This is a genomic window from Paenibacillus antibioticophila, from assembly GCF_000455265.1.
GTDB lineage: Bacteria > Bacillota > Bacilli > Paenibacillales > Paenibacillaceae > Fontibacillus > Fontibacillus antibioticophila.
On record NZ_HG005139.1, the window covers coordinates 2,498,494 to 2,556,164 of the forward strand.

Sequence of the window (57,671 nt, forward strand, 5' to 3'; positions counted from 1 at the left end):
AACGTTAACGGGCCTTCCATCCCAAGATGTAAGAAAAAGTTGATGTGAATGTCTCGAATCGGAGTCATTGGAATGAACAACAAATCCCGTTACTTTTATTTCCATCACATAATACCTCCCCTACATTAAAACAAGATTTCTTTCTTGTTTACCTTCATGCCACACAATGACCGATCGAACATGTCAAGAATAAACAAGAATCGTTCGGCTTCACGAAAAACATGATCTGCTAATAAAGGGTGAATGATACTTTTGACTCGACACTCCTCAATTAAGTCGCGCGCAGTCTTCTTAAAATCTCGCAATGATTTGACTGAAATGCGGTTTTCATCAACAAATTGACTTAGTAATGGATGGGTTTGCGATTGTGGACGCATGGAACTTAAGTCAATGGCTTGAAACATCAACGTATCAAAATCTTGGCTAAACTCCCTTGCTTGCTCCACTAATTTTCGCTCGGATGGATCAAGCAGATGACCTATAAATTTTGCATGGTCAGCCATGATTTTTAGGAAAAAGACATTTTCATCGATAATCGCATCAGGTAATGGTTCAAGTCTCCCGCTATTGAGTTCCTCTAACCGATTTCTAAAGTAATTTGCTTCTCGGCTAACATGATCTACAAGTAAAGGAAAATTTGTTCCCCCAGGAAGTTGGCACCTTAGTATAAGCCCAAGTACCTTTCTCTTAAATGCCCAAATGTGTGAAGCAGCACTGTGAACTTCTGAATTAAACTGTCTAATTGTTTGGGGATCAGTATCTGCTTGATAAGAATGTGATCTTCTTTCAATATCCTCAAAGATTGCATAAAATTGATTAGCCTCATTAATTAACTGCGTGTCTTCACATCTAAATCCAAGTCGAAGAAATAAGGAATGTTCTTTCATAATGCGTGACCAAAAACGTATTTCGTCTAATGATCTGACTACAAAAGGATCCGACAAACCATATCCCACTCCTTTCGGTAAACTTAAAGACAACCATTATATTTACTTGATAGCAGAGTATATGGGCATGACATGTTTAAATATGCTATTGGAAAATCAATTAGGGTTAAAAAAAGCCTCTCCTGCTCTTTTGCAATCTGTGGCAGGAGAATTATCAGGCGTAATCATTGTTGTCCTATAATTATACGTTCCCTGTCCAGACCCGCCGATTCAAATTGCAGAACGATGGCCATAGCTTCCTCGTAGTGCTGCGCTGCCTTGGCGTAGGTTCGGGAGTGTATGAAATTCATCCAGTCCCAAAACTTTTCATTTGACATAGATTCTACTTTTTGAAACGCCCGCAGGCGTTCTTGCTCAGTCATGTGGTTTAACCTTCTTAAATCTGATATGATATAGTAAAATACTTCCATATGTGAGGTGGCTTTATGAAATTTGGAAGAATTAAATCGGAAAGATTCGCTGACGCTATCACTTGGTTGTCTGAAGCTTTATTTTATCTTCCAAGACTCATCATCAAGCTTTTCACCTAAAAATAAGACCATACGTTTGGCAAGAGCGCCGGAAATGGCCCTCCTGAGTTCGTTCATCCGGCACAAAGCAAAAACCCCTTGCATGGCAAGGGGTTTTTGCACTTATGGGCCCTACAGGACTCGAACCTGTGACCGATCGGTTATGAGCCGAGTGCTCTAACCAACTGAGCTAAGGGCCCCCGATTCCGGGTAAAGAATTGCGGGGGCAGGATTTGAACCTGCGGCCTTCGGGTTATGAGCCCGACGAGCTACCGAGCTGCTCCACCCCGCGTCGTAAATAGCGACATTTATTAATATACACGACCTTGACGCTCGGCGTCAAGGCCCTTAAGGAATAAATCTGACTCCGTACTTTCCTCTTCTGGAACGAAAAATTTCAATGACCCGCATTTCGTCAAAGCCGTAAGTCCAGCCGTCATGCTCAAGCCGCTTGGCAAGACAGCCAGCCTGAAACTTCGTTCTGTATAACTTATTGAAATATACCCACCGCAAGTTTGAGTCACCTCCCGTGCAAGAATCAGAATAGGCTTTGGAACTTACCTATAGATTACCCAAATAAACAAAAAAAAGCCGCCGAATTTCATTCGGCGACTTCGTTCATATTAGTTAAATTCCCGTATTCCCGGTATCCTCCGGAATAAACGGCGTTCCATCTTCCTGGAACAATGTTTTTGGATTAAGCTTGATCTCCTGAAGCATGGAATTGCCTTTCTCGGACCAGGCCTTCAGAGCTTCAGCCGGCGTCTTCTTGTTCTCAAGCACTTCCTGGAAGTAATTACGGCCCATACTGGTTATACTATACAAACCTTGCTTCTCCATCATCAGACTTTCCAGCTTCGAGTCGGTCGGCGGTACCGGCTTCAACAGGTAGAACGCCTGAACATTGTAATCGAGACCTTGTTTCGGCTGGATATAGGATTTGCGAGATACCATCTCATAGGTGTTGCTGCGGGATTTCAGCTTGGCGAATTCTTCGCCATTAATGAACTTGATGAATTCCCATGCGGAATCAGCATTTGGTGCGCTGCTGTTGATGGAAAAGGTGTTATTCAGCCAAATATTCCCGCCCATATCCGGCTTCTCCGGATGCACAGGCACGGTAACTACATCCCAATCGACCGCCGTGAAGTTTTTAATCTTCGAGGCATTGTTATTAGCATCTGCAACTTCATTGATGTAGTAGCTCTCTGCCACCGTCATAGCTACCTTACCGGACAGGAACAAATCACTGCTGATCGCTGTCCATGGCTCGGAGTAGTCGATATTGTTGTTGTTAGGGATAACTTCATCCTTCGCCAGCTTGCTGACCGTCTCCCAGACCTTTGTCCATTGCGGTGTATCCACGGTCATAGTCTCAGCTTTATCATCGAATGTTTTTAACTGCAGCGTATTTAAATAGTTATTTTGCATATCCCAGTAAGGGTCATTTCCTTTGTAACGGTTAAATGCAAATCCGTATACACGGTCATTCCCTTCGCCTTTTGCTACTAATCGCGCTTTATCAAAAATTTCGTCCCAGGTCATTTTATCTGTAGGAGGTGTGACTCCTGCATCCGTGAACAGCTTCTTATTATAGAAGAGCGCTGAAGAAGAGAAGGAAGGAGTGAGGGCATATAAATTCCCGTCTCCTAAATCCTTGATCCCTTCGATTACCGACGGAACATAATCCGTTGTATCAAATTTATCTTCCTGTATAAGCGGATCCAACTGCTTCAAAAGATTCTCGGCAATCAACTGCTTCAACGTAGATGTATCGGCAACGACCACATCAACCGGATTGCTGCCTGTCATAATTTTCTTCATGCTCTCCAGGTAATCAGGCTGCACATATGGCTCTGACCCGTCATTGTATCGGTATTGGTTCTGATCAATCGCAGGAACAATTTCAATCGTAATATTGGAGTTAGCATATTCAAAAATATCCGTGTACTGCTGGCGGAAATAGGAGTCATCCGTACTGCCGTAGAGGACCCCGATTCTCAGCACCTTCTCTTCTTGTTGTTGTGCGGATTTGCCGCCCGTACATCCAGCTAGCAAACCCATCACTACCATAGAGCTAAGCAATACAGAACCGATTTTTTTCAGCTTGCCGAATCCCTTATGACTCATTCGTATTCTCCCCCTCTAAAGTTTTTGGTGCTGTAATAATGATCTTATCCCCTTCAAATTCCATGCTTGCGCGTCCGTCAATCCCAACGGCTTCAAGATATTCCTTCGGAACCTGCAGACGGCCGACGCGATCGACCACGACAAAAGCCTCGTGCACCTCTTGCAGCGCACCTGCTCCCGAATCGATGGAGGCCAGATCCAGATTCGGATTCCGCTTGACGAACTCGGTGCTTGTAAGTCCGTCACGGATGGCTACCACACGGTCCACTTTGCCGGCCAGAGCCAGATCATGGGTAACAATGACGATAGTAATACCAATCTCGCGGTTAACCTGCCGGAAAATATTCATAATCTGGTCAGAGGTCGCTGTATCGACCGAGCCTGTCGGTTCATCCGCAAGCAGCATTTTCGGACGATTGGAGAGCGAGATCGCAATAGCTACCCGCTGCTGCTCCCCCCCGGACAGCTGATGCAGCTTATTGTGCATTCTGTCCTTCAGTCCGACCCATTCTAGCAGTTGCTTGGCATAGGCACGGTCCAGCTTCCCTGTCAGCAGCATCGGCATTTCCACATTCTCCAGGGCTGACAGATAAGGAAGCAGGTTGCGGGCATTATTCTGCCAGACAAATCCGACCGTATTGCGTTTATATTCCACCAACTGATCATCGCGGATCTTGAGCAGATCCCAGCCTCCGACATTAACCTGGCCGGCAGACGGGCGGTCAAGTCCGCCCAGAATGTTGAGCAGAGTTGACTTGCCACTGCCGCTGTTGCCGATAATCGCCATCATCTCACCCTGCTGGACATTCAGGTTCAACCCCTGCAAGGCCACTACCTCAAGATCTTCTGTTTTAAAAATTTTAACTAGTCCTTCACAATGGATCATACCTTACCGCTCCTCTCCCATCTTCACGGCCTGATGCACGCGCAGTCTGCGGATTTGCCAGAACAGGAGCCCCGCTCCCATCAGCAGCATCACGAACACGACGACATATAATTTCAACGTATCGGAAGAGTTGAAGATAATTCGGAACGGCGGCACCTGTGTAGTTACATTGTCCGCTGTCTGCAGGAACGGCAAGTATAGCTTGCCGGCAACCTTGCCGATGACAATCCCTAGTATAATCGATAGTCCTGCTGTGAGCAGTTGCTCTGTAAGCAGCATGAACGTCAACTGTCTGCGGGATAAGCCCATCGCCCGCAAAATACCGAATTGTACGACCCGGCCAGACAGATTGAAGAACCAATATAATACGTATCCGATCAGTGATACGATAACGGATACCATGAAGCCCAAACTTAGAATCCCGAATACTCCGCCCCTGGTCGGGTGCTTGCTCTGGGTCGCGAGCTCACTGCGAACATCCTTCACAGAATAGAGGTCTACGCCCTCCTCGGCCAGCTTCGTAACCAGCGGACCCACCTTGGCATCGGGCTCCATCTTCAGCCATACCTCATAAGGGGTGAGCGGGGACTGATCGTAAATATAGTCAAGATTGGCAATAACAAACGGCTGTTCATCCGGATATTGACTTGGCCAATAAGGCAGAATGCCGTAAACTGCGAATTCGAGCGTAGCCTCTCCCAGCGATACTGTAAACACATCGCCTGGCTTGAGCTGATATTTCTCAGCCAATCTGGAAGGCACCAGCGCTGCGCTCTCATTCATCCCTAGCAAGTTTAGATATTGATAAGGATGAGCCGGGAACAAATCATTGCGGAACCACCCTACCTTGGCAAAATCAACGTTATCGATCCCCATCAAATTCCCTTGCCCGGCAGATTTCCCGGATATAATGATGTTGGCCTTTGTCTGCAATACTCTTGCAGCATGCTCCACTCCTTCAAGCTTGCGGAACACTTCAAACGGAGGCTCCGAGTAGATCAGCTTCGCCGGCTGCTGTCCCTGTCCGCCGCCTTGACCTCCACCACCTTGGCCGCCACCGCCACCGCCGCCGCTTCCGCCTCCATTACCACCGTTACCGCCTCCATTACCTCCGCCGTTATTTCCACCCTTCGGAGGGTTCTTCGACAGCTCGGGAGTAGCCTCCCATACCGTCTGCATCACAACGTCGGCACCGTACTTGTACAGTGTCCGCTCGGTGGAGTTCAAGTCGATCGTTCTTGCAGCCGAGGCGTTATAAACACCTAGCCCTAGCGTCAGAACGAGCAAAATCATGAGCGGATAGTATGAAGATGAAGAACGTGATAATTGCGTCAAGCTTAAATAGTAAGGGACCGGAAGCCACTTCTTGCCGATCCAGCCGATCAGCTTCAAAATCCACGGGAACACCCGCAGGAAGAAGAGTCCGATAGAGAAAATTGCCAACGCGGGTACGAAGAATAGAAATGGCTGTACCTGCAGTTGATCTGTCGTCATACCCGTCTGGAAGGTCAGCATTTGCCGTTCATAGAACAAATAATAACCGTAACCCGCCAGGCCCATCAGCACAATATCGATGAACCAGCGCTGCCATCCCGGTCTGCGATCAGATCTCGCCTGCTTCTGCTTGGCATTCACGATCGAAGCTCTTGCATAGGATACCGCCGGAAGCACCGTCGCCAGAATCGCAATAATAACTGCGGCAGCCCCTAGCAAGAGTGCGTCGGCATTAAACCCGACCGGAATCGACTTGCGGTTGACAAAGGCCAGAAACCCGTCCGCCGAGCCGATGCTTTTGGACATAAACCATCCGAGAAGCGGTCCGGCAATTAAGGCAACGGCTCCGAGAAGCAGCCCCTCCAGCAAATATATGAATATAATCTGCTTTGTGGAAGCGCCCCGGCTGCGCAAAACGGCAATATCGCTTTGCTGTTTATCCAGGGACTGGCGGGCGTTCATCACGATAAAATAGAAGACCATGGCAATCATCGGCGCCGCCAGTGTGAACAGCATAGTTTGCATTTGCAGGCTTTGCCTGCGGAAATCATCCAACAAGCTGCCGAAGGAAAGATCGACCTTGGTGTCCTTCAGCTTCTGGTATAGCTCGACATTCAGTCTCTCCAATGTGCTGGACAGCGGAGAGAGCTGCCCCGTCTTGATCTCGCGAAGATCAAAGGCGTAATACCAGCTTGAATTATGAAGCGGAATGCCAAGCTCATTGAGCAGCTTCCCGTTAAAGGCCTGCTCGCTGACATAGAATGTATTCATCATGCCTTCGTAGCCCTGGTACCAATAAGGATCGCTCTCATTTTCCGGAACGAAGGTGCCTACGATTTTTACTTTCAAAGTAACATCGACACCGCTGTATACCGGGTATTCCATCACATCACCGACGTGAAGATCCTGACGGTACATCGCCTCTTCAAGCATCAACGCCTCAAGCACGTCTCCGCCTGCTGCTTCTGAGAACAACTGTCCTCCCGTTATCGAGATCCGGTCACCCAAGCCGCTCATCGAGACGATGCCCATCGTACGAGTACGGCTGGCATCCACCTTGGTCGGATCCTCCGGATATACCTCAGTACCACGGATTGACCGGGAGTTAACATATGCTTCATACGGGAACCCAACCTGCTCAGGCACCTCCGAAGCTATGTATTGACTGACGGCTTCCAGTCCGGACAGGTCCGTCTTGGTTCCGCCAGGAGCTTGATAGCTCATAATAAGCGATCCGGCAGGAAGCCCTTCGCTCTCTGCCTGAAGCGTGCTGGAGACCACTCTTTTCAGCGACCCGTCCGAATACATCGGTATACTCACCGTGAACGAAACAGCTACGATCAATCCCAATAGCGTACTGAGCGTCAGCCATTTCGTATTCCACATTTTTCGAAATAATAGCCGAAGCAAAGGAACTCCCATTATCGACCCACAACTTTCTGTCCCGGCTCAAGCCCTTTAATGATTTCGACATCCGTCGAGGTCTGCATGCCAACCTCCACATCCGCCTCCCGTTTCGAGCCGTCAGCCTCTGCCACCTGGACGTAGGTTCTTGATCCGATGGAGCGAAGCGCAGAGATCGGAATCAGCGTTGCATTCTCCTTCCGTTCGGTCACAATGGATACGCTGAGCTGCCGCCCGCGCTCCACATCAGCAGGCCACTTATCCAGCTCCACAATCAGATACTTATCTGCCGTATCCTTCTCGGGCCCCATTCCCCCCTGGTTTCCATTATTGTTCGAGTCGCTGGTCGTGACAGGCATTGCCTTGACCTTACCCTGGAACACCCCGGCAGCATTAATGTCCACCTGCGCATTCATCCCGACTGCCAGCTTGGTCAAATCCTCCTTGGCAAAAGAAGCCGCTACAACCAGTGAAGACGTATCGGAGATAATGCCCAGCGATTCATATGCCTTTATCGTTCCGCCCTTCTGAGCGGTCATGGAGACAATCGTGCCTGAAAATGGCGCACGCAGTGTACCGTCGGCAATTTTCTGCTCCAGATCGACCAGCGCCTGGCGCTGCTCTTCAAAGACGATGGATGCTTTCTCGAACTCAATTTCATCCATCTCATCCTTCGTCCGAAGCGTTTCCTTCATGGATAGCTCCTGCTGACGGAAATCAAGGCGTTTCTTGCGAAGATCCTTCTCCAGCTCCTTCACATCCAGCACGATCAGAACATCGCCCTCGCTGACTTTATCGCCGGCCTTCACCTTTACTTCCTGGATATGAAGCCCGTCCTCAGTAAAATACAGCGGCTCTTCGCGCTGGCTCATAATTTTACCGACAGCACTAACCTTCAGTTCGATCGTCTCGGATCGCACCTCGTACTCCGGCTTCTTAGAGATAGTAGGAGGCGTAATGACCGGAAGGACCTCCTCCTCATCCTCGTTCGGGAGCAGTGAACAGCCTGTAGCTGCCGTTGCAACGGCCAGACAGATTGACATCACTCCCAGCATTCTGCGGGCGCCTTTCCTACTTCCCGATAAATTTTCCATCCACCATTTCGTAAACATGGTCTGCAACCTCCAAAATTGTAGGATCATGAGTTGTCATGCAAATTGTCATATGCTCGGTATGAATGATATTTCTAAACACAGCCATGACCTGAGCGCCCATCTGGGAATCCAGATTCGCCGTCGGTTCGTCCGCCAGCAGCAGCTTCGGCTTATGGGCGATCGCCTTGGCAATCGCAACCCGCTGCTGCTCCCCGCCTGACAGCTCGAACGGCCGATGGAACATCCGCTTGCCCAGACCCACCAGTTCCAGACAGTGGGCTACCCTTTGCTTCCATTCACTCGAAGGAACGCCGGCCATCCGCAGCGAGAGTTCGACATTCTCCCAAGCCGAAAGTAAAGGAAGCAAGGCATACGCTTGAAAAATAAACCCGATATCATGTCTGCGCATGAGCGTGCGCCTGTCATCATTCAGCTCATGCATCGGCTGTCCCCGGAACAGAATCTCCCCCGAGGAAGGCTGATCAAGGCCGCCGAGCATATTCAATAGCGTCGTCTTGCCGGAGCCGGACCGTCCCTTTAGCATGACGAGCTGGCCAGGTAATACCTCCATGTTAATGCCTTTCAGGACATGGATTTCTCCACCGCCAACCGGAAAGGATCGATGAACCTCCCGAACAGACAGAATCGGCCCCGTCTCAAGAGGAACCGGTACTGCCTTGTCACCTGGTTCATGATCGACGGGTTCATCGGAATGCTCCTCCTCGAGCAAAACTTCCGCTTCCGTCACGTCTCCCTCCGAATGCTCGGACAGTGAAGCTTCATCTCCACGCCTTGTACTTTTGCGAAGCCACCCTATCATCTTTTATCGTTCTCCTTTATGTATCACTCATGTCATGCATTATAAACGAAAAAACATGCCAAAAAGTTACAATGTATTTTACGATATTGAGATTTAATTTCCATATTTTTATCACTGATAGAGTCTAGCATTTTTGGTAGAATTATGGAAGTTATTTATTTCCTAAATGTGAGGCGGACTTTATTCATGAAATTTCTTCGCGTTGTACTGCTGACTGTACTGCTCGGCATAGCATTCCTTCCAGCACAAGCCCCGGTGCTTGGCAGCGGCCTCTCTTTTCGGGATCTGGATGGCAGCTATGCCAAAGAAGCTATTATTTCATTAACTGAAAAGAACATTATGAAAGGAACCACGGCATCTACCTTTTCCCCTGCTCAATCTATTACTCGTGCGGAATTTCTAGTTACCCTCAACCGCCTGCTGGGACTTGAATCGGTCTCATCGGCCGTTGCAGCGTACAAGGATGTAAAACCAAGCGACTGGTACTACTCAGCCATTCAAGCCGCAACCGGGGCCGGGCTCACTGAAGGCCTGGGGGATGGAAGGTTTGCGCCCAAGAATGCGTTGACAAGACAGGAGGCGGCCATTTGGCTGCAGAAGATCACCGGCTCTTCTTCCGCCTCATCGGCGGATATCCAACGTCTGGAATTCCGGGATCATACGGCAATCTCTTCCTGGGCCAGCGGGGCTGTATATGCGATGGCCCAGCTTCAGCTCATGCAAGGAAACGAAGGAAAATTCGAGCCGCAGCGGGCGTTGTCCCGGCAGGAGACCGCTGTCATTTTGGACCGATTGCTTCAGAACACGATCTGGTCAAGCAAGCTTGCCGCCAAGGTGCCCGATAGGGTCCAGCTTGGCTGGCAATACCAGCAGAGCAATGCCGAATTCAAGCAATCCGTGCTGGCATCCAATGTGAATGTACTGTCGCCGAGATGGTTCTTTCTCGATGCGGACGGCGGAATCTCGGATAGCGGGAGCAGCGAGCTTGTCAGTTGGGCGCATCAGCATGGAAAGAAGGTATGGGCCATGTTCGGCAACCGGCTGAATCAGGAAAATACCAAAGCTTTACTAGCCTCCTCCGCCAAAACATCAGCTGCAATCACAAAAGTGGTTCAACTTGCCCAGAAATACGGCCTGGATGGAATTAACCTCGACTTTGAAAATGTAGCCCCAGCAAATCGCAAGGCCTTCACTTCCTTCGTGACCGAGCTTGCCAAGCAGCTTCACGATAAGGACATTACATTATCCGTCGATGTCTCACCAGATCTGGGTACGGATTGGACCGAAGCGTTCGATTATGCAGCAATTGGCAAGCAAGCCGATTATGTCGTTCTAATGGGGTATGACGAGCACTGGAGCGGAGGGGAAGCAGGCCCGGTCGCTTCGCTGCCTTGGGTGCGAAGCGGCTTGGATACACTGCTTGAGGAGGTTGAGGCTTCCAAGGTGATCCTCGGCATGCCGCTTTACACAAGAGATTGGACAGTTAACCCCTCGGGAGCTGCGCAGAGCTCCGAGGATCTGAGGCTCGGGGAGCAAACGCAGCGAGTTTCTACGTTTGGCCTACGTCCTAGCTGGAACAGCAAACTGGGCCAATATGTAGCAAGCTATGTCTCTGGCGGGAAGACCCATCGAATTTGGCTGGAGGACAGCCGCTCCTTATCTTCAAAATACAGCATGGCCCTGGAGCGAAACGTCGCCGGATTTGCCTACTGGCACATTGGGGGAGAGACGTCCGACATCTGGCCTGCTCTGCGGAATGCGGCCAAGTACCACGCATTAAAGCAGCCCTGATTAATAAGAACAAGCCCGCGCGTGACTGATGCGGGCTTGTTCTTGTATACCTGCTATTTCGGAATAACTGGATAACAGATCTCTGTCACCCAATTCTCCGGGTTGGGATCGATAGTCGGACTGACATGATAAATCGAAAACATTGACTCGGCCTATAAAATGCATGATTTACTGTCCGAACGAGCTTGGCTCCTCCCGCCAGGACTTCAGCAATGTCAAATCCTCCGGCTTGATCAACCCTTGCTCCACCGCTACCTCGATCAGTGCTGAATAGTTGGACAGCGTCTGCAGCACAATCCCTGACTCTTCAAAGGCTTGCGCAGCCTTATCCAACTGATAGCTGAAAATGGCCAAAACTGCCAACGGCTCGGCTCCTGCCTCGCGGATTGCCTGCGCTGCTTTAATAGAACTGCCTCCAGTGGAGATCAGATCTTCGATGACGATCACTTTCTGCCCCGGCTTAATCAACCCTTCGATTTGATTCTCCTTGCCATGGCCCTTGGCCTTGTCCCGGACATAAGCCATAGGCAGGCCCAGCTTCTGGGCGGTGAAGGCGGCATGCGGAATCCCTGCCGTTGCTGTTCCGGCTACAACCTCCGCTTCCGGATATCTCTCCGAGATCACCGCTGCAAAAGATGCTGCGATCAGATCCCGAATCTCAGGATAGGACATCGTTAGTCGGTTATCGCAATAGATCGGCGATTTAATGCCTGATGTCCAGGTAAAGGGCTGGTGCGGGCGCAGGGCTACAGCACCAATTGAGAGCAGCCCTTCTGCGATTTGCCTTGCAATATTTTCCGTGTTCATCATGCTTCCATCATCTCCCCGATAATCTGTTCCGCCGCTTCGCGCGGTACGGCTGCTCCGGTAATCGGACGCCCGATTACCATATAATCTGTGCCTGAGCGTACGGCTTCCGCCGGCGTCAGGGTGCGGGATTGATCTCCCCGGCTGCTGCCCGCAGGACGGATACCCGGCGTCACCGTAATAAAGTCTTTGCCGCAATGAGCCTTAATCGCAGGCACTTCAAGCGGCGATGCCACCACGCCATCAAGCCCGGCCTCCTTTGTCAATGAGGCATAAGACAATACGGCTGACTCCACGCTTCCCGGAATACCGATCTCCCGGTTCATCGTCTCTTGATCTGTACTTGTAAGCTGGGTAACACCAATCAGTAAAGGTCTTGCTGCTGAGTGATTATCAAGCGCTTCAAGCACGCCTTCCATCGCGAAAGCCATCATGCTCTTCCCTCCGGCGGCATGAACATTGAACATATCTACCCCAAGTCGGGTGATGCTGTTTGCGCCTCCTTTCACCGTGTTCGGGATATCATGGAGCTTTAGATCCAGAAATACCTTGTAGCCGCTTGCTTTCAGCTCCTTGACAAAATCCGCTCCGGCCGCATAGAAGAGCTGCATTCCCACCTTCATATAGCAAGGGATCCCCTCTAATTCACGGATCAAGGTCTTTGCTTGCTCAGCCGAAGAATAATCCAGTGCCACCATCAGCTTGCCCGCGGCCTCGCTGTACGATAACGACATTCTTTCTCCTCCCGTCACACCTGCGGCTCCGTTGCTTCTTATAGCTTCGGAGCCGCAGGATCTATATTTGGTTTTACTTCACTATCCGATAGATTACAGGCTCGGCATCGCCTGGGACGAGAAGTTGATCGTCTCCAGCATGTTCAGCAGTGCCCGCACCGTATCGAGCGAAGTCATACATACGATGCCGTTCTCAACCGCTTCCCGGCGAATCCGGAAGCCGTCGCGCTCCGGTTCCTTGCCCTTGGTCAAGGTATTGATGACAAAGTGAGCCTCGCCGCTGCGGATCAGGTCAAGAATATTCGGCACACCTTCGGTCAGCTTGTGAACCGTAGTCACCCGTATGCCTGCTTCTGTGAGAGTTGCAGCCGTGCCTTCTGTCGCGATGATTTTATAGCCCAGCTTGTAGAAGCCCTTCAACAGCTCTACCGCTTCTTCCTTATCTTTATCCGCAACCGTGGCAATGACAGCCCCGGTGGCCGGAATCTTCATCCCCGCGCCGATCAAGCCCTTATACAATGCCTTTGCATACTGAGGATCACGGCCCATAACCTCGCCCGTTGATTTCATCTCCGGCCCGAGTGTCGGCTCCACTCTGCGCAGCTTGGCGAAGGAGAATACCGGTACCTTGACCGCCACCTGCTTGCTCTCCGGCCAGAGTCCATCCTGATAGCCCAAATCCTTCAGCTTCGTTCCGAGGATACATTTCGTAGCTACATTCGCCATCGGAATATTGGTGACTTTGCTCAGGAACGGTACCGTCCGAGAGGAGCGCGGATTCACTTCGATAACGTATACTTCATCTTTGTAGATGACGAACTGAATGTTAACCAGACCCACGGTTTTCAGTTCCTTGGCAATCTTCATTGTTATTTCGGTGACTTTGCTTTTCAGTTCCTCTGACAGATGCTGAGGCGGATAGACCGCAATGGAGTCGCCCGAATGGACGCCTGCGCGTTCTACATGCTCCATGATACCCGGGATCAATACGGTCTCTCCGTCGCAGATCGCGTCAACCTCTACTTCTTTACCGAGCATGTACCGGTCAATCAGTACCGGATGCTGCGGGTTGATGTTCACCGCTTCTTTCATGTATTTCAGCAATTCTTCATCGGAGTAGACGATTTCCATCGCCCGGCCGCCAAGTACATACGACGGACGAACCAGCACCGGATATCCGAGCGATTGGGCGGTTGCGGCCGCTTCCTCTACCGAGGTAACCGTACTGCCCTTCGGCTGAGCGATGCCCAGCTTGGAGAGAAGCGCCTCGAACTTCTTGCGATCCTCCGCTTCATCGATGCTGTCCAGACTCGTTCCGAGAATCCGCACACCTGCCGCTTGCAGCGGAGCCGCCAGATTAATTGCGGTCTGTCCTCCGAACTGTACGATCACGCCGACCGGCTGCTCCTGCTCAATGACATTCATGACATCCTCGAAGAAGAGCGGCTCGAAGTACAAGCGATCCGATGTATTAAAGTCAGTGGACACCGTCTCCGGATTGTTGTTTATAATTACTGCCTCGTACCCGGCCTTTTGAATGGCCCATACGGCATGAACCGTCGAGTAGTCAAACTCAATGCCTTGCCCGATTCGGATCGGACCGGAGCCGAGGACCACAATCTTTTCTTTATTCGTATGAATGACTTCATTTTCTGTCTCGTAAGTCGAGTAGTAGTAAGGCGTAGACGCCTCGAACTCGGCCGCACAGGTGTCCACCATTTTATAGACCGGCTTCAACCCCCGCTCCTTGCGGAATTGGGTAACGCTTTGCTCGGTCAGATGGGTCCCCTGCGGTTGTCCCGCCGCCCGCAGCTCTGCAATGGCACGGTCGGTGAATCCAAGTCGCTTCGCTTCAAACAGTGTCTCGTAGTCCAGTTCGCGCTCAGCAGCAATGTTGCGCTCGAACTGTACGAGCCGCTCGATTTTGTCCAGGAACCACCAATCCACTTGCGTCAGATCCTGAATTTGCTGGAGCGTATAGCCTCTGCGGAACGCTTCGGCGATCAGGAACAGCCGCTCATCATCCGCTTTAATGAGGCGTTGATTCAGCACCTCTTCTTCAAGCTGGTCGGCCCCCTTAAGATACAAACGATGGGTGCCAATCTCCAGCGAACGAACCGCTTTTTGAATCGACTCTTCAAAGGTGCGTCCAATCGCCATCACTTCCCCAGTCGCCTTCATTTGCGTGCCGAGCTTGCGGTTGGCATGGACGAACTTGTCGAACGGCCAGCGTGGAATTTTGCTGACGATATAATCAAGGGTCGGCTCGAAGCAGGCATAGGTCTGTCCGGTTACCGGGTTCACGATTTCATCCAGGGTATATCCCAGTGCAATCTTAGCCGCCATCTTCGCGATCGGATAGCCTGTTGCCTTGGATGCGAGCGCCGAGGAGCGGCTTACCCGCGGATTCACTTCAATCACATAGTATTGGAAGCTCTGAGGATCCAGAGCAAACTGTACGTTGCAGCCGCCTTCAATGTTCAGAGCGCGGATGATCTTAAGCGAGGCCGAGCGAAGCATTTGGTACTCCCGGTCAGACAGCGTCTGGCTTGGAGCTACAACAATACTGTCCCCGGTATGTACGCCGACCGGATCAAAGTTCTCCATGTTGCAGACGACAATGCAGTTGTCATTTGCATCCCGCATCACCTCATACTCGACTTCCTTCAAGCCTGCGATCGATTTCTCGATCAGGCACTGCCCGATCGGGCTGTAACGGATACCTGAGGCAACGGTCTCTTTAAGCTCACTGACATTTGCGCAGATTCCCCCGCCTGTTCCTCCCAGCGTGTAGGCCGGGCGAACGATAACCGGGTAGCCGATCTCTTCCGCAAACGCCAGAGCCTCCTCCACCGTGGTAATAATTGTGCTTTCCGGAACCGGCTGCTCCAGCTCGCGCATCAGCTCGCGGAACAGGTCCCGGTCTTCCGCCTTTTCAATGGAATTCAACTGGGTTCCGAGCAACCGGACATTTTCGCTCTCCAGTACGCCTGCACGGGCAAGCTCAACAGCCATATTCAGACCCGTCTGACCGCCGAGCGTCGGCAGAAGCCCATCCGGACGCTCCTGGCGGATGATCTGGGTGACGAAATCAAGCGTGATCGGTTCGATGTACACCTTATCCGCCATATTTGTATCCGTCATGATCGTTGCAGGGTTGCTATTGATCAAGACAACCTCTACGCCCTCTTCTTTCAGCGCTTGGCACGCTTGCGTACCGGCATAGTCAAATTCAGCGGCCTGACCGATCACGATCGGACCGGAGCCGATGACGAGAATTTTCTTGAGATCTTTATTTATAGGCATGTACTTGTTGCTCTCCTTTCGCGATGGAGATCCATTTCGTTTGACGCGGCTTCTGTGGATGCTGACGCTTATGTTCGCGAATCATCTCGATGAAGCGGTCGAACAGATATCCGTTATCATGTGGTCCAGGCGCGGCTTCGGGGTGGTACTGTACCGAGAATGCCGGATGCTTCGTATGCTTGACGCCCTCTACAGTCTTGTCATTGTTATTAATATGGGTAACGACCAGATCCGTCCCTTGCAGTGAAGCCTCGTTGACGGTGTAGCCGTGATTTTGCGATGTAATATAGCAGCGTCCGCTTTCCAGCTCTTTAACCGGGTGATTTCCGCCGCGATGTCCGAATTTCAGCTTTTCTGTATCTGCTCCGCAGGCCAGCGACAGCAGCTGGTGGCCCAGGCAGATGCCGAAGATCGGATATTCACCAAGCAGCTCGGAGATCATTTCCACAGCATAAGGAACGTCTTTAGGATCGCCAGGGCCGTTGGATAACTGAATGCCATCCGGATCAAGCCGGCGAATCTCCTCGGCTGTCGTATTATGCGGGACAATGACCACATCGCAGTCACGCTTGTTGAGTTCTCTCAGGATGCCGCTCTTGGCCCCAAAATCCACCAGAACGATCCGCTCCTTCGAGCCCGGGCTGCTATAGACATGCGTGGTCGAGGTGCGAGCCACCTGATTACGAAGCTCATCTATACTGGTTAACTTCATTTGCTCCTGTAATTCCGCCACCGACTTCGCCGAGGTTGTGATAATCCCCTTCATCGTGCCGTGCTGGCGGATAATCCGGGTCAGCATGCGGGTATCAATATCGCTGATACCTGGAATCCCGTATTCCTTAAGTAAGTCTCCAAGGCAGTACTGCGCCCGCCAATTACTTGGCGAAGGCTCGTAGCGGCGGACGACAAACCCGTGGATCGACGGGGCAATCGACTCGAAATCGTCGCGGGAAATACCGTAGTTGCCGATCAAGGGATAGGTCATTGTCACGATTTGCCCGCAATAGGACGGATCGGACAGAACCTCCTGGTATCCTGTAATTCCGGTATTAAATACGACTTCGCCGGTCATTTCCGCTTCTGCGCCGAACGAGAGTCCGGTGAACAGCGTGCCGTCTTCCAACAACAATCTTGCCTGCATCTTGCAGCACTCCTTTACGTGTATGTTCTAAATAAGCCCATGCTTTCTTAATTAACTTAATTTTCTCTGAAAATAATGCGGCCTTGAACGACAGTCATAACAGGCCAGCCCGAGAGCTTCCAGCCGCTAAACGGCGTATTGTTCGACTTGGATGCAAATTGCGCCGGATTGACTTCCTGTTCCTTCTCCAGATCAACAACCGTCAAGTCTGCAGGTGCGCCGGCTTGCAGACGGCCAGCGTTTAGCCGGAATATATCGGCCGGAGTTTCCGTCATTCTGTTGACCAGAAAATCCAGGCTCCAGCGGCCGGTCTTGACGAATTTTGTATACAGGAGCGGGAAGGCTGTCTCGAAGCCAACAATTCCGAACGGCGCTTGAAGCATCCCTTTCGCCTTTTCTTCTGCACTGTGAGGCGCGTGATCTGTAACGATCATATCAATGGTTCCGTCCTCCAGCGCCTGGATGCAGGCCTCCACATCACGCCGTGATCTTAGCGGCGGATTCATCTTCCAATTGGTATCCAGCCCTGGAATATCCTCTTCTGACAGGATCAGATGATGAGGACACACCTCTGCGGTTACCCGAATTCCAATTTCCTTGGCTTGCCGGATCAACCTGATCGACTGCTCCGTACTGACGTGGCACACATGATAGTGCACGCCCGTCGCTTCAGCCAGCAGAATGTCTCTTCCGACGTGGATAGCCTCCGATTCATTCGGAATCCCCTTCAGCCCATGGCGCTCGGCGAAGGAGCCTTCAGCGACCGGTGCCCCGACCACCAGCGAGTTATCCTCGCAGTGTGCGATCACCGGCATATCCAGTGAAGCCGCCAGTGCCATGGCATCCTTCATCATTTGAGCGCTTTGCACGCCTACACCATCATCGGTATAGCCGATTGCACCAGCTTCTTTCAGGGCGGCAAAGTCCGTCAGTTCCTGTCCTTGCTCCCCTTTCGTGATGGCTGCATAAGGCAGCACCTTCACTAACCCGGCTTGCCGGGCCTTCTCGCAAACGAAGCTTACAACCTCTGCATTGTCGGTAACAGGCTTCGTGTTTGGCATGCAAGCGATGGTTGTGAATCCTCCCTTAGCCGCAGAACGCGCTCCCGTCTCAATCGTTTCTTTATGCTCGAAGCCCGGTTCCCGAAGATGGACATGCATATCAATGAAACCTGGTGTAACCAGCTTGCCAGCAGCATCGATAACCTCAGCTCCGGTATTCTCCGTTAGTTCCGAGACACTCTCTCCGAACTTGACCTCTTGAATGATTCCATCTTTCACTACAATATGTCCTGTAACCAATTCGCCTGCTTCATTCAGAAGTCGGGCATTATTTATGATAAACAGCATCTTATATCACCCTCGCTTTCGAAATGTCTATTTTAACGCTCTCTCCATTACAGCCATCCGGATTGGAACCCCGTTCGACATTTGCTGGAAGATCCTCGACTGTGCGTGCTCTACAACCAGATCGTCAATCTCGACATTTCTGTTCACCGGCGCAGGATGCATGATAATCACGTGCGGCGGCAGCAAGGCGGCGCGCTCTTCCGTGAGGCCATACTCCTGCCGGTATTGATCCGCGGACTTCAACAATCCCTCGGCATGGCGCTCAAGCTGGACCCGCAGCATCATGACCGCATCGGCGCACAGCGCTTCCTCCATGGGCACATATGGAGCGTGTACCGCTAGCTCCGGTGCTTGCATACTAGGCGGGGCACAGAACTTCACCTCGGCGCCGAATTTTTGCAAAGCCCACAGATTCGAGCGGGCGACCCGACTATGCTTGATGTCACCGATGATCGAGACCTTGAGTCCCTTTAGCTCGCCAAAATGCTTGCGCATGGTGTATAAGTCGAGCAACGCTTGTGTCGGATGCTCGTTATTTCCATCCCCGGCGTTGATCAGCGGTACGGATACACGCTGGGCCAAATCTGCCAGCAGGCCGTTCGGCTTCAAGCGGATGACTCCGGCGTCTATGCCCATCGATTCCAGAGTGCGGACAGTGTCATAAATGGACTCTCCTTTTTCCACACTGGATGCGGCCGCCGCAAAGTTCAGCACTTCGGCGCCGAGTCTTTTCTCGGCCATTTCGAAGGAGAAGCGGGTACGGGTGCTGTTTTCAAAGAACATATTGGCTACAAAACAATCCTTTAAAATCGGTGTCTTCTTCTCGGTCCGGCTCTCCCAATAAGCTGCGCGATCCAAGATGGAACTGATCTCCGCAGCGCTCAAGTCTTTCAGACCAAGGAGGCTGTGTTCCTTCAAGCTAGAGGATGTGATCGTCATGCTACTCATCCCCCCGCGCCTGCAAGATTCTGACAAGATCGGTTCCGTCCGTCTCCTGCAGCAGAACCTCAATTTCCTCCGATTTGGAGGTTGGCACATTCTTGCCGATGTAATCCGGTCGGATCGGCAGTTCCCGGTGACCTCGGTCAACAAGCACGGCGAGCTGGATCGAATCCGGACGCCCTGCGTCCATAATCGCATCCATCGCAGCCCGGATCGTTCTGCCTGTATACAGGACATCGTCCAGCAGAATGACCTTCTTACCTTGCACGGATACGGATAATTGAGCTGATGCGCTATTCTTGCCTTGTTCTGCCCGATCATCACGATAGGAGGTTACGTCAAGCTCCATCCATGGGATCGCTGTTCCCTCAATCGCCTCCAAGCGTTCAGCCAGACGCTGTGCGAGATATACTCCCCTTGTCTTGATCCCGGCCAGAATGCATCCTTCAACACCGCTGTTGCGTTCAAGAATTTCATGGGCAATCCGGGTCAACGCCCGTTTCATTGCCATTTCATCCATGATCATATGACTCTCGTTGCTCATTGGAATTAGCCTCCCCAGAGAATTCCTCATCCAGGTCCGTGATTGGCCACAAAAAAACTCCTTGCCGCATTCAGGCAAGGAGTCGCTGGTCATAGTGTCCCACTATGACAGTCATGTAGGTCCAAGGCATAGCACGCCGCTTCAGGCATATCTATCCCCAACCTCATTCACGTTACCTTGCCAGCCTCACGGGACTGAATTAAAGGTTCTTATTGATTTACATGAATTATGACAGACCCGTGAGCGCCTGTCAAGCAGACCCTTTTTGGCAATATGGCCGCGTACTCCCTGTGAAGGCTATAAAATTCATTAATGATACTAATAAATATACATTACAATTAATATTTATTCAATCCATTCACTTATTTATTTTTGCTATCCCGTACAAATTCTCTCCACAAAACAAAAACACCCTAAAGATTTTGATCCTTAGGATTTCCTTCTACTCAGCTAAAAAAACTACGAAGAAAACGCTCCATCGTCACAGTTTCGTGCAAGTGCGCAGCAGTATAAAGCAGGGAAAAGATTCTGCGTTTCGGGGGTAATGTGTGAAGGTTGCTTTCGATCGCTGTTGCTCGTGGATTTCTTTGATTAAATAAAATCTGAAATTGTAGCAATCCACTCGCAAAGGCGACCACTCCGAGCGTATGCTCCCGATGTAGCTTTCTTTCAGATAGTTTTTACTGCACCAACATTCACACTTATACCCTTTTAACGCAGTCTCTTTAGTCCGGCTTTATAGGTGCCGAATGCACTATAGCAGCTCCCCTCCGCACGTCGGATGCATGGCAGAATGCACCAGAATCACTTGTGCCTAGCCTACAGGCTCGTTCATTCAGCATAGCATCTTGATGCCTGATGCATTACAACAGTAACTGCGCATCATTGCACCTTCCGGCGGATAGGTGCATGGACAACTACCCACACAAGGACTATCCCCAGCAGATTCCGCAAAATGGCAACAAAGTACGTATACGCGCACACCTCGCATCATGCAGATCTCACACTGCGCAAAGCTCCCAATGTACGGTGCTTTACAGTATGACGACGATTGGCAGACCCCATGCATATACGGATCACACACATGCAGTGAAAAAAGTTACTCTAAATATAGGTGAAATGGTGGGAATGCGGATATAGTGAAATTTTTTCGCTTAAAGTTGACTAAAACGTGGGTTTTGCTAAGTTACTGGCGATCTAAGGTAAGTTTTCTCACTAAAAGTGGGTTCGAGCGTCGAATGGTAAATTTAAGGTAAGTAATTTCACTGGAGCATGGTTGGAATGAGGCTGAATAAGTGGGATGAGTGAAGCTCGGAACAAGACTGGAATGCGTAGTCGGATAACGAAGTTCCGCGTTCTGCACAAGGCTGAAGCAACGTGCGACTGGGCGCACTCAGGCGCTTAGTGTTCCATTGGGCTGTGCGTAAAGTGAATCGCGCTAGGCCTTCATGCGTGTGCCTAACCTATGCGAGCCTGGCAGCAAGGTGAATTGGGAGGAAGCTTGCGCGGAGTAACCTGGTTGCATGCCATAGGCGGCAAGCTTACTGTAATGCAACATGGGCGCAGCCATGTGCAACTGTGTTTCAGTTGAACTAAAAAGGCGAAGTGAACAGGGCATAAGTGTGAAGGTAAAAGCTTTCTGTAAGAAAGCTTCTTCGGAAGCATAGAGCGTCAGCGTTCGCCTTTGCGAGCGGATTTCTCCCTTGTCAGAACTTGGTCCAATCATAGAAATCCGCGAACAACAGCGATCGTAAGTACACTTCACACGTTGCCCATCTACCTCGCCATAAGCACATTTTCCCGCTTGCATGCCGCAGTCACTCGCCAGAATGCTGGCTAGAACACAAACTTCACTCCGCCAAGGCGGCGCTTGATCTCTTCGATCACCTGCTTCTCGGCTTCAATACCGTTAGCGGCAAAGGTTACAGAAAAACGGACGTAATGCCCGGCATCATCCCAAGGCACGGTCGAGATCAGCTTCTCACGAATTAAGTATTGAGAGAAGTCTTCCGCAGATGCGAAGGACGGGCCTCCCTCCACGCCTTGCGGAGCTTCGACATAAAGGAAAAAGGAGCCTTGCGGTTTTTTCGCCTTGAAGCCTAATTCATTCAGCGCCTCGACCAACAGATTGTGACGCCGCGAATACTTCTTTGCAATCTTCTCGGTAATCTCCGGCTTTGACAGTCCATATGCCGCCGCCTTCTGAATGGCGATAAACTGTCCTGAATCGTTATTGTCCTTCACATCGCTAAATGCCTTAACAATCAAGGGATTCCCGGCGACAAATCCGATTCTCCAGCCGGTCATATTATACGACTTGGACAAAGAATGCAATTCGACGCCTACCTCTTTGGCTCCGGGAACGGACAAGAAGCTGAGCGGCTTAAGGCCGTCATAAGTCAGAGCAGCATAGGGCGCATCATGAACTACGACAATATCGTATTTCTTGGCCCAGGCCACAACCTCGATGAAGAACTCCTTTGTCGCACTAGCTCCCGTGGGATTGTTCGGATAGTTCAGGTAGATCAATTTCGCTTTTGCTGCAACTTCCTCCGGGATGGAGGACAGATCCGGAAGGAACTGATTTTCTTCCGTGAGAGGCACATGATATACTTCGCCGCCCAGATATTTAGTATGGGTTCCGAGTACCGGATATCCCGGTACCGTCAATATGGCAAGGTCTCCCGGGTTGATGAAGCAGGACGGCAGCATCGCCAACGCCGGCTTGGAGCCAATCGAATGAACGATTTCTGTAGCCGGATCAATCCCCTCCACACCAAAGACTTCCTTCAGATACCTGGAGGCTGCTTCCTTAAACTCGGCAATCCCGTTATCTGCATAACCGCGGTTTTCCGGTTTGGCAGCTTCCTCAGCCAGCTTGGCCACAATTCCAGCATCCGCCATTTCGTCGGGCTCGCCCACTCCCATATCGATCAATTCGATATCCGGGAAATCCTTCCTGGCAGCCGCTTTGGCCCGCTTGATCTTCTCAAATTTATAAATTGCAGTATCCTTACCATAATTTGCTCCGCCAATTCGGTCAGCAAACTGCCGTTGGATAAACGTATCTTGATATTGCTCTATGCTCATAACCGACAACTCCTTATTCAGCTTGGAAATGCGAAACATTTTCCCTTTTTATATTGCTGGAATGCCGGTTTTTTAACAATGGATTAAACACCAGAACGTTTGTACTATTCGACTACATAGAGACATATCGTTTCATCCCCCGGTTTCTAGATACAAAAAATCCCCGGCTCAGCTATCGCTACGTGCGATTCTAAGCCAGGGAACCTTCATTACCGATTTCGCAAGGAATGAAGCAATTCCTCCATATCATCAGGGAGGGGTGCCGAGAATTCTTTATACTCTCCGTTTGCTGGATGGACAAAGCCCAGTACCGCGGCATGAAGAGCTTGTCCTTGCATTTTAATGCCTTTGCTTCTGCCATACAATGGATCTCCCACAAGCGGATGTCCGATAAATTTCATATGCACCCGGATTTGGTGGGTACGGCCCGTCTCAAGCTTCAGCTCCAGCAAGGTGTAGTCGCCGAATCGCTCGACAACCTGAAAATGCGTCACTGCAGGCTTGCTGCTCCGCTCGATAACCGTGTACATTTTCCGGTCATGCGGATCCCGGCCAATCGGCGCATCCACCGTTCCTTGATCATGACTGACATGCCCGTGCACGAGCGCATAATACTTCCGGGTTACAGAATGCTCCTTCAATTGAGCAGCCAGAGAAGCGTGAGCCATATCATTCTTGGCGGCCATCAATAGCCCGGAGGTATCCTTATCAATGCGGTGAACAATACCAGGCCGCAGTTCTCCATTAATTCCCGACAGGTCCTTGCAGTGATGCATGAGCGCATTGACCAGGGTTCCGGAGGCATGTCCCGGTGCCGGGTGAACGACCATCCCGCGCTGCTTGTTCACAACGATAACATCGCTGTCCTCGTAGTAAATATCCAACGGGATCGCTTCAGGCACAATCTCTACCGGCTGAGCATCGGGAATCGTTAATGTAACCGTATCTCCGGCGTTCATTTTATAATTCGACTTTACTTGTTCACCATTGACGGCAATATTGCCATTCTCAATCCATAGCTGTATTTGACTGCGGGAATATTCGTCCCCGGTGATGGACTTGACGTATTTATCAATTCTCTCTCTGGCACTCTCCGGCTCTACAGTCCATTCCTGGCCCGTGCCTTCCTCCAGATCAAGCCAGTTTTCTTCGTTATGAGTCATACTTGCTCCTCTTGTTTGATCTCTGCTGCTTGCTGCTTCTCCCGGCGAATCTCCAAAATGGAATCCAGAATGATCAGAGCCACGCCGACAACAATGCAAGAATCCGCAACATTAAAAATCGGAAAGGTATAGGACCCGAAATTGAATTGCAGGAAATCCACAACTTCTCCGGTCAGCACGCGATCAAAGAAATTGCCGACCGCACCGCCAAGCACAAGCGCAAGTGCCGTTTGAAGCAGACGGTTGCCCGATTTCCTTATCTTAAGCATGTACCACACAATACCGATCAATACGACCGTAGTCACCACAATAAAAAACCATCGCTGGTCCTTTAAAATTCCAAAGGCTGCGCCGCGGTTCCGATGCGAGGTAATCAGGAAAAAGTTGCCGATGACCGGAATTTGTTCGTTAATGGTCAGGCTCGTTGCAATCCAATACTTCGTTGCCTGGTCAATGAGAAATGCGATCAATGCGATCAGAAAAAATATCACTCGGGAAGTCACCTCGTTAATTTAGTTATGCCTAGGGAAGATCCCGGCAGAAATAACCACTTATAAGACCTGTATATTGTAGCACAGCGGGAAATGAACCGTCCATGCGCGAAAGGATTTTCCTTAGGTAAAACGTCATGTCTCGGTGCAGAATAGCAGTATGACCAAAGCACCCGTGCATGATTCGCCATTCCTTCGGATTCAGTAAACAAAAGCTCGGAAAGGAGTACGATATAACCATGACCTCAGCTAACTTGAACAACGCGCAATTAGCCGAATTGAAGGACCAGCTCGAGCGGGCAGAGGCTGATTTGCGGCACAGGCTCGCAGAGCAAGGACATTATGGCCTGAACGGGTCCCTTCGTGATAATACGAGCGAGCTGTCTGCGATCGACAATCATCCCGCCGACATCGGCAGTGAAACCTTTGAGCGGGGCAAGGACCTGGCCTTGAACGAGCATGCCGAGCTGCGGCTCACACGCATTCAGGATGCCCTGGCCAAGCTGGAGAATGGCACCTACGGCTGCTGCGAGGCTTGTGGACAAGCGATTGGCTACGAGCGGCTTCAAGCCATTCCCGAGACCGAATACTGCCTGGAGCACAGCCCTCAGTCCTTTGTCTCTGCAAAACGTCCGATCGAGGAACAGTTCCTCGCCCCTCCATTTGGCCGCACAAGCCTGGATGAACACGAGGAGCAAAATGGATTTGACGGAGAGGACGCCTGGCAGATCGTTGAGGGCTTCGGTACTTCCAATTCGCCAGCCATGGCAGAGGACAACGAGATCGATGACTATAATGACATGGAGATTGAAGCCTCTGCTGAGCTGGACGGGTTCGTAGAGCCTTATGAATCCTTTGTTGCTACTGATATTTATGGCCAAAATGTGTTCTTTTACCGTAACGGCGTATATCGCAAGCACATGGAGGCTACAGAGCACCTGGACAGCGAGGACTCTTAGGAGGATGTTCAAAAAGTCAGCTTTTGATCACGAAGTAATTCAAGATGGTCATTCGACATCGAATCTTGCATTCACCCTAGAAGTCCGGTACTCATGTAGGGTTTGCCTACACTCCGTTCCTCCTTCTGCGGGTTCTCGCAACCTTCTCGGTGCTGAAAACCTGACTTTTTGAACTCGTACTTTAAGCGGCGGCTCTAATACGTATTAAGCTCGAGCTGGCGCTGAACGATCCGCACAACATCGGCGATATAATCTCCGATGATCGGCAAATTCAAGGCCCCAAGCAACTGGAGAAGATAAATAATCGTAGCGGCAAAAAAAGTAAAGCCAATCGCAATTCCCACACCGCGCGACGTTCCTGACAGCAGGTTGAGCCAGATCAGCCGCCATGGTCTGTTCAGCAGCTGCGTATATTCCGCAATACGTGATTTCTCTAATTGCTGGGTCCAGGTTAGCGTCAGACGGTGCAGCTCATTCATTTGTTGTTCCAGCTCCGTCTTCGGCCCAGTTTGTCCCTCAGACGTACCGCCGGAGCTTTCTGATGTCCTATCCGTCTCGCCCTGCCTCATCCCGTACCTCCTCCGCAAAATGGAAACGAGCCCCAAGCAGAGCATCCCCCTGATCAGGAGGACTTGCTCTGCCCAAGCTCGTTTCTTTGTTCGTTATAGCCTAGTATGGCCTTTAGGCTTGAATATAAACACCGATTTGCTTAGACCCGAGATCCACGGATTCTCCGAGCTTTTCATCGTCTGTATAAGCCACATCGGTTAAAAGCACATTATCGCGGAGGACTTGTTCAAAGGAAGTAATCGCCGACTTCAGCTCCTCATCTACACGCAGCGTCAGATGAACCCGCTTTTCGATCGGCAGATCCAGCTTCTTGCGGGTATCCTGCACCGCGCGGACAACCTCGCGTACCCAGCCCTCTTGTTCAAGCTCAGGCGTAATATCCGTATTCAGGGCTACGGTTATACCATATCCCGATGCCGAGGCAAATCCGGATTTCGCCTGCTTCTCCACAAGCAGCTCCTCTGCAGTGATGCTTAGCTCCTCCCCTTCAGGAGAAGTCACATTGAAGCCGCCCTTTTCCACGATGGCACGTGTCTGCGCAGCTTCCAGCTCTTTGAGGTAGCCCTGAAGGAAGCCGATATTTTTCCCGTACTTTTTGCCGGCAACCTTCAAATTCATCTTGAGCGTGAAATCAACAAATCCGCTGTCACTATGCTCGATCTCGATCGCCTTGACATTGATCTCGTCCTTGATGATCTCTTCATAATCAGCTACTGCATAATCACGATCCATCGATACGATCAGCGCCGATAACGGCTGGCGTGTCTTGATGCCGGTCTCGTTACGAACATTCCGCGCCAGCTCCACAATTTGACGCGCGCTTTCCATATCCGCTTCCAGAGCCGCATCAATCAGCGCCTCGTCGGCAACCGGATAATCCGCCAGATGGACACTCTCGCCGCCTCCGAGATTCGTAAAGATATCCTCGGACAGCATCGGTGTGAATGGAGCCATCAGCTTCGATACGGTCAGCAGCACCTGAACAAGCGTCTGGTAAGCGGACAACTTATCCTCGCCTAGTCCGCTGCCCCAGAAACGGTCGCGGGAACGACGAATGTACCAGTTGCTAAGCTCATCGATGAACGTCTCAATTGCCTTGGAAGTATTTACAAAGTCATTGACGGCAAGGCCCTTATCCACCAGCAAGATCAGGCTATTCAAGCGAGACAGAATCCAGCGGTCCAGCTTGTTCGAGGAAGGGCGATACGAATGCTCTTCCGGATTATAGCCATCGATTCCGGCGTATAACGTGAGGAATGCGTGCGTATTCACCAGGGTATCGACAACCTTGGATTTGGCTTCAGCCACGATCCCCTTGGAGAAGCGCTTGGTACTCCATGGCGCACTGTCCGACAAGATAGCCCAGCGGAACGCATCGGTTCCAAATTCATTGATGATCTCCCACGGATCAATCACGTTGCCCTTGGATTTGGACATCTTCTGTCCGTTCTCGTCCAGGATGTGGCCGGTTGCAATAACCGCTTTATAAGGAGTCTTGCCTGTATACAAGGTGGACACCGCCAGCAGGCTGTAGAACCAGCCGCGGGTCTGGTCGATGCCTTCACAGATCATATCGGCAGGGAATTGCTCCTCAAATACCTCCTTGTTCTCGAACGGGTAATGATGCTGGGCGAATGGCATCGAACCGCTGTCGAACCACACGTCGATGACTTCGCTGGTCCGCTCCATGACGCCCCCCTCACAATGCGGGCAAGCTACCTTTACTTCGTCAACATACGGCTTGTGCAGCTCTAGATTCTCGCTAACCTCATGAGCCGCATGAGCGCGAAGCTCCTCCAGGCTATGCGGAGCGAATTGTCCTCCGCAGTCCGGGCATACCCAGACATTAAGCGGCGTCCCCCAATAACGGTTCCGGCTGATATTCCAATCCACCAGTTCCTCAAGGAATTTGCCGAAGCGTCCTTCCCGCACATGGCCCGGATACCAGGTCACGGAATTATTATTTGCAATCAATTGATCCTTCACAGCCGTCGTCTCAATGAACCAGCTGTCCATGGCGTAATAGAGCAGCGGGGATTTACAGCGCCAGCAGAACGGATAGCTATGCTCATACTTTTCTTTGCTGTACAAGAGACCACGCTCAGACAGGTTCTTCACGATATCAAGATCACAGTCCTTAACGAACCGTCCGGCAAAATCACTTACCGTATCCTGATAGCGCCCTTGGTTGTTCACCACGCTCACATAGCTGATGCCATTCTCACGGCAGGTACGATAGTCGTCCTCGCCATGTGCCGGCGCCATATGGACGATCCCTGTACCGCTTGCATCGGTAACAAAGGATGCGCCGACGATCACATTAATTTTATCAGCCTGTACATAGCTAAATGGCGGAGTGTAGGTTTTGCCGACAAGCTCGGCTCCCTGAAGTGTGGATTCGATGGAGTAGTCGCCCTTCATGACCTTCTCCACCAAATTACGGGCGACAATATATACCCCATCCTCCTGCTTCACTCTTGCATATTCCATGTCCGGATTCACGGCAAGAGCAACGTGGGCCGGCAGCGTCCAAGGCGTGGTTGTCCAGGCCAGTACATATTCACCGCTGTCATTCAATTTGAACTTGGCTGTAGCACTCAGATCCTTTACATCCTCATAACCTTGCGCAACCTCATGCGAACTAAGAGAGGTCTGGCAGCAAGGGCAATAAGGGCTTACCCGATGGCCCTTATACAACAGTCCCTTCTCATGAATGGTCGCCAGAATGTTCCATACACTTTCGATATAATTATTTTCAAGGGTGATGTAAGGGTGATCCAGATCGGTCCAATAGGCGATAGCCTCTGTGAATTCACGCCATTGCTTCTCGTAGCCGAATACACTGTCCTTACACTTCTTGATAAATGCTTCCACACCATACTTCTCGATCTCTTGCTTGCCCGAAATACCAAGCACCTTCTCTACGCCCAGCTCAACCGGCAGCCCATGCGTATCCCAGCCAGCCTTGCGCACAACCCTGTAACCCTTCATCGTCTGATAGCGGCCGACGAAATCCTTGATTACACGGCCCAGCACGTGACCGATATGCGGCATGCCGTTCGCAGTAGGAGGACCTTCAAAGAACACATAATTCGGTCGTCCTTCCCGGTTCTCGATACTTCTCTTGAAAGTATCCTCAGCATTCCATTTATCCAGGATCCGCATGTCTCTGGCTCGTGCTTTTTCCCTTACATCGACCTTTTTCATTTCATTTCAGCTTCCCTTCTTCAATTTGCATGACTGCTGTCTTAGAAACAACAAAAAAAGCCCCGCCCCGAAAGGGACGAGACTCTGCTCGCGTTACCACCCTTGTTCCACGTGATCCTGCATTCCGGCAATTCTAAGCTGCCGGGAGGTACGTGACACTCTGATCCCATACGCATCATATGGGGCCGGTATAACGGCCGACAGCCGGTATGACTTACTCCTCCTGCCAAGCAGGTCGTTTCAGCCAGACTTCTCCGGGATGATCTTCCGTCAGCGCCTTGAACATTGGCTTTCAGCAATCGCCAACTCTCTGAGGAACAAAAGGCTGCGTACTCTTTCCCATCATCGAATCCATATCAACTTTTGATCACGATGTAATTCATGATGATAATTCGACATCGAATCTTGAATTCAGCCGTGCCTTCCGTTGCTCACGTGGGTTTTGCCCACGCTCCGCTACTCAGTCCCTAGCTTCATTCAACCTTCTCGGTGCTGAAAAGCTGATCTTTGAACACTTATCGTAATTATAAATTTATTTATAACGCATTCGCTCTATAAATGTCAACCGGGCAAGCAACTAGTACAGTTCCTTTACCTCACGTTGACGCTCAACATCCTCGTTCCGCTCACGGCCGCTGTCTAGCGAGTCCCAGCCATCCTGACTGAGCAGATCGAGTTGGGCTTCAACCAATGTCCGGAAACGGGCGCGGTAAATTGAAGCCTGCTTCTTGAGCTCTTCCACCTCAAGCGCAATTTTGCGGGACTTGGACAACGACTCGTTGACGATTCGGTCTGCGTTCTTCTCCGCTTCCTTCACGATCAGCTGCGCTTCCTTCTTCGCGTTATTCTTCACTTCGTCAGCCGCTTCTTGCGCGACGATAATCGTCTTGCTAAGGGTTTCCTCTATATTGGAGAAATGATCCAGCTTCTCCTGAAGGGTCAGCAGTTGATTGTGCAGCTCCTTATTCTCTCGGATCACAATCTCGTAATCTTTAATGACCTGGTCAAGAAATTCGTTAACCTCATCCTCATCATAACCGCGAATGCGTCTAGAAAACTCCTTGTTATGTATATCCAGCGGTGTCAATGGCATGATCCGCACCTCCTATAAAGTAGTCTATTTCGACAGAAACAGAAAATTTCCTGCAAACGGATCAGATAAATTTGCCGATCTTTACTCTAAGTCTGCCCTTTTTGGTGATGCCTTCGCATTCCAAAACCTTGAAGCGGCCGAAGCCTTGAAGCGCGACGATATCCCCTGCCTTAAGCGCCGTGGAGGGATCCTCCTCCGTTCGAAAGTTAACCCTGCAGCGCCCTGCCTTGATCGGTACGAGCACCTTGCTGCGGCTTAGCCGGAACACGTCGCTTGCAATCCCGTCTAAACGTAAAGAAGCCACTGTCAAGTCTAGCGGCTCAAGGGCAGCTTCTGTCGTCTTCAATGCATTCAATTCAAGGATCTCTGTCATTACGTTTACACGGTGCACCTGATGAAGACTCATCGTGAGAAAAGGAGCAATCTCCTCGGCAACAACGATATGACAACCGTCTTCCCGTACATGGATATCCCCGATTTTTTCACGCTTCAACCCAATCCCGAGCACGGCTCCAAGGTAATCTCCATGCTGCAGCGATGAGAGCCGCTGATCATCTGAGGTAATATCCAGTACCTTCATGCGCATCGGCTCGCTGGATACGTCACGGTAGTCGGGAGCGATCAAGGCGCGTCTTCGTTCCGCTCCCTCATAGCCGCCGTCCAAACACAAGGCGGCATCGGGATGCCGGTTAACCAGTGTTTGCAATATAAAGCCTTGCCGCGGATCCAGAAAATCAGTGAGCTTGACCTCATGATAATCCCCGGCATTCACCACCCATTCCCAAGCCTTGTCCACAAAGGGACGTTCCTCCGGTTTGAAATGATCATAGATGTCATGTCGCATGGTAAGCTCTCACCTTAAAAAACAAATTCCAGGACAGCGATCAGACCAAAGGCTGCCAGACGAAGGACGAAAATCGCCACGATCGGCGAGAAGTCAATCATCCCCATCAGCGGCGGAATAAAGCGCCGGAACGGCGACAAATACGGCTCAACCAGCTTCCCGAGCCACTCGCCAATAAAGCTCTCACGAGCATTAGGCAGCCAGGACATCAGAATATAAATCAAAATCATGTAAAAATAAATCTGATATAGCATCATTACAGTATTATAGATCCCCAAGCTGTCCTCACCTCATTTTGTTGTAATCGGAATCCTCGGTCAGTATTTCCGTAATCGATCCTTGAATCTCCACCGTATCCGGTGTGCAGAGGAAAATATTGCCCCCAATTTTTGAAATACTTCCACTGAGCGCATAAATTGTTCCGCTAAGGAAATCGATAATTCGCATCGCCTGATCATTGCGGACACGCTGCAGATTTACGACCACACTTCGATGAGAACGCAGATGGTCCGCAATTTCCTGGGCCTCGTCATAAGAACGCGGCTCATACAGAATGACCTTGACATTTTTTTGCGAGTGAATGCTGACTACGTTGCTTCCCTTTTGGTTTTTACGATTTTCAAAGCTAGGGGTTTCAAATTCCGGCTGTTCCTGTACCGAAAATTGTTCACGCTCTACGACTTCTTCCTCTTCCTGCAGCCCCAAAAAGTTCATAAACCGGTTCATAACTCCCATTAGATCTGTTCCCCTCCCACTAAAAGAGTTCCAAGGCGAACCCAAGTCGCCCCTTCTTCCACTGCTACTTCAAAATCACCCGACATACCCATAGACAGCTCAGTCAGCGGCTTGCCATATACATTAGTTGCGTTAAGCTTGTCCCTGAGCTCTCGAAGCCCGCGGAAGACAGGACGCGTCTCCTCCGGATCGTCACAGTCCGGCGCCATCGTCATAAGCCCGATAACCGATACGTGCTGCAGCTTCGCAGCCTCTCTCAAGAAGCTCTCCGCTTCCTCGGGCGCAATGCCCTGCTTGGAAGCCTCTCCGGATACATTCACCTGCAGGAATGCCTTGACTTCAGTGCTGGCAGCAGTTGCCCGCTTCTCCAGCTCCTCAGCCAGCGACCATCGGTCAAGTGAATGAATATATTGAAATTTACCTATGATGTCCTTCACTTTTCTGCTCTGAAGGTGGCCGATAAAATGCCATACCCCCTGCCCTTCAAGGGCTTCCCATTTCGGCACTGCGACTCCCGGCCGGTTCTCCCCTATATCGGAGATACCGGACTCTAGGATCTGACGGGTCATATCCACAGACACGTACTTGGTGACTGCGACAATTCCCACCTCTTCCGGTAGTCTTCCACTGCGTGCGCAGGCCGCCGCGATCCGTTCCCTTACATGCTGTATTCGCTGTTCCAATGCCAAGAAAGGATCACCTCTCCTTCAACCCAATCCAGCTTGCCATTCTTCCGGTTACCCCCTGATGCTTACGATAAGAGAAGAACGCGTCGTCATGGCAGCTTGTACACCAACTTGTACATTCGATATTCATCGGCAATATTCCTGCTTTTATCATAATAATTCGATTCAATTCTTTCAAGTTCAGCATGCTTCGGCCTTCTGTCTCAGAAGGAGCCGCAACAGCTTCAAGTGCGCCATCCTGTTCATCAAGATGCGCCATGGCTTCCCGGACGCGCCCCATCACGGCTTCGTCCACCTCATAACAGCACCCTCCGATACTCGGCCCGATCGCTGCTCTGATCTCGCTTCTGAGGCTCCCGTACTCCTGTTCCATCACCCGGACGACCTCCTCGGCGATCAAGCCAACCGTCCCCTTCCAGCCTGCATGGGCCAATCCAACCACCTTTTTAACCGGATCCATAAAGTAAAGCGGCACGCAATCGGCATAGAATGAAGTTAAGAGAATTCCCGGTACATCTGTAACAAGACCATCCGTTGCTTGAAAAGCGTTCTCCCGCTGCCGCAAGCCTCTTCCCTTATCCTCTGCCCTTACACAAGCAACGCGTATTCCATGCACCTGCTCCCCGCAAGTCCAGGCATCCTGCGCGAACCCAAGCGCTGCTGTCAGCCTGCTTCGATTCTCCAGTACATCGTCCGGTTTGTCTCCGACGTGAAGGGCCAGATTGAAGCTGTTGTAAGGAGCGCTGCTTACTCCGCCGCCCCGTCCTGTAAAGCCGGCACGGACAAGAGGCAGCTGTGATTCCCAAGCTTTCAAGCCGTACAGTTCAGGTGCTCCTTCACTAGCATTCCTTACAAACGGTTCCATCATCCATCTCTCCTTACCGCGCATCACAAATAAGACATATATAATTACACAGTGTACCATAACTCGGCCCCGGCTGCGCCCCGGACTAAAGTCCGGGTGCCGCTGCCGTCAGCTTCTCCGCTCGGTCCGGCCATCCCGATCGATGTATACCGTAGTCTCATAATTAGCCGGACGGTCACGCGCCTCTTCCATTTTCACCAGGACGACGTCCGATCCGATCTTGACGATATTTTTCCAAGGAATGATCAGATCTCCGCCATTACCGAACAGCCCCAGAAACCGACCGCCGGCAGGAACCACAATGGCCTCAATGACTCCTTGGCGAAGATCAAGCTCCAAGTCGCTGATTTGGCCCAGCCGTCTGCCGTCTACCACATTAATGACATCCTTCGTCTGGAAATCGGAAATTTTCATGCTTGCTCTGACGATATTGTCCATTTATTCATGCCCCCCGCCCATTTGCTATTCCCTATACTATATGTCCGTCGCTTTAAAAACATAAGCACATAAAAAACCGTCCGGATCATCTCCGAACGGTAAAATTTGCTTTAAGGGCACACATGGGACTTAAGATTTGACATGCTTCTGCATCTGCAGAATAGCGGATTTCTCCAGCCTGGATACCTGGGCCTGCGATATGCCGATCTCATCGGCAACCTCCATCTGGGTTTTGCCTTCAAAGAATCGCATCGAGAGAATCATTTTCTCCCGCCTTCCCAGTCTTTGCATCGCTTCACGAAGCGCGATCTCCTCGATCCAGGACACATCCTTGTTCTTGTCATCACTGATCTGATCCATCACATAGATCGGGTCGCCTCCATCATGATAGATCGGCTCAAACAGGGAAACAGGATCCTGAATCGCATCCAATGCGAAGACGACATCCTCCTTCGGCAAGCCCAGCGCTTCGGAAATCTCAAATATCGTCGGTTCTCGTGAATTTTGATTTGTCAGGCTGTCCCGCATCTGAAGCGCCTTATAAGCGATATCTCGCAAGCTGCGGGAGACGCGGATCGGATTATTATCTCGAAGATAGCGGCGAATCTCTCCGATGATCATGGGAACCGCGTAGGTTGAAAATTTGACGTTCTGCGACAAATCAAAATTATCGATAGCTTTCATGAGTCCGATGCAGCCCACCTGGAACAGGTCGTCCACATACTCTCCCCGATTATTGAACCGCTGGATGACACTCAGTACGAGTCTGAGGTTGCCATTTACTAACTTTTCTCTGGCTGATCTTACGTGGTCTTGCTGCAGCGAATGGAACAGTTCACGCATTTCCGCATTGGTTAGAACCGGCAATTTAGCGGTATCGACACCGCAAATCTCGACTTTATTTCGGGTCATCAAGTCTACCTCCCAAGGAGAAACATTAATGATCATTATCTCCCGGGCCTGTATTTTTATTCCTGAAATTCTGTCGAAGCCTGCTTCGGCATCTACACCATTTTGTTAAATTCCTTACGCAGCCGCTTAATAATCCGCTTCTCAAGACGTGAAATATAGGACTGGGAAATTCCCAGCAGATCAGCCACATCCTTCTGCGTCTTCTCATCCCCATCCACAAGGCCGAACCGCAGCTCCATGATGAGCCGTTCTCTCTCACTCAGCTTATCGAGCGCCTTGTGCAGCAGCTTGCGGTCCACCTGTTCCTCGATATTACGATAAATCGTATCATTTTCAGTCCCCAACACATCGGACAGCAGCAGCTCATTCCCATCCCAGTCGATATTGAGCGGCTCGTCAAAAGAAACCTCGGTGCGTATTTTACTGTTCCGTCGCAGGTACATGAGAATTTCGTTTTCAATACAGCGGGAAGCATAGGTTGCCAGCTTGATTTTTTTCTCCGGATCGAAGGTATTTACCGCTTTGATCAGACCGATGGTTCCGATCGACACCAGGTCTTCAATGTTAATGCCCGTATTCTCAAATTTTCTGGCTATGTAGACAACCAGGCGCAGATTCCGCTCTATGAGCATCGCCCGGATGGCGGTATCTCCTGAAGGCAAGCGTTGCAGCAAATACTCTTCCTCTTCGCGTGTAAGCGGCGGCGGAAGAGCCTCGCTTCCCCCGATATAATAGATTTCGTCGCTCTTAAGTCCGAAAAGAAACAACAGTCTGTAATATTGCAGTTGCAGCATCAGCTTCCATTTTACACGCATGATCTTGTATCCTCCCCTATTCCAATCCCAGCCTGCTGTTCATGTTCTTCCATCAGTGCGGGATGAATGATTGCCCTGTAGCTTCCTTCCGAGGACAGCGTTCCCCCATCCAGCCCCACAAGCACTCTAGTTGTTAAATAGCTCTTGTTCTCCAGCGTCACCGTCACCTTGTCGGGTTTCAGGGCCAGCATAAACTGAGAGCCTCTGTTCACACCCCTGTAAGGAATTAATCTCAGCCGATCCCGCCATGGGAAGGCTTCGTCCTCCGTCCATTGAAGAATAAGGTTGTCCGCAGACAATCCGCTATTCTGCGCCGCCTGGCTGAAGCTTTGCGGCATATAGGGCTGCCATAGCGACATTTCAGTGACCATAACCGGCAAGCGGCTCAGCGGATCCCGGAGCTGATTACCCGTGTCAATCAAACCTGTGCATGAAATCCTGGTCTGTCCAAGCTCAATCAGAACCTCCGCATAGTAAGAGGATAGATTCTCCTGCCTGCGGCGCCCGGCCACTACCATCCTGAACCAGAGCAGCACGAGGGTAAAGACAACGAGGGTGAACAACGTCCCAATCTCCAGCGAGAAGCCCATGCCTCCGGTTGCGGTGTACCAAATTCCATTCCAGAGCTCGCCTGAGCTCTGCAGCAAATAATGGATGCCCAAAATCCCTCCGGCTGCGGCAAAATTGACAATATAGAAGGCGCCAAGATTGCGAATGTAGCTCTGCAAACTAACAAATCCGAAGGCAATCCACAGCATCACTACGGAAAATAAAAACTTTACCAAAAACGTGAACAAAAAGGATAATGCGGGCATAAACATCATTACAACATAGGATGCGCCGACCCCTGCCGAAGGCAGCAGTCTCCAAATGACCACCTTTCGCTTTCTGAACCATGCGGTAAGCAGCAGCAAACAGCCGTCAATAGCAAAATTCATTAGAAAGATCAGATCAAGATAAACGACCAAGCTCTATCACCCGCTCTGAATCTGCCCGTTTCTGAATCTAGTGATGCTGACCTTTGTGCAGATGGTTATCAGTATAAAGAGTTCGATATGTAAAGTCTGTCTAAAATTGAAGACAGGAACACACTAGTTTTGTCGATTGCAGGAAATATAACAATTGAACTAGTTATTGAACGTTGCAGGGCAGCCGTGTGAAATGATCTTACGATCGCTGTTGTTCGCGGATTTCTATAATTGGAATAAGTTCTCACAAGGGAGAAATCCTCTCTCAAAGGCGAACGCTCCCGAGCATATGCTTCCGAAGCAGCTTTCTTACAGAAAGCTTCTACTTCAGATCATTTCACACTCTTGCCTAGCTTCGTTGCCGTCTTAGTATTTTGTAGGGTATTTCGTACAAAGAGCGATCTCTTCAAGGTCATGTCGAGTGTTTTATACGAAAAACCATATAACTTTTCGATTTAAGGATGCTCTGCCATTCTTTTTGTACGATTTTTCGCCCAACACGCTATGAATGTAGTAAATTAGAGAACAATTTGTACGAAAATTCGTACAAATATCTTCTTCTTTCATTAGGGCTTCGAGTCAAAGGATCCTAGACCCCTATGAAGGCTATCTGAAAGGAAGCTGCTCCGAAAGTATATGATATGTGTTCATCTGTGTATGCTGGTCAGTCTGTCGTTCTGGTGAGGATGTGCGGGGAAGTCAGCGGGAGAGTGGAGGTTTTCTGAAGAAGCGGAGTGCCCGCCTTTGCGAGTGGATAACTTTCCTTAATTGAGTTCAATCAAAGATATCCGCGAAGCAACAGCGGCCGCAAGGACAGTTCTACTCTCAGTTCTACTCTCAGTTCTACTCTCAGTTCCATTCGCAGTGCTATCAAGAGCATCTTCCTCAGTGAGCACCAATGCAACAGAAAAGAGGACCGCCCCGCCGGATCCAAGATCCTCTGGGACAGTCCTCTTCGGGGAAGACGTTATTTAGTAATTAGCTATTCATTATTACGGCGGTTACGAAGAAAGGTTGGGATGTCCAATTGATCGCTGCTCGTCTGATTTCCAAACGGACGCAACGTGGACGACGTACTGCGGGAATCAGCTTGCTCAGTAGCAGCAGGACCTGTGCCTGCACTGGTTGCCGGCTTGCGGCTAGGCATCGTATTTGCTTTATGCTCAAAGCCCGTCGCGATCACAGTCACCTTGATTTCTTCCTTCATTTCCTCATCGATAATCGCACCGAAGATCATGTTCACTTCCGGATCGGAAGCGGAAATAACGATCTCAGCAGCCTCATTCACTTCATAAAGCGACAGGTTGGCCCCGCCGGTAATATTCATAATAACGCCGCGTGCTCCCTCGATGGAGGTCTCCAGCAGCGGACTCATGATCGCTTTGCGGGCCGCTTCAGCAGCACGGTTCTCGCCGGTAGCAAGACCGATACCCATGAGTGCGGATCCGCGCTCGGTCATAATCGTCTTCACGTCGGCAAAGTCGAGGTTGATCAGACCCGGTACAGCAATCAGGTCAGAGATACCTTGAACCGCCTGGCGCAAGACATTATCAGCTTCCCGGAACGCTTCCAGCATTGGAGTCTTCTTATCCACAATCTCCAACAACCGGTCATTCGGGATAACGATCAGCGTATCAACCTTTTCTTTCAGCCCCTCGATTCCCAATTCGGCTTGCGAGGAACGCTTACGTCCTTCAAAGGTAAACGGACGGGTCACAACCCCGACCGTCAAAGCGCCGCATTCTCTGGCAATCTCTGCAATGACAGGAGCAGCGCCGGTTCCTGTACCCCCGCCCATGCCTGCCGTTACGAATACCATGTCCGCTCCCTTGAGCGTGTTGGCAATCAGATCGCGGGATTCTTCAGCCGCCTTCTTGCCGACCTCAGGATTAGCTCCTGCGCCTAGTCCGCGGGTCAGCTTGTCCCCGATTTGAAGCTTATGCTCGGACTTGGCCAAATGCAGTGCCTGGGCATCCGTATTCACTGTGATGAATTCCACGCCCTGAACACCGTTCTCGATCATCCGGTTTACGGCATTGCTACCGCCGCCGCCAACACCGATGACTTTTATTTGAGCCAAGCTTTCCATTTCAAAATCAAATTCCAACATACTCTTCCATCTCCCCCTCATTGTGCCTGGATGGCTCGTTCCTCGTGCTGATTCAAATGATATAACTATATGAATTCGCTAAATAATTTCTTAAGGCGCTCCATAACGCCCGGTTTACCGGCGGTTTCCTGATTCGCTGCCGGCTTTGGCCGGTTCGCAGATTTCTTGGCTCCCGAATTGCGGACACGTATATTCTTGATGACCTTATACAAAATGCCCACGCCGCTTGTAAATCCAGGATCACGTACCCCGATGTAATCGGGAACTGCGATTCTTACGGATGCGGCCAGTTCCTCCTGCGCAATCTTCAGAAGCCCCGGCATCGACACGGTACCTCCCGTAAGAATATACCCTCCAGGCAGCTCACTGTAACCAAGACGCTTGACTTCTTGTCCAATCAATTGAAAAATCTCTTGAACGCGCGGCTCGGCAATCGCTGCCAAATCCTCTTGGGTAAACTCCTTATCAACATTGCTGCCGATACGAGTTACTTTAAATGTGACATCCGAAGCAGCATCAGCGATCGAAGCGCAGCCGTATTTCAGCTTAACCTTCTCCGCCTGATCTGTTAAAGTACGCAGCCCGTACGCGATGTCGTTCGTTATAAATTCCCCCCCGATCGGAAGCGTGGATGTCGCAAGAATGGCTCCGTTCTCAAATGCTGCAATCGTCGTAGAGCCGGCCCCGATATCCACCAGGATGGCACCCATACTCTTTTCGTCCTTTGACAAGGCAAGCTGCCCTGATCCCAGCGATAGAAGCACGAGATCGCGAACCTTCAGCCCCGACTTTTCCACACAGCGAAGCAGATTATGTATGGCTGTCTTGGCACCGGTCACGATGGTGGCTTCCACCTCCAACCGAACTCCGATCATTCCCCGCGGATCCTGAATTCCCTCTAATCCGTCAACGATATACTGCTTGGCGACTACATCAATAATTTCGCGTTCTGGTGGAAGTGCAATTACCTCCGCCGCCTTCAGAACGCGCTCAATATCCTCTTCACCGATTTCCCGGTCCTGATTCTGTACGGCTACAACTCCGTGGCTCGTTTGGAGTCCGATATGATTTCCCGATATACCGACGTATACTTCAGATATTTGAATACCCACCATACGCTCAGCATGGTCCACAGCACTGCGAATGGACTGGACTGTCTGGTCAATATCTACAATCGCACCTTTGCGAATTCCTTCCGAGTCGGCAGATCCAACCCCAATAATATTAAAGGCTCCATTACTAATTTCACCGATAATAGCACGAACTTTGGATGTACCGATGTCCAAACTAACAATGATGTCATTGTTGCTCAAGCCCTGGCACCTCCTATTTCCCTTTAAAAATTATGATCATATTGAAAACATACACTCTACTTATTCAACGCGGATGATTCTTTCCCTCTTTTTTCTACATTTTTTTTAGTTCCAAATTTTACTGGTAGGAGCGTAAAAAAACGCAGATAGGAAACTAGCCCATAAAATGTATTTTATCATTGTTTTTCAGTCATGAGTAGTATCATTTTCATCCCCGTTCTCTACTTCCATCGCATCGAAGGGAACATAAGTGTCCGCCTCCAAAAGTGTGAGCAAACCCGGGTCTTGGGAATCCATGATCATCCCCATGTATTCCGCTTTATCCTGCAGAACAGATATGGAAGAAATCACTTCAAAGCCTGAACGTGTATACATCTTGATACGATCGGGATAAGAGACCGTTGGCGACGGTATGATCTCTGAAATGTCCAGTAATAAGGCATCCGGAATATTTGCGAGCTTCATGCAAAGCTTTGGCAAATACGGATCCTTGTCATCCCATCCCGTCAGAATCGGCTTATCCATCAAGATGGACCCGTTCGTCTGCGGTACCTTCGTCCCATTGGCCAGAAGGCCGTTGACCTCGCCGGCATCCGTGAATTCATAGGCGACAACCGGATGCTCCTTCACCAAGATATGGAGCTTGCCAGGGAAAGACTTGTCCACGGTCACCGCCTCGATGGAAGGCACCTCAGCTAATCTCCCTTCTATTTTCCCGTTGCTTGTCCCAAAATAGGGATCGCCCATCTGCACGCCTGCAATCTCCAGAAGTTCCTCATTGGAGTGATACATATTGCCTTCAAACGTAATCTCCGAGATTTTACTGAGCGAAGAACGGAAAAATAAAACGCAGAGCAGCACCAGAACCAATACAAATAAAATCACAGCTACTTTGCGGCCGCCCTTTTTCTTGGGAGGAATCGGATTCTTCAATACAGGCACATTCGCTTTATGCATATCTATTCTCCGTCAAATGCTAAATTTGCCCTGGTTCCCCTCCGGGGAGGGGTCCCTCAGGCATGTGCTCAAGCCAGATCCAGCTTCATAGCCGGCGTCTGACGATGCATCTTACCGCCTAGCCGTTGAAACATCAGCTCGATCCGATCATAGCCGCGATCGATATGATGAATCTGTTCCACCACAGTCTTTCCTTGCGCGGCCAAGCCGGCAATGACGAGAGCCGCTCCGGCTCGTAAATCCGTAGCCTCCACCGTGGCTCCGTACAATCTGGGAACGCCCCGAATGAATGCTGCATTCAAATCCACCGAGATATCTGCGCCCATGCGGACAAGCTCGTCGACATGCTTGAATCTTCCTTCGAACACGGTCTCCTTCATCAGGGTCATCCCATCGGCTAACGAGAGCAGAACCATGATTTGCGACTGGAGGTCGGTAGGAAAGGACGGATATGGGGACGTAACGATCCGGTCAACTGCCTTGGGCCTCCCGCTACTGCTTACGGTAATTATATCATCGCAGATCCCGATTTGAACACCGGCACGGCGCAGGACATGAATCAGTGAGGTAAGGTGGACCGGATTGGCATGTGTGAGCCGAATCGTTCCCCGGGTAGCAGCCGCAGCAATCATCACCGTTCCCGCGACTATTCGGTCCGGAATAATCTCATACTCGCAAGGAGTAAGTTTGTCGACTCCCCGAATCGTTATCGTATCCGTGCCCGCGCCTATGATACTGGCTCCGAGTTCATTCAGGAAACGCTGCAGATCCTGAATTTCCGGCTCCCGCGCCGCATTGGTAATCACGGTTGTCCCTTCAGCCGTTGCAGCAGCCATCATAATATTCTCGGTGGCGCCCACACTCGGGAAGTCCAGATGGATATCGCAGCCCTTCAATCTGGAAGCTCTGCACCAAAGCTGATTGTCCTGCTCTTCAATCACGGCACCCAGCGCAGACAGCCCCTTCAGATGCAGATCGATCTTGCGTTCACCTATGGCGCAACCGCCCGGCTGATAGATGCACACCTCACCGAATCTGGCAAGCAGCGGGCCCATCAGAAAAATAGAGGAACGCATCAGCTTCATCAACTGCTCCGGAACATGACTGGAGTCAGCCCCTGAAGTGTCCACAGTCACAAGATCATCTCGCTGCACAGCTATACAGCCTAATGCATTCAATATCTCCAGCATCACTTCAATATCCAACAGACGGGGAACATTGCGCAGCTGGATCTTGCCTTCCGTCAACAAGGTAGCCGCCAGAATCGGCAGGGCAGCATTTTTCGCTCCATGGATACGTATGGATCCTGATAGGGGTTGCCCGCCTTCAATCACCAATTTGTCCAATGTATCACCTCCGAGTTTAACGTTCGCCCACGAAGAATACCTCCGGTACCAATACAATGTCGTATTCAGACAAAATGGTAGCCTTAATGATCTCCATGAGCTCAAGAACGTTCTCTGCTGTCGCTTGCCCGGTATTGACGATGAAATTGGCGTGCAGCGTAGAAACCTCGGCTCCACCTACGCTTCGTCCCTTCAAGCCTGCGGATTCGATCAGCCTTGCGGCATAGTCGCCCGGAGGATTGCGGAATACGCTCCCTGCACAAGGCTGCTGCAGCGGCTGGGTCTTTCTGCGGCGGTCTTTATAGGTGGCCATGGCAGCCGCGATCTCAAGTCGGTCGCCTTCGCTCAGCACGAAACGGGCTTCTGCAACAATACCGCGTTGGTCATGCAGGAGGGAGTGACGATACCTGAAATCCATATCCTCGCTTGTGTAAGTAACCAATTCACCTGTCTCCAAAACAATATCAGCAGATTTGAATATACGTGACACATCGGACCCATGTGCGCCGGCATTCATGTACACAGCTCCGCCCACCGTTCCGGGAACACCTGCAGCGAATTCCAGACCGGTCAGGCCTTGTTTGCCTGCCATTATGCTCAGTCTGACAAAGGAGGCTCCTCCACCGGCTGTAACCGCGCTGCCGTCGAACCGGATATCCTCGAATCCTTTGCCAAGACGAATGACAGCGCCGCGGATTCCTTTGTCCGATACAAGCATGTTGGAGCCCTTGCCGATTGTCATCCAGGGAATTTGTTCCTCCCGAAGCTGGCGGATCAGAGAGAGAAGCTGAGCTTTCGTGTCAGGTACGATCATCGCATCCGCCGGTCCGCCGATCTTCCAGGTCGTATACTTGGACATCGGCTCGTTCGGCAAGATTGCCCCGACCTCTTGTTCTGATAGTTTCGAAATCCACTGCTGCATCGCAAATCCCTCCTGTTGATGTTACCGGTACCGCGCCGGCGCTAAAAATCCATGCAAGCGTCAGGGTGTCACGAATTATACGGTATCTTATGCCCAGGGGCACAGGAGTGTGACACCAGCCCAAATCGCTGGCTGGACAGACTTATTTATGCTTGCTCGTACTTGCCAGTCGTTGCAATTCGGAAACCAGCAGCTGTGCAGAATCAGGCTTGCCCAGCCCCTTCGAAGCTGCAGACATCCCCGTATGACGCTCCGGGCTCTGCATAATGTCCTGAATCGACCGGAACAGTCTCTGTCCGCTGAGCTCCGGCTCCAAAATAACACTTGCGGCACCCGCTTTTTCCAGCATTCTCGCATTTTTCTCTTGATGGTTATTGGTAACGTTCGGGGACGGGATCAGGATCGAAGGCAATCCCAAGGAAGTGATCTCCGCCAAAAAGGAAGCTCCCGCCCGGTTCACAATCAGAGAGGTGGCTGCCAGCACCTCCGGCATATTATGGACGTAAGGCAACACCTTCAAATTGCCGGGCAGCTGTCCCAGCTTGCCGGCAATCGCTTCCCGGGTCGAATCATAATAGCTCTCTCCGGTGACATAAACAAAAGAAAGATGGCCCAGCTTCGGCAGCTCCGAAGCCATTTCGACCATCGCCTCATTAATTGCCTTCGCTCCGCGGCTGCCGCCAACCACAAGAACGATCCTGCTGTCATCAGGTAAACCCAGGCTTTTATAGCCCATCCGCTTATCCGCAGTATGTACAACGGTTGCCCGCGGATTTCCTGTATAAATGACCCGTCCGGCCCCGGAAAAAGCAGACTCCGAGCCTTCGAAGCTTACTGCGACGGTAGAAACGTATTTGCTAAGAAACTTGTTGGTTAATCCGGGAACGGCATTCTGTTCATGAATGACAGTTGGAATGCCCAGCTTGGCTGCCGCATACACCACCGGTCCGCAGACATACCCGCCTGTTCCAACCACGACGTCAGGCTTGAATTCCTTTAGCATCTGCTTGGAACTGCGGACCCCTTTCAAGAAACGCATCACGGTCTTGACATTGTCCACCGACAACTTCCGTCGGAACCCGGTAATATCGATTGCCCGGAAGGGCAATCCTGATTTGGGAACGATAGAGCTTTCCAGCCCCCGTTGTCCACCTATATATAGAAATTCTGAAGCGGAATCCTCCGCTGCGCATTGGGCGGCTACTGCAAGAGCGGGATAAATGTGTCCCCCCGTGCCTCCGCCGCTAAGAACGACGCGCATAATCTCACCTCGCATAACGGGATAAATTAAGTAAAATGCCGAGTGCAGTCAGCATCAGGGTCAGAGAGGAGCCCCCATAGCTGATCAGCGGCAGCGTAATTCCGGTAACAGGCATGAGACCGATAACGACGCCTATGTTGATAACAACCTGAACTCCCACCATACCAACGATCCCTACCGCAAGCAAGCTGCCGAACATATCATCGACCGTCATGGCGACCCTCATGCCTCTCCATATTAATATCAAGAAGAGCATCAGGACAAGCAGACCGCCGATAAAGCCCAGTTCTTCAGCCAAAATAGAGAAGATAAAATCCGTCTGCGGCTCCGGCACATAGCTGTATTTCTGCCGGCTCATGCCAAGCCCCAATCCAGCCAGCCCTCCAGGACCAATCGCATAGAGCGATTGTATGATCTGGTAACCTGCTCCGAGCGGGTCGGACCAAGGGTCAAGGAACGCTGTAATTCGCTGCAGCCGGTAAGGGGCCGCCAAGATAAGCCCGACAAAACCGGCAGCCCCCACCGCGGCAAGCCCTGCCAGGTGCCGAATCTTTGCGCCGGCCGTAAAGACGATCAACAGCGAAGCGCCAAGCATCACGGTCCCGGTGCCGAGATCGGGCTGAAGCATAATCAAGCCGAAGGCTAGTCCGATGACGCCAAGCGGCGGCAACAGGCCCTTCGTAAATTGAGTGATTCTGTAGTCTTCTTTACTTAGCCAATAGGACAGGAACAGAATCATGCCCAGCTTCATGAACTCCGAAGGCTGGATGCCAAAGGAGCTGATTCCTAACCAGCTTCGGGCTCCTCCGCGGACGACCCCGATTCCCGGAATCAGCACGATCACCAGCAGAGCGAAGCAAACGAGAAGCAAGGGCTTGGCATATTTTTTCAGTACCCGATAATCCAGATTCATCGTAAAGAACATCGCAATCAAGCCTAGCACTGCAAACAATAACTGACGCTTGACAAAGTAGAATGAATCGCCGTAATCATGGAACGCGAGCACCGAGCCCGCACTATACACCATTACAATCCCTATTGTCAGTAAACCGAGTATGCTGGCCAGTAACCAGAAATCCGGTGCCGAGCGGCCCTTGACCATCGTGGATGCCACCTTTTCACATGAAGTAGGGGCTTTTCCACCCCCCTACTTAAAGGGTATGCACCGCCTCTTTAAAAATGCGTCCACGCTCTTCATAGGAAGAGAACATGTCCCAGCTGGCGCAGGCAGGCGAGAGCAGCACGATATCTCCCTCCTCAGCCAGCCCGGCGGCCTGATGAAGCGCAGTGCGAAGCGTGTTGGCGGCACTGTCTTCATTATCGACCAACACCACTTTTGCTAGACCGGCCAACTCTGCAACCTGACCTATTTTCTCTCTGGTCTGCCCGAGGGCCACGACAGCCTTCACCTTATTTTGGAGGGCAGGGAGCAGCTCCATATAATCGGATCCGCGGTCCAGTCCCCCGGCGATCAGGACAATCGGTCCGGACAGCGCATTTAACGCCGTCACCGTAGCCTTCGAATTGGTCGCCTTTGAATTGTTATAGTAAGTGATGCCAGACTTATGGGCTACGAATTCCAATCGATGCTCTACGCCCCGGAATGTCCGTAGCGGTTCAATCAGAGCAGCCGGAGCCGCCCCTGCTGCTACAGACGCGGCGATTGCCGCCAGGGCATTCCCTATGTTGAATCTTCCGGGCAGCATAAGCTCGCTCACATCCATGATGGAATGCTCCGTGCCGTCCTCATCCCGGTAGATGATAGACCTGCTAAGTCCGTCATCTCCTTCTGATACATAGGACGGGCGTACGAATGCTCCCGGAACCGTAAGCTCCTCCGTGAGCGAAAAGGGAAGGAGCCGCGCCTTCAGATACGGGACCAGCTGCCGGCAAACCGGATCATCCCAATTGATGACCGCTGTATCCTCCGCCCTCTGGTTCGCAAATAGCTTGGACTTCGAGGTGATGTAATCCTCCATCGTTCCGTGATAGTCGAGATGCGTCTCTGCCACATTCAGCAGCACGGCAACTGCAGGCCGAAATGCTTCAGTTCCTTTTAGCTGGAAGCTGCTAAGCTCAACGACCAGACAATCGTCAGGCTTGGCAGACTCGGCAGCGGCGCAGAGCGGTGTACCGATATTTCCGGCTACGATGGGCTTCATTCCCGCTGCAGCCAGCATTTCTCCGATCCAGGTGGTCGTTGTCGTCTTCCCGTTGGAGCCGGTAATCCCGATGATGGGAGCCGCGGTCAAATAGTAGGCGACCTCAACCTCAGTTACAACCTCAATTCCAAGCTCAAGGGCTCGAACCACTGGAGGCGCACTGTACGGAATCCCCGGATTTTTTACCAACAGCTTCACCTCAGGATGGATCAGGCCATCCGGATGTCCGCCGCATACAACAGAAATGCCCAAAGCTTCCAGCTCGGATGCTTCGGGACTCTCTTCTCTCGCCTTTTTATCATTCACAGTAACAATCGCCCCATATTGATGCAGGGTCTTTGCAACCTGTACGCCGCTCTTCGCTAAACCGAGGACGACAACCTGCCGCCCGCGGTAATCCTCTGGATGATTCATTCCTACAACCCCTTGTTCAAGTAAAGTCCAATGCAAGCCAGCAAGAGGCCGACCGCCCAGAAGGTCACTACGACCCGCCACTCTGACCAACCTGATAATTCAAAATGGTGATGGATCGGGCTCATTTTAAATACCCGTTTGCCTCGGGTCTTGAAGGAAACGACCTGAATCACGACCGAGAGCATTTCTATGACGAAGACGCCGCCAATGATCAGGAAGAGCAGTTCGCTCTTCGTCACGATGGCAATCGCTCCGATGGCTCCGCCGATCCCCAGCGAGCCCGTATCGCCCATAAACACCTTCGCCGGATGCGCATTGAACACTAGAAAGCCGAGCACGGCTCCAATCATGGCTGCGGCGCACACGGCTGCAGGCAATGAGGTAGCCTGCATTGCAATAACAGCATAGGCCCCAAGCGCAATGGCACTCACGCCCGACAGCAAGCCATCCAGACCATCTGTAAAATTAACCGCATTGCTGATTGCCAGCAGCATCACAACAATAAACGGATAATAGAACCAGGGACCCCAGTCAAACGAAATCCCTGTTCCCGGAATGCCAATGGCCGTGCTGTGTCCCTCGGACAACAGCAGCGCGCAGAGTATCCCCGAAAACAGCAGCTGCCCGAACAGCTTCTGCCGAGCAGTCAACCCGAGTGATCGCTTGAATACAATTTTGATATAATCATCCAGAAAGCCGACCAGGCCGAACCCCAATGTAGCAATCAGGAGGACGTAAAAATCCGTATTTACAACTGAAAATTTCAGAAATGCCAGGGTAAACGCCAAAATAATGACGATCCCGCCCATTGTAGGCGTTCCCGCCTTCTTCTGATGACTTTGCGGACCTTCTCCGCGGATTTGCTGGCCAAATTTGAGCCTCCGAAGGAGCGGGATCAGCAAAGGGGCTGAGATGACCGCTAAGATAAACGATACACCGATTGTTAGCAAGATAAGTCCAAAATCCATGGGATCACCCCCCTTTCACCGTAATTATTGAGGAAAAGTGCTTCCTTTGAGCACATCGACGACTTCCTCAAGCTTCATCCCCCGTGAAGCCTTGACCAGCACCACATCATTTCCATGCAGCACCGAGACCAAGCTCTCAATAAGCTCGCTTTTATCATGATATGCAAAAATAGTGTCATGTTTCATCGTTTCCGCTGCGCCCTCTGCGATTTTATCGGAAAGCTTGCCGTATGTAAACAGCAAATCCACTTTATCCGGATGGAGGCAGCGTCCGACTTGCAGATGGTACTCCCCTTCCTCGGGTCCCAGCTCTAGCATATCGCCAAGCACGGCTATCTTTTTCCGGTAACCCTGCTTCTTCTCCAGCACGCCGATGGCAGCCTTCACCGAGGTAGGGCTTGCATTATAGGCATCATTTAAAATGGTGATTCCACTAGACCCGATAACTGTCTCGATCCGCATTCCGGTAAATTCTGCCTGCTTCAGCCCTGCGGCAATCTCTTGCTCAGCCACGCCGTAATGGCGCGCAATCGATATGGCAGCCAGCGCATTGACGACATTATGCTCACCGGGCAGATTCAATTCGAACACTTGCTTATCCGGGGCAGGATCCTGACTGGAGGTAAAAGCCGTCTTGCTCTCCGAGTACTGAATCATGGTCGGATAAACGTCATTCCCGTCCTTCAAGCCGAAGGTCAGCGTCTTTAACTCCTCCGGTTTCAGGGTATCCGTCTCCTCCAGCACCTCATGCAGGAGCGGCTCGTCGCCATTAAAGACCAGCAGCCCGCCAGGCTTCATGCCTGACAGGATTTCCAGCTTGGCGCGCGCGATTTCCTTTCTGGATCCGAGCTGAAGCAAATGGGATTCACCGATATTGGTAATCAGCGCTGTTTCCGGCTCAGCCAGATTGGAGAGCAGCTCGATTTCGCGCCTTCCGCTCATTCCCATCTCCAGCACGGCAATTTCCGTCGATTCAGGCATCGACAGCAATGTCAGCGGAAGACCAATGTGATTGTTGAAATTTCCACTTGTCTTATGCACATGAAAGGTGGTTGCCAATAAAGCAAAGACCAAATCCTTGGTCGTCGTCTTGCCGTTACTGCCGGTTATGCCGATCACCCGGGTCCCGCATTGATTCAAATAGCTCTTGGCCAATTGCTGCAAGGCGAGAAGTGTGTCCTCGACCAATACCGCCGGACCGGGAGCCTCTCCTTTGTCCTTCGCCCACAGTACGGCAGCAGCGCCCGCCGCAAGGCAGTCAGCGGCAAATGCATGTCCGTCAAACCGCTCGCCGGCAAGCGGAACAAACAGGCAGCCAGGCTGGATTTTACGGGAGTCCGTCACAATGCCTTCGATTCTGATGCTTCCGGCAGACGGGGCAGTAACCGCTCCGCCGCTCATGGCTGCAATCTGAGATAATGTCCGAATAATCACTTGTCTATACCCCTTATCGCTTCTTTCGCTACCAGCCGATCATCAAAATCATGAACCTCTTTACCGATAATCTGATAGGTTTCATGGCCTTTGCCCGCAATTAAGACCACATCGGAAGGCCCCGCCATCTCAACCGCCTTCCGAATTGCTTCCCGGCGGTCCGCGATCAATTCATAACGCTCAGGGGACACTTGATCTTCCTTCAGTCCCTGCTCGATATCTTGCAGGATCAGCAGCGGATCCTCTGTCCGCGGGTTGTCGGAGGTGACCATCATATGTCCGGACAACCGGGCCGCAATTTTCCCCATGATCGGACGCTTCGTCCGGTCGCGGTCTCCGCCGCAGCCAAATACGGTAATCACCTTTCCTTCCGCAAATTCATTGACCGTGTTCAGAACGTTTTCCAGGCCATCCGGTGTATGCGCGTAATCAACGATAACCGCAAAAGGCTGGCCTGCATCGACGGCTTCAACCCGTCCTTCCACTCCCTCAACGGCCTCCAGGCTGCGCTTGATCTCAGCTAATGGAATATCCTCCAGAAGGGTAGCGGAGATGGCTGCCAATGCGTTGTACACATTGAATTTACCAACCATACGAAGCTGGATATCACAGCTGCCGCGGAAGGTGTCGACATGGAACGACGTCCCCTTAGCCGTAATCTTGATCTGTGAAGCGCGAACATCCGCAGCTTGCTCCACACCATAAGTAATCGTCTCAACCGCCGTTAGCTTGGCAAAGTAAGCTGAAGCCGGATCATCCGCATTCAGCACTGCATAACTCCGCTCGTCCGCTTCGCCGCCCAGCGTATTGCCAAGCCTTGCAAAAAGCAGCCCTTTAGCGCCCCTGTATTCTTCCATCGATTTATGATAGTCCAAATGGTCCTGGGTGAGATTGGTAAACACAGCCGTACGGAACTTCGTTCCTTTGACCCGGCCCTGATCCAGTGCGTGAGAAGAAACCTCCATCACGCAATAGTCGGTATCTGCATCCTTCATTTCACGCAAGTATTGCTGTAAATCAAGAGATTCCGGGGTCGTGCCCGACATAGCAAAGATCTGTCCGCCGTAGCGGCGCTGAATCGTCCCGATCAAGCCAGCATTCCGACCCTGATCCTGAAGAATGCGTTCAATCAGATAGGTGGTCGTCGTCTTTCCGTTCGTTCCGGTGACCCCGATTACCTTCATGCCGGAGCTGGGGTGACTGAAGAAGACATTCCCAAACACAGCCATCGCCAATCTGCTGTCCTTTACCTTTAATTGCGGCAAGGGGCAATCCTCCAGCCAGCGCTGAACTACCAGTGCAGCCGCCCCGGCCTCCTTAGCCTTACCCGCATAATCATGCCCGTCAACCGTATGGCCAGGCAAGCAGATGAACAGGTCGCCTTGTGTAACCTTGCGGGAATCGACCGCAACCCCGTTCAGTTCTGTATTTTCATTGCCTCTGATCTCAGAAGCCACCATATAAGTCGATAAATCCTTTAGCAGCATACATACCCCTCCGTCTGTTACTTCGAATCGCCACTACATATATTATCACCAAAAATCATGAAGTTCAGGAATTTTATTCACTTTCCATGTCATCATGATTATGCATGCTCTCGGCATCCGCTTCAGTCCCCATATAAATCCTAATCGTAGAGCCTTTCTCCACCCGGGTTCCAGCCTTTGGAGCCTGATTAATCACAATCGTTCCTGCTCCGGACCTCGCCAGGTTAAAGTTCATATTCATATTCTCATAGATTTCCTGCGTGGAATGTCCGATCAGGTCCGGTACCGTAACAATCGGGATTTCCCCGTATTTATACTTTTTGGTCACTTGCTCCTCCCGTGGAGGAATCTCCATATATTCCAGCGCATCCTTCAGAATATTGCGCACGATCGGAGCCGCTACGACCCCTCCAAACTGGATGCCTTGCGGATTGTCTACAGCGGTATAGACCACGATCTGCGGATCATCCGCCGGTGCAAAGCCGATGAAGGATACGATATGTTCATTTTGCGAATAGCGTCCATTGATAACCTTCTGCGCCGTCCCTGTCTTGCCGCCGACTCGATAGCCGTCGATAAAGGCATTGCCGCCGGTACCATTTGCAACCACGCTCTCCAGCGCTTCACGCACCTGACGGGACGTCTCCTCGGAAATAACCTGTCTCACAAGTCGAGGCTCATTCTCGGACACGACTTCTCCGGTTTCCGGATTCGTCCAAGACTTTGCGACAAAGGGCTGATACAGATTGCCCCCGTTAATAGCCGCGGACACGGCTGTAATCTGCTGGATGGGTGTCACAGACACCCCCTGTCCGAAGGAGGTCGTTGCCAGCTCCACCGGCCCGACATTGGCCAGCTTGAACAGAATCCCGTTCTCCTCGCCCCCCAGGTCAATCCCGGTCTTCGTTCCGAAGCCAAAGTCCTTGATATACTGGAACAGTGTCTCCTTGCCCAATCGCTGCCCCAAGGCCACAAACCCCGGGTTGCAGGAGTTCTCGACGACCTGCAGGAAGGTCTGGCTGCCATGCCCGCCCCGCTTCCAGCAGCGCAGGGTGGCTCCGCCTACCTTTGCATAGCCTGGGTCGAAGAACCGCTCATGAAGCAGGTCCACCTTCTTCTCCTCAAGCGCTGCCGCCAGTGTAATAATCTTGAAGGTGGAACCAGGCTCATAGGTCATCCAGATAGGTAAGTTCCTGTTGTAGACCTCGGCATCCACCTCTTGATAAGAAGCCGGGTCATAGCCAGGTCTTGCCGCCATAGCCAGGATTTCACCCGTTTTCGGGTTCATGGCGATCGATAGTGCCGAATTTGCCTGCAATCGCTCCATGGCCTGGTCCAGCTCGCGCTCCACAATGCTTTGGATCGATTTATCGATGGTCAGTGTCAAACTGAGCCCGTCCTTCGGCTCATTGTACTTCTCAGAGGATCCCGGCATTAACCGCCCCCCTGCATCCGACAGATAGGAGACGCTCCCGTTCTTCCCGCTGAGCTCACTATCATACTTGCTCTCGACACCTGTCAGTCCTTGATTGTACCCCCCCGTAAATCCAAGAATATGGGCCGCAAGGCCGCCATAGGGGTAGAATCTTTTATTGTCCTCAGCAACAACAATACCCGGAAGAGCCAAATCACGAATTTGCTGCGCTTTATCCATCGTAATTTTGCGTCCGCCGGGTTGCAGCCTGACTATAGATTGTTTCTTCGTTACCGCTTGGAGCACATCGCTTTCGTTCATGCCAAGCAGCGGCGCCAGCAGCTTCGCCGTCTTATCCTTCTCCTTCACTTGAACGGGAATGACCATGACCGTAGGTGTTGTAATGTTGTAAGCCAGCACCTCCCCGTTGCGGTCGCTGATCTCGCCGCGCTTAGCCGAGTAAGGGATATTTCTTCTCCAGGAGTCCTCCGCTTTGGCGGACAGCTCTTCTCCTTCGCCAAGCTGCACATAAGCAAGCCGGATGACTAAGGCTGCAAATAATACACACAGCAGCATCAATAATATGAACAGTCTTCGTCTGACCGTCACTTTCGAAATTCTCATTGTACTAGCCCCCTGTTCCTTCCAGACTCATCACAAGGATATTCAGGACAAACAGGGGATAGAACAAGCTATGGAGAATCGGAAGCGGTGTCCTCACCTTCTTCCTCTTCGGGATCAGGATCCGGGCTGTTCGGCGGGCTCAGGACCAGATGAACGGTTCTCTTGCCGTCGATCTCCCTTACCTCTTGAGATACAACGTAGCCCTCACCCTCGATCGTAACAGCAATCCCCATCACTGAGAGAAGCTCCAACGCTTCCCGCAAGGATTGGCCGGTAAGCACAGGTATACTTAGCTGCTGCTGGTCTTCAGTCAGAAGATACATTGGTTGTCCTTGCTTAAGTGCGCTCCCGGCTTTCGGGAATTGAGAAACCAGGGATTGGCCATGGCCCAGTGTAGCGTAAGAAATCCCTTTACTCTTCAAGGTATCCTTCGCATTCTGCAGGGACATCCCCGTCAAATCAGGTGTCTTAACGCTGCTAGACTGCGTTCTCTGGCTTCCTGTCTCCGTCCTGTGAGCCTTGTCCTTGGGCACGCCCAAATACTGAAGCGTCTGGCTTGCAATCTTCTGGAATACCGGAGCAGCCGCAGCCCCGCCGCCAAGCTCGGAGTTCTTCGGCTCGTCAATCAGAACTATAATGGCGACCTTAGGATCATCCACCGGCGCATAACCGATAAATGATACTACTTGCTTGGTATAGTCATATACCCCTTTTACCGGCTTAACTGCTGTTCCTGTCTTACCGGCCACACGATAGCCATCAATATAGGCATGCCGACCGGTCCCGATCTTCTGGTCCGATACGACCTGCTCCAGATAGCTTCCGACTTCCTCCGCTTTTTCAGAAGTAAGCACTTGCCGGATTTCCTTGACCGAGGTTTTCACCGTTTCACCAGTCTGCGGATCGTTAATCGATTTGACGATATGAGGCTCCAGCAGCTTTCCCCCGTTGGCTACGGCAGAAATGGCTGCCAATTGTTGCAGCGGGGTTACGAGCAATTGCCCGTGTCCGTAGGCCATCGCCGCAAAGTCGGCCTGCTGGACCGGTGTAACTTGCCCCTTCGCTTCTCCCGGCAGCTCGATCCCCGTCTTACTGCCGAAGCCGAAATTATCAACATATTGCTTCAATCGCTCCGGACCAAGCATCTCATATCCCAGCTTGACAAAGGCAACGTTACTCGAACGCTTAACCCCTTCCAGGTAGCTGATTTCTCCCCAGCCGGCACGCTTGAGGTCGTGGATGGTCTGACCTGGAACACGAATACTGCCTGATTTGTAAGTGGCATCCGGATTGAACAGCCCTTCCTGGACCGCCCCCGCCAAAGTAACGATTTTGAAGGTGGATCCGGGTTCATAGACGGATTTGATCGCATGATTATAGAAATTTTTCTGTTCTACATCCTCCCAGTACGAGTTGGGATTATAATCAGGGAGGTTGGCCATCGCAAGAATCTCCATTGTATTCGGATCCGCTACAATAGTCGTCATACTAATCGGCTGCAGATCGGCAAAAGCCTCTTCCATCGCTTCCTGAACATAATACTGGATCGTATAGTCGATGGTCAGCTGGATGTTTTTTCCGTCCTTCTCCGGCGTATAGATTTCACTGGCCTTCGGAATTTCAATTCCCCGGCCGTCCCTCTTGTACTCTATGGAACCGTTCTGCCCTTTTAGCTCCTCGTCAAAATAAGCCTCCAGTCCGGAGACAGCCTCCCCTTCCCGGCTCAAATATCCAAGCACATGTGACGCCAGATTGTTCTCCGGATAATAGCGCTTCTGCTCCTTGATCAGATAGATTCCGGAGTCCTCCAGTTTATGTTCTTCCTTCAGTTGCTCGCTGAATGCGGCAACCTGATCGCGAAGCTCCTGATCGATCTTCCAGCCTTCATTGCGCACCTCGCGCTGGGAATAATATTCGCCATCCTTCTTCGTGGCCGACACAAGCTGCTCCAATTCGGCCTTGTCCTTGCCAAGCAGCTCGTGAAGTCCATTCACCACGTCATCCTGAATGCCGAACTGCTGGATGAGCTTGGGATTGATGGCTACTGTATAAGCCGGGGCATCCACGGCAAGCACGTTCCCGTTGCGGTCCGTTATCGTTCCCCGTGAAGCAGGCAGGATCTTCTTTGTGGACCATTGCTGTTCCGCATGCTCCTGCCAGAAGTCAGCCTGAACCACTTGCAGCATAAACACTCTTATCATGATTAAAGCAAAAAAGAGGGTAATACATCCCCCTATCAGCAGTGTGCGCAGCCGTATTCTTTTAAGCATCATAACAACCCCTTTTGGAATCAGAATTATTTACGGGCTGTCGTCATATCCTCCGAAGTGCCCCCTGCATCCGAAGTAGCCGGCACTTCAATCTGAAACATATCCATGTCCGGCTTCACATAGCCAAGCTTGGCAGCCTCGGAAGGGATGGACTCCTCAAGTCGTTCCTTTTGAACGGTTAGCTCTTTCACTTCCAGCGTCATGGTCTGAATTTCCGAATTCAGATTGTACAGCTGCCGCTTGATATTGTACAGATTCGCATTTTGCCACAGCAAACCAGCCATGACCGCCACACAAAAAATAACCGTCATGATATAGAGAAGCTTCTCGCGAACGGGCAGCGATGTACGACGGGTAACCACCTTGGTAGTCTCACGATAACGCGGAGATTGATAACTGCGCTCGGCAGTGCGTTCCTTAACCGCCAAGTTTCCTCTTGTATAAGCCATGTTATTTTCCCTCCGCTCTCGTCTCAAGTTTTTCTGCAACACGCAGCTTTGCCGAACGCGCTCTCGCATTCATGTCCAATTCTTCAGGCGAAGCCACAATGGGCTTCCGGTTAATCAACTTCAATTGCCCCTGTCCCCCGCATACACACATCGGGAAATCAGGCGGGCAAGTACATTTCTCAACATAACTCGCCAGGATTTGCTTGCAAATCCGATCTTCAAGTGAATGGAAGGTGATTACCGAAACCCGGCCCCCCGGCGCCAAACAGCGGACTGCCGCATGCAGGCCCTCCTCCAGCGCGCCAAGCTCATCATTAACGGCGATTCTAAGCGCCTGAAAGCTTCGCTTTGCCGGATGTCCTCCGGTTCTTCTTGCTGCTGCCGGAATTCCTTCCTTGATCAGCTCCACAAGCTGTCCGGTGGTCTCGATCGGGGTGTTCGCTCTTGCTTCGCCAATAACGGAAGCGATCCGTCTAGCGAATTTCTCCTCCCCATATTGGAACAATATCCGGGAAATTTCGCGTTCCGGCCATTCATTAACAATCTCACGGGCCGTCAATGCTGCGGATTGGTCCATTCTCATGTCCAGCGGCGCATCCGCATTGTAGCTGAATCCGCGTTCGCCTTCATCAAATTGAGGAGAAGACACGCCGATATCGAACAAGAATCCGTCAACCTGGGGAACCCCGTTCACTTGCGGTACTCCGTCTACTTCTCTTAGCTTCTGTTCAATATATCTGAAATTGCTCTTCACGAGCGTCAGACGTGGATCATCGGGAGCAAGATTTCTTCTTGCATTATCCAGCGCCCAGTCGTCCTGATCAAACGCAATCAGTCTGCCGCCTTCTCCCAGCCGGGACAAAATGACCGAGCTATGCCCGCCGCCTCCTAATGTACAATCGACATAAATGCCATCCGGCCTGATGCGCAGCCCTTCTGTTGCTTCCTTTTTAAGCACCGTGATGTGATGGAACAAGACTTACGCCTCCAGACGTTAAAAACCTATACTTCGAAATCAAAAGTTGACTTATTGAACAACCTCTTACAATTCAAAATTAAAATCCACCAGCTTCTCAGCGATCTCGTTAAAGGTATCCTCGGACTGCTGGAAGTACTGCTGCCATGTTTCCAGGCTCCAGATTTCAACCCGATTCGACACGCCGAGAACAACACAATCCTTCTCCAGCTTGGCGTACTGCCTAAGAGTTCCGGGTAAATTTACCCTTCCCTGTTTATCCCATCCGCATTCGGTGGCCCCGGAGAAAAAGAACCGGGTGAACGCACGCGCATCGGACTTCATTAATGGGAGCGCCTTGAGCTTCTGCTCCATCACTTCCCATTCTGCTTGCGGGTAGACGAACAAGCATTGATCCAAGCCGCGGGTGACGACAAAAGAGGTCCCGAGGAGATCACGAAACTTAGCCGGGATGATAATCCGGCCTTTCTCATCAATGCTATGTTGGAATTCCCCCATAAACATTGTTGTGTCTCACTCCTTACCCCAATTCCCCACTTTGCACCACTTTCCACCACTTGAATAGTAATTATTCGTCATGGGAGCGTAAATTCCTGCTCAAATTCAAACTTTTTTTTGAAGGAAATTTTATACAGGTCGTAAGTGCCTTCTTCTGAACTCCGAAAAACTAAAAAAAGAGCCGAAGGATAGTCACCCTCGGCTCCTTACTATTCAAATCGTTTCCTTGCTAGCTTAGTGTTCCTGCCAGCTGTCCAGATAGCTGATCTGCTCGGAAGTCAGCGAGTCAATGCTCAGGCCCAGACTCTCCAGCTTGAAGCGCGCCACCTGTT

Annotated in this window: 51 protein-coding genes, 2 tRNA genes and 1 other annotated feature (2 of these 54 only partly in view); of the genes, 3 read left to right on the forward strand and 50 right to left on the reverse strand. The window is 51.2% G+C overall.

Annotated elements, in window-relative coordinates; genetic code table 11:
* Window positions 1-105 carry the start of a YmaF family protein gene (locus TX85_RS11535; protein WP_044479245.1) on the reverse strand. 291 nt of this gene lie to the left of the window's left edge, so 105 of the gene's 396 nt are visible here — the first part of the coding sequence; its start codon is at window positions 103-105; its stop codon lies off the left edge, out of view.
* Between the two features lie 20 nt (window positions 106-125).
* Window positions 126-887, reverse strand: coding sequence for a DUF2935 domain-containing protein (locus tag TX85_RS11540; RefSeq protein WP_044480016.1), 762 nt, complete (start codon window positions 885-887; stop codon window positions 126-128).
* A 1-nt stretch (window position 888) separates the two neighbouring features.
* Between TX85_RS11540 and TX85_RS27030 the strand changes: the two genes are divergently transcribed.
* Window positions 889-1,128 carry a hypothetical protein gene (locus TX85_RS27030; protein ID WP_187375161.1) on the forward strand — a complete coding sequence of 80 codons (240 nt, stop codon included), beginning with the start codon at window positions 889-891 and terminating at the stop codon, window positions 1,126-1,128.
* Here TX85_RS27030 and TX85_RS11545 read toward each other — a convergent pair.
* From TX85_RS11545 to TX85_RS11580, 9 genes are all read right to left on the reverse strand, one after another.
* A complete protein-coding gene (locus tag TX85_RS11545; RefSeq protein ID WP_044479246.1) occupies window positions 1,112-1,309 on the reverse strand; it encodes a hypothetical protein in 198 nt (65 codons plus the stop codon). The genes TX85_RS27030 and TX85_RS11545 overlap by 17 nt on opposite strands.
* Window positions 1,310-1,582: 273 nt before the next feature.
* Window positions 1,583-1,656: transfer RNA gene (locus TX85_RS11550), tRNA-Ile, on the reverse strand.
* An 18-nt stretch (window positions 1,657-1,674) separates the two neighbouring features.
* Window positions 1,675-1,748, reverse strand: a tRNA-Met gene (locus TX85_RS11555).
* Window positions 1,749-1,804: 56 nt separating this feature from the next.
* A complete protein-coding gene (locus TX85_RS27035) occupies window positions 1,805-1,969 on the reverse strand; it encodes a hypothetical protein (protein WP_187375141.1) in 165 nt (54 codons plus the stop codon).
* 114 nt (window positions 1,970-2,083) lie between these two features.
* Window positions 2,084-3,586 carry an ABC transporter substrate-binding protein gene (locus tag TX85_RS11560; protein WP_044479247.1) on the reverse strand — a complete coding sequence of 501 codons (1,503 nt, stop codon included), beginning with the start codon at window positions 3,584-3,586 and terminating at the stop codon, window positions 2,084-2,086.
* Entirely contained in the window at window positions 3,576-4,472 is an 897-nt protein-coding gene (locus TX85_RS11565) for an ABC transporter ATP-binding protein (protein ID WP_044479248.1), read from the reverse strand. The genes TX85_RS11560 and TX85_RS11565 overlap by 11 nt, the downstream gene beginning before the upstream one ends.
* 3 nt (window positions 4,473-4,475) lie before the next feature.
* Window positions 4,476-7,388: an ABC transporter permease gene (locus TX85_RS11570; protein WP_044479249.1), complete on the reverse strand. Its 2,913-nt coding sequence runs from the start codon at window positions 7,386-7,388 to the stop codon at window positions 4,476-4,478.
* Window positions 7,388-8,482 (reverse strand): efflux RND transporter periplasmic adaptor subunit, encoded by a 1,095-nt coding sequence (locus TX85_RS11575; RefSeq protein WP_044479250.1) that lies wholly within the window; start codon window positions 8,480-8,482, stop codon window positions 7,388-7,390. The genes TX85_RS11570 and TX85_RS11575 overlap by 1 nt, the downstream gene beginning before the upstream one ends.
* Window positions 8,442-9,281, reverse strand: a complete 840-nt coding sequence (locus TX85_RS11580; protein ID WP_392391839.1) for an ABC transporter ATP-binding protein — start codon at window positions 9,279-9,281, stop codon at window positions 8,442-8,444. Before TX85_RS11580 ends, TX85_RS11575 begins: the two co-directional genes overlap by 41 nt.
* Window positions 9,282-9,470: 189 nt before the next feature.
* Here TX85_RS11580 and TX85_RS11585 point away from each other — a divergent pair, with 189 nt between their 5' ends.
* On the forward strand, window positions 9,471-11,075 hold the full coding sequence (locus tag TX85_RS11585; RefSeq protein ID WP_049894910.1) for an S-layer homology domain-containing protein: 1,605 nt from the start codon (window positions 9,471-9,473) through the stop codon (window positions 11,073-11,075).
* Between the two features lie 168 nt (window positions 11,076-11,243).
* On the opposite strand, the gene pyrE is transcribed toward TX85_RS11585, so the two are convergent.
* The 10 genes from pyrE to lspA all read right to left on the reverse strand — a co-directional run bounded on the left by pyrE (window position 11,244) and on the right by lspA (window position 24,642).
* A complete protein-coding gene (pyrE, locus tag TX85_RS11590; protein WP_044479251.1) occupies window positions 11,244-11,885 on the reverse strand; it encodes an orotate phosphoribosyltransferase in 642 nt (213 codons plus the stop codon).
* Window positions 11,882-12,616, reverse strand: coding sequence for an orotidine-5'-phosphate decarboxylase (gene pyrF / locus TX85_RS11595; RefSeq protein WP_044479252.1), 735 nt, complete (start codon window positions 12,614-12,616; stop codon window positions 11,882-11,884). The genes pyrE and pyrF overlap by 4 nt, the downstream gene beginning before the upstream one ends.
* Window positions 12,617-12,709: 93 nt before the next feature.
* The gene (gene carB / locus TX85_RS11600; RefSeq protein ID WP_044479253.1) at window positions 12,710-15,922 is read right to left on the reverse strand and encodes a carbamoyl-phosphate synthase large subunit; all 3,213 of its coding nucleotides are present in this window, start codon (window positions 15,920-15,922) and stop codon (window positions 12,710-12,712) included.
* Window positions 15,909-17,063 (reverse strand): glutamine-hydrolyzing carbamoyl-phosphate synthase small subunit, encoded by a 1,155-nt coding sequence (carA, locus tag TX85_RS11605; RefSeq protein ID WP_044479254.1) that lies wholly within the window; start codon window positions 17,061-17,063, stop codon window positions 15,909-15,911. Before carA ends, carB begins: the two co-directional genes overlap by 14 nt.
* Window positions 17,064-17,119: 56 nt before the next feature.
* Entirely contained in the window at window positions 17,120-18,412 is a 1,293-nt protein-coding gene (locus TX85_RS11610) for a dihydroorotase (protein WP_044479255.1), read from the reverse strand.
* A gap of 27 nt (window positions 18,413-18,439) precedes the next feature.
* Window positions 18,440-19,351 carry an aspartate carbamoyltransferase catalytic subunit gene (locus TX85_RS11615; RefSeq protein ID WP_044479256.1) on the reverse strand — a complete coding sequence of 304 codons (912 nt, stop codon included), beginning with the start codon at window positions 19,349-19,351 and terminating at the stop codon, window positions 18,440-18,442.
* A 1-nt stretch (window position 19,352) separates the two neighbouring features.
* The gene (gene pyrR / locus TX85_RS11620) at window positions 19,353-19,898 is read right to left on the reverse strand and encodes a bifunctional pyr operon transcriptional regulator/uracil phosphoribosyltransferase PyrR (RefSeq protein ID WP_044479257.1); all 546 of its coding nucleotides are present in this window, start codon (window positions 19,896-19,898) and stop codon (window positions 19,353-19,355) included.
* Window positions 19,899-21,734: 1,836 nt separating this feature from the next.
* Window positions 21,735-22,988, reverse strand: coding sequence for an LL-diaminopimelate aminotransferase (locus TX85_RS11630; RefSeq protein WP_044480019.1), 1,254 nt, complete (start codon window positions 22,986-22,988; stop codon window positions 21,735-21,737).
* Between the two features lie 209 nt (window positions 22,989-23,197).
* Window positions 23,198-24,151 carry an RluA family pseudouridine synthase gene (locus TX85_RS11635; RefSeq protein ID WP_044479259.1) on the reverse strand — a complete coding sequence of 318 codons (954 nt, stop codon included), beginning with the start codon at window positions 24,149-24,151 and terminating at the stop codon, window positions 23,198-23,200.
* Window positions 24,148-24,642: a signal peptidase II gene (gene lspA, locus TX85_RS11640; protein ID WP_044479260.1), complete on the reverse strand. Its 495-nt coding sequence runs from the start codon at window positions 24,640-24,642 to the stop codon at window positions 24,148-24,150. Before lspA ends, TX85_RS11635 begins: the two co-directional genes overlap by 4 nt.
* A 239-nt stretch (window positions 24,643-24,881) precedes the next feature.
* Here lspA and TX85_RS11645 point away from each other — a divergent pair, with 239 nt between their 5' ends.
* Complete coding sequence (locus TX85_RS11645; protein WP_044479261.1) at window positions 24,882-25,601, forward strand: TraR/DksA C4-type zinc finger protein; 720 nt, start codon at window positions 24,882-24,884, stop codon at window positions 25,599-25,601.
* Between the two features lie 194 nt (window positions 25,602-25,795).
* On the opposite strand, the gene TX85_RS11650 is transcribed toward TX85_RS11645, so the two are convergent.
* The 29 genes from TX85_RS11650 to TX85_RS11790 form a co-directional block, all read right to left on the reverse strand.
* The gene (locus tag TX85_RS11650) at window positions 25,796-26,170 is read right to left on the reverse strand and encodes a DUF5665 domain-containing protein (RefSeq protein WP_044479262.1); all 375 of its coding nucleotides are present in this window, start codon (window positions 26,168-26,170) and stop codon (window positions 25,796-25,798) included.
* A gap of 112 nt (window positions 26,171-26,282) precedes the next feature.
* Complete coding sequence (gene ileS, locus TX85_RS11655) at window positions 26,283-29,378, reverse strand: isoleucine--tRNA ligase (RefSeq protein WP_044479263.1); 3,096 nt, start codon at window positions 29,376-29,378, stop codon at window positions 26,283-26,285.
* Between the two features lie 69 nt (window positions 29,379-29,447).
* Window positions 29,448-29,733: a binding site (T-box leader), on the reverse strand.
* A gap of 222 nt (window positions 29,734-29,955) precedes the next feature.
* Complete coding sequence (locus TX85_RS11660) at window positions 29,956-30,471, reverse strand: DivIVA domain-containing protein (RefSeq protein ID WP_044479264.1); 516 nt, start codon at window positions 30,469-30,471, stop codon at window positions 29,956-29,958.
* Between the two features lie 61 nt (window positions 30,472-30,532).
* On the reverse strand, window positions 30,533-31,315 hold the full coding sequence (locus tag TX85_RS11665; RefSeq protein ID WP_044479265.1) for a YlmH family RNA-binding protein: 783 nt from the start codon (window positions 31,313-31,315) through the stop codon (window positions 30,533-30,535).
* A 14-nt stretch (window positions 31,316-31,329) separates the two neighbouring features.
* The gene (locus TX85_RS11670; protein WP_044480020.1) at window positions 31,330-31,572 is read right to left on the reverse strand and encodes a YggT family protein; all 243 of its coding nucleotides are present in this window, start codon (window positions 31,570-31,572) and stop codon (window positions 31,330-31,332) included.
* 28 nt (window positions 31,573-31,600) lie between these two features.
* Complete coding sequence (locus tag TX85_RS11675) at window positions 31,601-32,050, reverse strand: cell division protein SepF (protein ID WP_044479266.1); 450 nt, start codon at window positions 32,048-32,050, stop codon at window positions 31,601-31,603.
* Complete coding sequence (locus TX85_RS11680; RefSeq protein ID WP_044479267.1) at window positions 32,050-32,739, reverse strand: YggS family pyridoxal phosphate-dependent enzyme; 690 nt, start codon at window positions 32,737-32,739, stop codon at window positions 32,050-32,052. The genes TX85_RS11675 and TX85_RS11680 overlap by 1 nt, the downstream gene beginning before the upstream one ends.
* A 7-nt stretch (window positions 32,740-32,746) precedes the next feature.
* Window positions 32,747-33,601: a peptidoglycan editing factor PgeF gene (gene pgeF / locus TX85_RS11685; protein WP_044479268.1), complete on the reverse strand. Its 855-nt coding sequence runs from the start codon at window positions 33,599-33,601 to the stop codon at window positions 32,747-32,749.
* Between the two features lie 108 nt (window positions 33,602-33,709).
* Window positions 33,710-34,039, reverse strand: coding sequence for a YlmC/YmxH family sporulation protein (locus TX85_RS11690; protein WP_044479269.1), 330 nt, complete (start codon window positions 34,037-34,039; stop codon window positions 33,710-33,712).
* A 129-nt stretch (window positions 34,040-34,168) separates the two neighbouring features.
* Window positions 34,169-34,951 (reverse strand): RNA polymerase sporulation sigma factor SigG, encoded by a 783-nt coding sequence (gene sigG, locus TX85_RS11695; RefSeq protein ID WP_044479270.1) that lies wholly within the window; start codon window positions 34,949-34,951, stop codon window positions 34,169-34,171.
* A gap of 92 nt (window positions 34,952-35,043) precedes the next feature.
* Window positions 35,044-35,766 carry an RNA polymerase sporulation sigma factor SigE gene (sigE, locus tag TX85_RS11700; RefSeq protein WP_044479271.1) on the reverse strand — a complete coding sequence of 241 codons (723 nt, stop codon included), beginning with the start codon at window positions 35,764-35,766 and terminating at the stop codon, window positions 35,044-35,046.
* Window positions 35,757-36,734: a sigma-E processing peptidase SpoIIGA gene (gene spoIIGA / locus TX85_RS11705; RefSeq protein ID WP_044479272.1), complete on the reverse strand. Its 978-nt coding sequence runs from the start codon at window positions 36,732-36,734 to the stop codon at window positions 35,757-35,759. Before spoIIGA ends, sigE begins: the two co-directional genes overlap by 10 nt.
* A gap of 982 nt (window positions 36,735-37,716) precedes the next feature.
* On the reverse strand, window positions 37,717-38,844 hold the full coding sequence (ftsZ, locus tag TX85_RS11710) for a cell division protein FtsZ (RefSeq protein WP_044479273.1): 1,128 nt from the start codon (window positions 38,842-38,844) through the stop codon (window positions 37,717-37,719).
* 65 nt (window positions 38,845-38,909) lie between these two features.
* Window positions 38,910-40,157 (reverse strand): cell division protein FtsA, encoded by a 1,248-nt coding sequence (ftsA, locus tag TX85_RS11715; protein WP_044479274.1) that lies wholly within the window; start codon window positions 40,155-40,157, stop codon window positions 38,910-38,912.
* A gap of 186 nt (window positions 40,158-40,343) precedes the next feature.
* Window positions 40,344-41,114: a cell division protein FtsQ/DivIB gene (locus TX85_RS11720; protein ID WP_044479275.1), complete on the reverse strand. Its 771-nt coding sequence runs from the start codon at window positions 41,112-41,114 to the stop codon at window positions 40,344-40,346.
* Between the two features lie 68 nt (window positions 41,115-41,182).
* Window positions 41,183-42,460 (reverse strand): UDP-N-acetylglucosamine 1-carboxyvinyltransferase, encoded by a 1,278-nt coding sequence (gene murA, locus TX85_RS11725; protein ID WP_044479276.1) that lies wholly within the window; start codon window positions 42,458-42,460, stop codon window positions 41,183-41,185.
* 16 nt (window positions 42,461-42,476) lie between these two features.
* Entirely contained in the window at window positions 42,477-43,382 is a 906-nt protein-coding gene (murB, locus tag TX85_RS11730; RefSeq protein WP_044479277.1) for a UDP-N-acetylmuramate dehydrogenase, read from the reverse strand.
* 142 nt (window positions 43,383-43,524) lie between these two features.
* On the reverse strand, window positions 43,525-44,643 hold the full coding sequence (gene murG, locus TX85_RS11735; protein WP_044479278.1) for an undecaprenyldiphospho-muramoylpentapeptide beta-N-acetylglucosaminyltransferase: 1,119 nt from the start codon (window positions 44,641-44,643) through the stop codon (window positions 43,525-43,527).
* 4 nt (window positions 44,644-44,647) lie between these two features.
* Complete coding sequence (gene spoVE / locus TX85_RS11740; RefSeq protein WP_044479279.1) at window positions 44,648-45,745, reverse strand: stage V sporulation protein E; 1,098 nt, start codon at window positions 45,743-45,745, stop codon at window positions 44,648-44,650.
* Between the two features lie 49 nt (window positions 45,746-45,794).
* Entirely contained in the window at window positions 45,795-47,219 is a 1,425-nt protein-coding gene (gene murD / locus TX85_RS11745) for a UDP-N-acetylmuramoyl-L-alanine--D-glutamate ligase (RefSeq protein ID WP_044479280.1), read from the reverse strand.
* Between the two features lie 2 nt (window positions 47,220-47,221).
* On the reverse strand, window positions 47,222-48,187 hold the full coding sequence (gene mraY, locus TX85_RS11750; RefSeq protein WP_044479281.1) for a phospho-N-acetylmuramoyl-pentapeptide-transferase: 966 nt from the start codon (window positions 48,185-48,187) through the stop codon (window positions 47,222-47,224).
* A gap of 24 nt (window positions 48,188-48,211) precedes the next feature.
* A complete protein-coding gene (locus tag TX85_RS11755) occupies window positions 48,212-49,621 on the reverse strand; it encodes a UDP-N-acetylmuramoyl-tripeptide--D-alanyl-D-alanine ligase (RefSeq protein ID WP_392391820.1) in 1,410 nt (469 codons plus the stop codon).
* Window positions 49,618-51,108 carry a UDP-N-acetylmuramoyl-L-alanyl-D-glutamate--2,6-diaminopimelate ligase gene (locus TX85_RS11760; RefSeq protein WP_044479282.1) on the reverse strand — a complete coding sequence of 497 codons (1,491 nt, stop codon included), beginning with the start codon at window positions 51,106-51,108 and terminating at the stop codon, window positions 49,618-49,620. The genes TX85_RS11755 and TX85_RS11760 overlap by 4 nt, the downstream gene beginning before the upstream one ends.
* Window positions 51,109-51,181: 73 nt before the next feature.
* Window positions 51,182-53,146, reverse strand: a complete 1,965-nt coding sequence (locus TX85_RS11765) for a stage V sporulation protein D (protein ID WP_044479283.1) — start codon at window positions 53,144-53,146, stop codon at window positions 51,182-51,184.
* Window positions 53,147-53,214: 68 nt separating this feature from the next.
* Window positions 53,215-55,416, reverse strand: coding sequence for a penicillin-binding transpeptidase domain-containing protein (locus tag TX85_RS11770; protein WP_044479284.1), 2,202 nt, complete (start codon window positions 55,414-55,416; stop codon window positions 53,215-53,217).
* Between the two features lie 26 nt (window positions 55,417-55,442).
* Window positions 55,443-55,865 (reverse strand): hypothetical protein, encoded by a 423-nt coding sequence (locus TX85_RS11775; RefSeq protein WP_044479285.1) that lies wholly within the window; start codon window positions 55,863-55,865, stop codon window positions 55,443-55,445.
* 1 nt (window position 55,866) lies between these two features.
* Window positions 55,867-56,841: a 16S rRNA (cytosine(1402)-N(4))-methyltransferase RsmH gene (gene rsmH / locus TX85_RS11780; RefSeq protein WP_044479286.1), complete on the reverse strand. Its 975-nt coding sequence runs from the start codon at window positions 56,839-56,841 to the stop codon at window positions 55,867-55,869.
* 66 nt (window positions 56,842-56,907) lie between these two features.
* Window positions 56,908-57,345, reverse strand: a complete 438-nt coding sequence (gene mraZ / locus TX85_RS11785; RefSeq protein ID WP_044479287.1) for a division/cell wall cluster transcriptional repressor MraZ — start codon at window positions 57,343-57,345, stop codon at window positions 56,908-56,910.
* A gap of 228 nt (window positions 57,346-57,573) precedes the next feature.
* On the reverse strand, window positions 57,574-57,671 hold the 3' end of the coding sequence (locus TX85_RS11790) for an adenosylhomocysteinase (protein WP_044479288.1). Its footprint extends 1,171 nt past the window's final position; 98 of the gene's 1,269 nt are visible here — the last part of the coding sequence; the start codon falls outside the window, past its right edge — the gene reads right to left on this strand; its stop codon occupies window positions 57,574-57,576.

Bases quoted from the DNA above. Each gene is read 5' to 3' on its own strand.
- TX85_RS11540 (WP_044480016.1), bottom strand. From the start codon at position 887: ATGAAAGAACATTCCTTATTTCTTCGACTTGGATTTAGATGTGAAGAC.
- TX85_RS27030 (WP_187375161.1), top strand. From the start codon at position 889: ATGCGTGACCAAAAACGTATTTCGTCTAATGATCTGACTACAAAAGGA.
- TX85_RS11545 (WP_044479246.1), bottom strand. From the start codon at position 1,309: ATGACTGAGCAAGAACGCCTGCGGGCGTTTCAAAAAGTAGAATCTATG.
- TX85_RS11560 (WP_044479247.1), bottom strand. From the start codon at position 3,586: ATGAGTCATAAGGGATTCGGCAAGCTGAAAAAAATCGGTTCTGTATTG.
- TX85_RS11565 (WP_044479248.1), bottom strand. From the start codon at position 4,472: ATGATCCATTGTGAAGGACTAGTTAAAATTTTTAAAACAGAAGATCTT.
- TX85_RS11570 (WP_044479249.1), bottom strand. From the start codon at position 7,388: ATGGGAGTTCCTTTGCTTCGGCTATTATTTCGAAAAATGTGGAATACG.
- TX85_RS11575 (WP_044479250.1), bottom strand. From the start codon at position 8,482: ATGTTTACGAAATGGTGGATGGAAAATTTATCGGGAAGTAGGAAAGGC.
- TX85_RS11585 (WP_049894910.1), top strand. From the start codon at position 9,471: ATGAAATTTCTTCGCGTTGTACTGCTGACTGTACTGCTCGGCATAGCA.
- pyrE (WP_044479251.1), bottom strand. From the start codon at position 11,885: ATGATGAACACGGAAAATATTGCAAGGCAAATCGCAGAAGGGCTGCTC.
- pyrF (WP_044479252.1), bottom strand. From the start codon at position 12,616: ATGTCGTTATCGTACAGCGAGGCCGCGGGCAAGCTGATGGTGGCACTG.
- carB (WP_044479253.1), bottom strand. From the start codon at position 15,922: ATGCCTATAAATAAAGATCTCAAGAAAATTCTCGTCATCGGCTCCGGT.
- carA (WP_044479254.1), bottom strand. From the start codon at position 17,063: ATGCAGGCAAGATTGTTGTTGGAAGACGGCACGCTGTTCACCGGACTC.
- TX85_RS11610 (WP_044479255.1), bottom strand. From the start codon at position 18,412: ATGCTGTTTATCATAAATAATGCCCGACTTCTGAATGAAGCAGGCGAA.
- TX85_RS11615 (WP_044479256.1), bottom strand. From the start codon at position 19,351: ATGACGATCACATCCTCTAGCTTGAAGGAACACAGCCTCCTTGGTCTG.
- pyrR (WP_044479257.1), bottom strand. From the start codon at position 19,898: ATGAGCAACGAGAGTCATATGATCATGGATGAAATGGCAATGAAACGG.
- TX85_RS11630 (WP_044480019.1), bottom strand. From the start codon at position 22,988: ATGAGCATAGAGCAATATCAAGATACGTTTATCCAACGGCAGTTTGCT.
- TX85_RS11635 (WP_044479259.1), bottom strand. From the start codon at position 24,151: ATGACTCATAACGAAGAAAACTGGCTTGATCTGGAGGAAGGCACGGGC.
- TX85_RS11645 (WP_044479261.1), top strand. From the start codon at position 24,882: ATGACCTCAGCTAACTTGAACAACGCGCAATTAGCCGAATTGAAGGAC.
- TX85_RS11650 (WP_044479262.1), bottom strand. From the start codon at position 26,170: ATGAGGCAGGGCGAGACGGATAGGACATCAGAAAGCTCCGGCGGTACG.
- ileS (WP_044479263.1), bottom strand. From the start codon at position 29,378: ATGAAAAAGGTCGATGTAAGGGAAAAAGCACGAGCCAGAGACATGCGG.
- TX85_RS11660 (WP_044479264.1), bottom strand. From the start codon at position 30,471: ATGCCATTGACACCGCTGGATATACATAACAAGGAGTTTTCTAGACGC.
- TX85_RS11665 (WP_044479265.1), bottom strand. From the start codon at position 31,315: ATGCGACATGACATCTATGATCATTTCAAACCGGAGGAACGTCCCTTT.
- TX85_RS11670 (WP_044480020.1), bottom strand. From the start codon at position 31,572: ATGATGCTATATCAGATTTATTTTTACATGATTTTGATTTATATTCTG.
- TX85_RS11675 (WP_044479266.1), bottom strand. From the start codon at position 32,050: ATGGGAGTTATGAACCGGTTTATGAACTTTTTGGGGCTGCAGGAAGAG.
- pgeF (WP_044479268.1), bottom strand. From the start codon at position 33,601: ATGGAACCGTTTGTAAGGAATGCTAGTGAAGGAGCACCTGAACTGTAC.
- TX85_RS11690 (WP_044479269.1), bottom strand. From the start codon at position 34,039: ATGGACAATATCGTCAGAGCAAGCATGAAAATTTCCGATTTCCAGACG.
- sigG (WP_044479270.1), bottom strand. From the start codon at position 34,951: ATGACCCGAAATAAAGTCGAGATTTGCGGTGTCGATACCGCTAAATTG.
- sigE (WP_044479271.1), bottom strand. From the start codon at position 35,766: ATGCGTGTAAAATGGAAGCTGATGCTGCAACTGCAATATTACAGACTG.
- ftsZ (WP_044479273.1), bottom strand. From the start codon at position 38,844: ATGTTGGAATTTGATTTTGAAATGGAAAGCTTGGCTCAAATAAAAGTC.
- TX85_RS11720 (WP_044479275.1), bottom strand. From the start codon at position 41,114: ATGCATAAAGCGAATGTGCCTGTATTGAAGAATCCGATTCCTCCCAAG.
- murB (WP_044479277.1), bottom strand. From the start codon at position 43,382: ATGCAGCAGTGGATTTCGAAACTATCAGAACAAGAGGTCGGGGCAATC.
- murG (WP_044479278.1), bottom strand. From the start codon at position 44,643: ATGCGCGTCGTTCTTAGCGGCGGAGGCACGGGGGGACACATTTATCCC.
- spoVE (WP_044479279.1), bottom strand. From the start codon at position 45,745: ATGGTCAAGGGCCGCTCGGCACCGGATTTCTGGTTACTGGCCAGCATA.
- murD (WP_044479280.1), bottom strand. From the start codon at position 47,219: ATGAATCATCCAGAGGATTACCGCGGGCGGCAGGTTGTCGTCCTCGGT.
- mraY (WP_044479281.1), bottom strand. From the start codon at position 48,187: ATGGATTTTGGACTTATCTTGCTAACAATCGGTGTATCGTTTATCTTA.
- TX85_RS11760 (WP_044479282.1), bottom strand. From the start codon at position 51,108: ATGCTGCTAAAGGATTTATCGACTTATATGGTGGCTTCTGAGATCAGA.
- TX85_RS11765 (WP_044479283.1), bottom strand. From the start codon at position 53,146: ATGAGAATTTCGAAAGTGACGGTCAGACGAAGACTGTTCATATTATTG.
- TX85_RS11770 (WP_044479284.1), bottom strand. From the start codon at position 55,416: ATGCTTAAAAGAATACGGCTGCGCACACTGCTGATAGGGGGATGTATT.
- TX85_RS11775 (WP_044479285.1), bottom strand. From the start codon at position 55,865: ATGGCTTATACAAGAGGAAACTTGGCGGTTAAGGAACGCACTGCCGAG.
- mraZ (WP_044479287.1), bottom strand. From the start codon at position 57,345: ATGTTTATGGGGGAATTCCAACATAGCATTGATGAGAAAGGCCGGATT.